The sequence below is a fragment of the Dongia sp. genome (assembly GCF_041918875.1).
GTDB lineage: Bacteria > Pseudomonadota > Alphaproteobacteria > Dongiales > Dongiaceae > Dongia.
Genome location: NZ_JAYRUV010000005.1, coordinates 1 through 55583 on the forward strand (window position 1 = coordinate 1; position 55583 = coordinate 55583).

Sequence of the window (55583 nt, forward strand, 5' to 3'; positions counted from 1 at the left end):
ACTGCAAACGCTCATCCATGACACAGGTCTCTTTCCAAGGCATCGGCAAGTCCCCCTTGCCGACCATGTTGACCTGTTACCCATCTCTCCGGTCCAAACTGTTACCTATCTCTCCGGTCTATACCATTGTCGGGGCCCGCCCCCTGGTCCCCGGCGCCGGGACCGGCCGCCGTCTGGATGTCGATATTGGGGTCGGTCGCGGCGATGACCGCGGCGACGTCGATGGCCTGGCCGTCATTGCCGAGGAGGGTGACTTCCGCCTGGCCGGTCGCTTCCGCATAGCCAAGCAGGATCACGGTAACGTCGCCGACCTTGACCGCCAGATTGCCGTTCTCGCCCAGGCGCGCCACGAGGCTGTCGGAGGGGAAGGGAAGCTGCAGCGTTTCGCCGGGCGTCACCTGGACGCGGACCACCCGTTCCCCTTGCGGGACCTGGATCGGAACGGGCGCGCCGGTCGATTGCGTCAGGCTGCCATGATCGACCTCGCCCTCTTGCAGGGCGCCGCCAGCGGCGTTGGTCGAAGAAATGTTCGTGGTGTCAGTGGCCATGATCGCTCCCCAAGATGACCTGTCGGCCGTGGCGGCCGGATTCACAGTGACCGTAACCTGTGCGTGTGACAGGCCGGCTAATGTCAGACATTCTCACCCAAAAATTCGCGGCTATATTCACTCAGAATGGAATAAAAGTCGCGGGTCCAATCGATGCATTTTTGATAAAATAGTGTGAGCTTTTTAATGTTCTTTTAGCCGAATGGATTGAAGCCGACCGGACTGCCCGTTTTGTATAACAAAATCCTCTGTCTTTGATGCAGATAAGATACATTTATGTATGTTATACCGTTGGATATATAATTTTCTTAATTTTTCTAAATCTATATATTGTGTAGCAAGTTTAGACTGATCCTAAATGTGTACCAATACCAGTGCCAGATGCCAGACCAGAATAACGGTTTTTAGTTGTGGCGGGATCGGATGTTGAGCAGGGCGTGAAAAATGCGGCGATCCGCGCTACACGAGGGGACCGGACGGCGGCGCATACAAAGGATGGCCGCGGAGAACCGGAAGGAGCATGCAGGCATGGCCGGAAACCTCGGCTTCCAGGGGCAGGACGAGGAGGATGACGAGACGTCACCCATTCCTGCCGGCACCAGGAACTACATCACCCCGGCCGGCCTGGCGCGGCTGCAGGAGGAACGGCGCCACCTATGGCGGGTGGAGCGGCCCGAAATCGTGCGCGTGGTCGAATGGGCGGCGGGCAATGGCGACCGTTCGGAGAATGGCGACTATATCTATGGCAAGCGGCGCCTGCGCGAGATCGACCGGCGCCTGCGCTTCCTCGACAAGCGCATTGCGGCGGCGGAGGCCGTGGATCCGGCCAAGCAGGCCCGGCGCGACCGGGTATTTTTCGGTGCCACCGTGACCTATGCCCGCGAAGACGATAGCGAGGTGACCGTCACGATCGTCGGAATCGACGAAATCGACAGCGAAAGGAATTTCGTGAGCTGGATATCGCCGGTGGCGCGCGCTCTGCTCAAGGCAACGGTGGGGGACACCGTCATCCTGCGCACGCCCGCCGGACCGGAAAGCCTGGAAGTGCTCTCCATCAGCTATCCGCCGGCCTGAAGATCAGACCCAGCCGCCGTCGACGGTGAATTCCTGGGCCGAACACATCCTGGAATCGTCGGAGGCGAGGAACAGCACCATGCGCGCAAGATCGATCGGCATGACGCGGCCAGCGAGGCATTGCTGGCGGTCGATTTCCTTTTCCGCCTCGGCATCGACCCACATAGTCAATTGCCGCTCGGTCATCACCCAGCCGGGGATGACGGTATTGACGCGGATATTGTCCTTGCCCACGTCGCGCGCCATGCCGCGCGTCAATCCATGGGTCGCTGCCTTGGAACTGGTATAGGCCGGCATACCGCCCTGTTTCGCCTTCCAGCTGATCGAGCCGGTATTGATGATGGAGCCGGCCTTTTTCCTTATCATTCCCGGCAGCACCGCCTGCATGACGAAGAAGGCCTGCTTGATATTTATGGCGACGCGGTTGTCCCAGTATTCAGGCGTTACGTCCTGCCATTTGTGGCGCTGGTCGTTGGCGGCATTGTTGACCAGGACTTCGATATCGCCGAGCTGGGCGGCTATATCCTTCACCACCTGCCGCACGGCATCGGTGTCGGTGAGATCGCATTTGATGAACAGCGGCTTCCTGCCATATTGCGCCTGCAGGCGCTCGATCAGCTTGGTGCTGCCCTCCACGTCGAGGTCGACGAAGGCAACCTTGGCGCCCTGGTCGACGAAGGATTCGACGATGGCAGCGCCGATGCCAGTGCCGCCGCCGGTGACGAACACCACCTTGTCCTTGAGCGAGGGATAGCGCGCGAGGGTGGATAGATCCATGGAAACACCTGTATTCCGATGACGTTGATGAGAATCCGCACTAGGCCTTGGCGGCACGCGCGCGTTTTGGCGCGGTGCGGGTCACCTGATCGACGACCCGGCCGGTATCGCGCAGCAATTGGCGCACCGCCAGCCGCGCCGCGTTGGGCTTGCGTGTCCGGATCGCCTGCAGGATGCGCTCATGCCCCGGCAAGGTCCGCCCGATGTCGCCGCGCTGGCTGGCGGTATATCTGAACATGCTGCCCAAGGCGGATTCGATCACCAGGCCCAGCGGCACCAGCAATTCGTTGCCGGCCGCGAGCAGAATGGCTTGATGAAACAATACGTCGGCATCGTTCCAGGCCGCCAGGGTTTTCGCCTCGCGCATGGCGGCGAAAGCGGCGTCGATTTCGGCCATTTGCGTCTCTGTCCGGTTGGTGGCGGCCAGCGCCGCCGTCTCCGGCTCCAATATCTCTCGTACCTGCTGCATGTGTATGAGGAAATGCGTGGGATTTGCCGCCGCGCAGTACCAGGCCAGCACGTCGCGGTCGAGCAGGTTCCAGGAAGCGCGCGGCTGCACGCGCGAGCCGATCTTGGGCCGCGACAGGATAAGGCCCTTGGCCATCAGCATCTTGATTGCCTCCCGCACGGCCGTGCGGCTGACCCCGAAGGCTTCGCACCATTCGGCTTCGTTCGGCAATAGCGTGCCTGGGGCAAATTCTCCGTTGAGAATGCGTGCCCCGATATCCTGCGCCACGCTGCGGTGCAGACTGCCACGAACCACCCCGGCGGGTGCGGCGGATGCCTTCCTGGCCTTCATCGTACGGACTTCTCCCCAATTATGAGTCGGGCCTTAATGAGTCGGGCCTTAATATGAGTCGGGCCTTTTTCGCAGAGGACGATCACATTTCTCAAGGCCTGATGTGATTCACCTCAAAGCCGGCGACAGCCTCCCGCGTTCCATTCCCGGATAACGTAAATGTATTTATCATACAAACCAGCGTTGCCGCAGAATATTTTGTATGATAAAAGCCGGAATTCAAGAAGACCATGGCATCCGGAACAAGCAACCGGGTGCGGCCAATGCGACGCAGCCAATGCGATGCAGCCAATGCTCTGGGAGGAGCTGCAATGAGAAACCGGACCACGATCCGTGGTGACCGTCCGGCCGCGAAAGCGGCCACCGCCAGAAATCCCGGAAGATCACCGATTTGTGTGGCGGCGCACTCTGCCGCCGGCATTACCATGCGCCATATTGGCAACCGCTTCGCATGGGGCAAGAAGAGCAGGATCGACCGGCAGTTCAAATGCCAACAAGCCAAATACCAGTAACTCAAATGGGAGGACGCAAGTGAAATCACTGAAGACATTCCTGGCCGCCGCCGCGCTCAGCGTTTTTGCGCTGACGACGCAGGGCTTCGCGCAGGATAAGGGCCTGATCGGCATTTCCATGCCGACCAAATCGTCCGCGCGCTGGATCGCCGACGGCGACAACATGGTGAAAGTATTCACCGAAAAAGGCTACGCGACCGATCTCCAGTATGCCGATGACGACATCCCCAACCAGCTGGCGCAGATCGAGAATATGGTAACCAAGGGCGTCAAGGTCCTGGTTATCGCCGCGATCGACGGCACCACCCTGTCGGCCATCCTGCAGCAGGCGCACGATGCGGGCATCAAGGTCATCGCCTATGACCGCCTGATCCGTGATTCGGCCAATGTCGATTATTACGCGACATTCGACAATTTCCAGGTGGGTGTGCAGCAGGCAACGACGCTGACCGACGCGCTGGGCCTCAAGGACGGCAAGGGGCCGTTCAATATCGAACTGTTCGGCGGCTCGCCGGACGACAACAACGCCTTCTTCTTCTATGACGGCGCCATGTCGGTGCTGCAGCCCTATATCGACAGCGGCAAGCTGGTGGTCCAGAGCGGCCAGATGGGCATGGACAAGGTGGGCACCTTGCGCTGGGACGGCGCCGTGGCCCAGGCCCGCATGGACAACCTGCTGTCCGCCTACTACACCGACAAGCGCGTCGATGCGGTGCTTTCGCCCTATGATGGCCTCTCGATCGGCATCCTCTCCTCGCTCAAGGGTGTCGGTTATGGCAGCGGCGACATGAAGATGCCGTTCGTCTCGGGCCAGGACGCCGAGGTGCCGTCGGTGAAGTCGATTCTCGCCGGGGAGCAGTATTCGACCATCTTCAAGGACACCCGCGAACTCGCCAAGGTGACCGCCAACATGGTGGACGCGATGGCCAGCGGCAAGGAGCCGGAAGTCAACGACACCAAGACCTACGATAACGGGGTCAAGGTCGTTCCGGCCTACCTGTTGAAGCCGGTCGCGGTCGATGCCACCAATTGGGAAGAAATCCTGATCGGCAGCGGCTACTACACCAAGGATCAGATCACGCAATAAACCCTGCGTCGGACGGATGGGCCTCGCGCCGCCAGCGCGGGGCCCATGCCGCTTCCGGAAAACAGGCTTTCGGATTGATGGCGGGGCGCCTGCCCCGGAAATATGCGAGGGCCGACCAGCGAATTGGCCGGCTTTTTTTGTTCCCTGGGTTGCCGCTTTCCTGCAATCTGATGCGGTTCCGGGGTGAGTTCGAGGACGCGTCATGGACACCATTCTAACGCTGCCCATTCTGGAAATGCGCGGGATCGTTAAGACCTTTCCCGGCGTCAACGCGCTCGACAACGTCAACCTGACGGTCCGCGAAGGCGAGATTCACGCCATTGTCGGTGAAAACGGCGCCGGCAAATCGACGCTGATGAAGGTGCTTTCCGGCGTCTACCCGCATGGCAGCTATTCGGGCGAGATCCATTACAAGGGCGAAGAGCGCCGCTTCCGCGACATATCCGACAGCGAGAAGCTCGGCATCATCATCATCCATCAGGAACTGGCCCTCGTTCCCCTGCTCTCCATCGCCGAGAACATCTTCCTCGGCAACGAGCCGGCGAAGAACGGCATCATCAACTGGGGCGAGTCGTTTTCGCGCACCCAGGCCCTTCTCAAGAAAGTCGGTCTCAAGGAGTCGCCCAGTGCCCTCATCACCAATCTGGGCGTCGGCAAGCAGCAACTGGTCGAGATCGCCAAGGCGCTTTCCAAGGAAGTGAAGCTGCTCATCCTCGACGAGCCGACCGCCAGCCTCAATGAAAGCGACAGCGACGCGCTGCTCAATCTGCTGATGGAATTCCGCCAGCACGGCATCTCCTCGATCCTCATCTCGCACAAGCTCAACGAGATCCTGAAGGTCGCCGATTCGATCACCATCCTCAGGGATGGCGCCACGGTCGACACGCTGGATTGCCACAAGGAACGGATCGACGAGGACCGCATCATCCGCGCCATGGTCGGCCGCGAACTGACCGACCGCTACCCCAAGCGCGCGCCCAATATCGGCGAGCCGATCTTCGAAGTGAGGAACTGGCGCGTCTTCGACGCCGTCCATGCCGACAAGGAAAAGATCCGCGGCATCGACATGCATGTCAGGAAGGGCGAAGTGGTGGGCATCGCCGGCCTCATGGGTGCCGGGCGCACGGAGCTTGCGATGAGCATCTTCGGGCGGTCCTACGGGCAGAATATCAGCGGCGAAGTCCTGATGCACGGCAAGGCCGTCGATGTCGGCACCATCCAGAAGGCGATGCTGAACGGAATCGCCTATGTGACCGAGGACCGCAAGAATTACGGCCTCATCCTCAACGACGACATCAAGAGCAATGTCACCCTGGCCAATTTGAAGGGCGTTTCGAAGAATGCAGTGATCGACGATGGGCGCGAGCTGGCCGTGGCAAGCAAGTTCCGCCGCGACCTCAATATCCGCTGTTCCAGCGTCTTCCAGCAGACGGTCAATCTTTCCGGCGGCAACCAGCAGAAAGTGGTGTTGAGCAAATGGCTTTTCACCGAGCCGGAAATACTGATCCTGGACGAGCCGACGCGCGGTATCGACGTCGGCGCCAAGTACGAGATCTATTCGATCATCAACAAGCTGGCCGATGCCGGCAAGGGTGTCATCGTCATTTCCTCCGAAATGCCGGAGCTGCTCGGCATTTCCGACCGCATCTATGTGATGAACGAAGGCCGCATGGTGGGCGAGATGCCGGCCAGGGAGGCTTCGCAGGAAAAGATCATGCGCGCCATCATGAAGTCATGGGAAGATTGAGATGAGCCAAGCCACAGCCACCGACGAGATGGGCGCAACGACCAGCCTGTCGCGCTTCATCAAAAGCAATATCCGCGAATACGGCATGCTGCTCTCGCTGATCATGATCATGGTCTTCTTCCAGTTCATGACCGGCGGCACATTGTTCAAGCCGCTCAACCTCACCAACCTCATCCTGCAGAACAGCTATATCGTCATCATGGCGCTAGGCATGCTGCTGGTGATCGTGGCCGGCCATATCGACCTGTCCGTGGGCTCCGTGGTGGGGTTCGTGGGCGCGGTGGCCGCCGTGCTGATGGTGCAGATGCACATCCATTTCGTCCCGGCGGCGATCTTCTGCCTGGCCCTGGGCGCCGCGATCGGCGCGGGACAAGGTTATTTCATCGCCTATCTGAAGATTCCATCCTTCATCGTGACCCTGGCTGGCATGCTCGTCTTCAAGGGCTTGGCACTCTACATCCTGGCCGGCCAGTCGGTCGGGCCCTTCCCCAAGGAATTCCAGCTGCTCAGTTCGGGTTTCCTTGCCAATCCGCTGCCCAATATCACCTTGAGCGCCGGCGATCCGGCAGCCGGCATGCCGCCGGTGACGCTGCAGACCCTGTCTCTGCTGATCGGCATCATCGTCACGGCGCTGGTGATCTATTTCAACTTCCGTGACCGGCAGAACCAGCAGAAGCATGGCACGGCGGAGGAGCCCGCCATCTTCTTTGTCGGGCGCAACATCCTCATCGCGGCGGGCTTCCTGCTCTTCTCCTATCTGCTCGCCTCCTATAAGGGCCTGCCCAACGTCCTCATCGTCATGTTCGGGCTGATCGTGCTCTATGCCTTCGTCACCTCCTCGACCACGATCGGCCGGCGCATCTATGCCCTGGGCGGCAACGAGAAGGCGGCGCGCCTTTCCGGCATCCGCACCGAGCGCCTGACCTTCCTGACCTTCACCAATATGGGCCTGCTGGCGGGCCTGGCCGGCCTCATCTTCGCGGCACGCCTCAATACCGCGACGCCCAAGGCGGGCCTTGGCTTCGAACTCGACGTCATCGCCGCCGTCTTCATCGGCGGCGCCTCGGCATCCGGTGGCGTCGGCAAGGTGATCGGGGCCGTCATCGGTGCCTTCATCATGGGCGTCATGAACAACGGCATGTCGATCTTAGGCATCGGCATCGACCTGCAGCAGGTCATCAAGGGCCTGGTGTTGCTGGCCGCCGTCTGCATCGATGTCTACTACAAGAAAAAATCCTAAAAGGAATTTCCCATGCGTCTCATCCAGTTCACCCGGAACGGCCAGCGCGGCGTCGCGCGCATCGATGGGGCCAAGGCTGTCGCGATCCCGGGTGCGGCCAGCGTCATCGAGATCGCGCAGGCGGCTCTGGCCGGCAATATCAAGAGCCTGGCCAAGGAGATCGAGAGCCGTGGGCCTGGCGAGGTGCTGGATTATCCCGCCCTGCTGGCCTCGGACAGCGTGCTCGCTCCCGTCGACCATCCGGATCCCGCGCATTGCCTGGTGACAGGCACCGGCCTTACTCATCTGGGCTCGGCCGACACGCGCGACAAGATGCACCAGAAAGTCGCCGGCGACATCGACAGCCTCACCGATTCCATGAAGATGTTCAAAATGGGTCTCGAGGGCGGCAAGCCGAAGGATGCGAAGGTGGGCGTCCAGCCGGAATGGTTCTACAAGGGTGACGGTTCCTGCGTGGCGCGGCCCGGTGCGGCGCTCGAATTCCCGGCCTTTGCGCTCGATGGCGGCGAGGAGCCCGAGGTGGCCGGCATCTATCTCGTCGCACCCGACGGGAAGCCCTGGCGCCTGGGCTTTGCCATCGGCAACGAATATTCCGACCATGTGATGGAACGGCAGAACTATCTCTATCTCGCGCATTCGAAGCTCCGCGCCTGCGCCATCGGCCCGGAACTGCTGGTGGGCGACCTGCCCGACAGCGTCGAGGGCGAAAGCCGCATCTGGCGCAATGGCAGCCTGCTGTGGAAGAAACCCTTCGTCAGCGGCGAGAAGAACATGTCGCACACGATCGGCAACCTGGAATATCACCATTTCAAGTATCGCCAATTCCGCCGCCCCGGCGATCTGCACATCCATTTCTTCGGCACGGCGACCTTGAGTGTGGGTGACGGCATCCAGACACAGCCCGGCGACGTGTTCGAGATCGAAGCGCCGGCCTTCGGCGCCGCCTTGCGCAACCCGCTGGGCGCCCGCGCCAATGACGCGTTCCGCTTGGGCGGCGTCAACGCGCTGTGATGCTGGCCAGCATCGCCTGCATCGCGATCGACTGGGGCACCAGCAACCGCCGTGCCTGGGCGCTGGCGACCAGCGGCGCGGTGCTGGCGGCGCGCGGCGATGACCAGGGTCTGCTCGCGATCGAAGACCGCGACTTTGCCGGTTCCTTGCGCCGCTTTGCCGGCGACTGGCTGAAGGGCCGGCCGCCCGTCATCATGTGCGGCATGATCGGCAGCCGCCTGGGCTGGCGCGACGTGCCCTATCTGGAAGCGCCGGTGCCGCTGCGCGAGATCGGCCGACATCTGCTGGCCGTCGATGGTTTCGACGACGCCCCCTTGCGCATTGTGCCGGGTATCGCCTTGCGCGCGGAAGCCCATGCCGATGTCATGCGCGGCGAGGAATGCCAGATGCTTGGCGCCCTGCTGGCGCGCGGTCGGCGCGACGGCATTTTCCTGCTGCCGGGAACCCATGCCAAATGGGCGATACTGAAGGACGGTGTGCTCATCTATTTTCGCACCTATATGACGGGCGAGCTGTTCGGTCTGCTGCGCAGCTCCGGCTCCCTGTCGCAAGTCATGCCGGCGAAGGGCGAGGCGGAACAATTCGATGCCGGGGCTTTCGATCGCGGCCTCGGGAAAGGACTGGACGGCGCCGGCATCACACATCTGCTCTTCTCGGTGCGCAGCCTGTCCCTCTTCGGCCAGCTCACACCGGCCGAGGCGCCGAGCTATCTTTCCGGCCTGCTGATCGGCGCCGAGATGAAGGATGCGCTGGGCTGGCTCAAGGTGCTGCAGGCCGGCACGCATGTGACCGCGATCGGCTCGGTCAGGCTGCTGCAAACCTATGGCCGGGCCGCCGCGCGCTGCAACATCGAGCTTTCCCGCCTGGAAAGCGACGATATATTGCCGCCGGCCTTGTTCGCGATCGCGCGCGGCGCAGGTCTCATCGCCGAACCGGCCGCCTGATCTTACCGGAGTTGCCCCATGCCCGACCTTCGCCCCTGGCTCAAGGACCTGCCGTTCATCGCCATCCTGCGCGGCATCACGCCGGCGGAGGCGGAAGGTGCGGTCGGCACGCTGGCGGAAGCCGGCTGGCATGTGATTGAGGTGCCTCTCAATTCGCCCGATGCGCTGGAAACGCTGCGCCGCATGGTGAAGCATGCCAGGGACCAACTGGACGGCCGGCTCTTGATCGGAGCCGGCACCGTGCTGAATGTGGCGGAGGTCGACGCCATTGCCGCCGCCGGTGCCAGGCTGATGGTGGCCCCCAATTGCGCCCCCGACGTGATCCGTGCCGCGCGTGCCAAGGGACTGGCCACCGCGCCCGGCGTGGCAACGCCGACAGAAGGCTTCGCGGCACTCGATGCCGGCGCCGATGCGCTGAAAATGTTTCCCGGCGAATTGCTGCCGCCGCTCGCGGTCAAGGCGTGGCGCGCCGTCCTGCCGCCGCAGACCTTGCTGTTGCCCGTGGGGGGCGTCGGCCCGGACAATATCGAAGCCTATCTCAAGGCCGGGGCTAACGGTTTCGGTATCGGCACGTCGGTTTACAGGCCGGGCATGCGTTTGGCCGAGATGGCCAGTGCCGCAAGGAAATTGGCCGACGCCTATCGCACGGCGTCGGCCTAGCCCGTTTCAGTGATTGTCGCGCGGCAGGCCTTTTTCCTGGGCGATGCGCTGATATTTGACGGCGGGCTTCAGCACCATGCCCTGGTCGAGCTGGTCGACCAGCCCACGCTGGATCTCCTGCCACGGCGTCTGATGGGCCGGATATTTATAGCCGCCGGCTTTATCCAGCGCCTCGCGCCGCGATTTCAATTCCGCCGCCTCGACCAGCATATTGACCGTGCCGGTCTTCAGATCGACGCGGATGCGGTCACCGGTCTTGAGCAGGGCCAGGCCGCTGCCCACCGCCGCCTCCGGTGCCGCATTGAGGATCGAGGGCGATCCAGACGTACCCGACTGTCGTCCGTCGCCGATGCAGGGCAAGGACGAGACGCCCTGTTTGATGAGATAGGCCGGTGGGCGCATATTGACCACTTCCGCCGCCCCCGGATAGCCGATCGGCCCCACGCCGCGGATGACCAGCACCGAATGCGCGTCGATGCCCAATGACGGATCGTCGATGCGGTGATGATAATCCTCCGGCCCGTCGAAGACGAAGGCCTTCCCTTCGAATGCATCCGGATCCTTGGGATCCGAGAGATAGCGCTGGCGGAACTCGTCGGAAATGACGCTGATCTTCATGATCGCGCTGTCAAAGATATTACCCTTCAGGACGACGAAGCCCGCCTTGCTCATCACCGGGTTGGCGAAGGTCTTGATGACCTTCTCATCCTCGATGATCGCGTTGCGGCAATTGTCGCCGATGGTCCGGCCATTGACAGTGAGCGCGTCCTCGTCGATGAGGCCCTGTCCCATCAGCTGGTTGACCACCGCGGGCACGCCGCCGGCATGGTGATAATCCTCGCCCAGATATTCACCGGCCGGCTGCAGGTTGACGAGCAGCGGAATGTCGCGCCCCAGATCCTGCCAATCCTGCACCGTCAGTTCGATGCCTATGTGCTTGGCGATGGCATTGATGTGGATGGGCGCATTGGTCGAGCCGCCGATCGCGGAATTGACGCGGATGGCATTGCGGAAGGCCTTCTTGGTGAGAATGTCGGACGGCTTCAGATCCTCCCTCACCATATCGACGATGCGCCGGCCCGTTTCGTAGGCCATCTGCTGGCGCTCGCGATAGGGCGCCGGAATGGCGGCCGATCCTGGCAGCTGCATGCCCAGGGCTTCGGCCAGCGAGTTCATCGTCGTCGCCGTTCCCATCGTATTGCAATAGCCGGTCGAGGGGGCCGAGCTCGCCACCAGGTCGATGAAGCCCTGATAGTCGATCTCGCCGGCGGCAAGAAGCTGGCGCGCTTTCCACACGATGGTGCCGGACCCGGTGCGTTCGCCCTTGTACCAGCCGTTGAGCATCGGACCGACCGAAAAGGCGATGGCCGGCAGGTTGACCGTGGCCGCCGCCATCAGGCAGGCCGGCGTGGTCTTGTCGCAGCCGATGGTGAGGATGACGCCGTCGAGCGGATAGCCGTAGAGCACTTCGACCAGACCGAGATAGGCAAGGTTACGGTCGAGCGAGGCGGTTGGGCGCTTGCCGGTTTCCTGGATGGGATGCACCGGAAACTCGATGGCGATGCCGCCCGCGGTGCGGATGCCGTCGCGCAGGCGTTCGGCCAGCACCAGATGATGGCGGTTGCAGGGCGAAAGGTCGGAACCGGTCTGGGCGATGCCGATGATGGGCTTGCCTGACTGCAATTCTTCGCGCGTGAAACCGAAATTTAGATAGCGCTCGAGATAGAGCGCCGTCATATCCGCATTCTCGGGATTGTCGAACCAGGCGCGCGAGCGCAATTTGCGGCCATCGCCCGAGTTGGTCCCAACCGATCCTTGGGCCGGTTCCTGGCCCGATCCCTGGGTGGTATGATCTCTGAATGGCATCGCGCGATACTCCTTAGGTTCAATCGCAACAGGTTCTGTTCGGCCTCAGCGCCGCCGGGAGGCGGCCGGCTCCCTCATCTGCGCCAGGCCGACCGGCATGTTTCGCACCTGCAGCATGAAATGGCACCGGGCAAGAGCCGTGTCGATGCCGGCTGGAAGCGAGCAAAGGCGGGCTGCGTAGGTTCCACTCCCACAGGCGCTCATGGTCACCTCTGAGGGGTGATTTGCAAGCGTACTGGCCGTCCCATGCATCGCATGGCGACGGTCTTTTTGGAAGGCATATTATAATACAATATAGATGGACTCCGCGATTCTTGTAGCTCGAATGACATAAATCATCTGCCTGTTTGCGGAACGGCATCCGAGGTTTCGATCATATTGCCGGCAGGCATGTGGCGCGCTGCCAACCGAGCCGGTCGGCTATTCGCCGACGCCACCCGCCAGCAGCGACGTCCGGTTCTTGCGGCCGTCCTCGATCACATTCGTCATGGCGGTGGCCGCGGCCGTGGCGTCGCCCCGTGCAATCGCGTCGACGATGGCGGCATGATCTTCCATCGAATGCGTCAGGCGCGCTTCGTCGGCCACCGGCGCGCTGTCGACGAAGCTTGCCATCAAGGCCGCCTCGATGATGGCGCCGATAGAGCGCATGAAAGGATTGCCGGAGGCTGCCGCGATCTCCAGATGCAGCGCCAGGTCGACCTCGGCGAAACTCATGCGCGTATGGCCCGGGCGGCGGAATTCGTCGATCAACGCACGCATGCGCGCCAGGCTCTCGTCGCTGCGGCGGAGCGCTGCCAGGGCGCAGGCCGCCGGTTCGACCGCTAGGCGGATCTCGTAAAGACTGTTGAGGAAGCGAAGATCCATGCCAAGATCGAGGCGCCAGCCGAGCAAGTCTGAATCGAACATGTTCCAATCGACCTGCGATCGCACCTTGGTGCCGACGCGCGTCTTGGATACGACCAGCCCTTTGGCGGCCAGCGTCTTCAACACCTCGCGCAGCACGGTGCGCGAAATGCCGAACTGCGCCATCAGCTCGCCTTCGGCCGGCAGCAGCGCGCCTTCCGGATAGGCACCGCTCAAGATAGCCGTTCCCATGGCGCGGACGATCTGCTCTTGCCCCATGCGCACGCCGCCCATCCGCGATGCTGCCCGGATCGGCCGGTTTTTGTTCTGTGCCACGATCATTGAACGCTCCCCCTCGCACCTGCAGCACGACGCGCGGACGCGGCACGGCGCGCGGACAGGGCGACGAGAATTCTATGCAGCAGAATGAAGGCGAACAAGAGCAGCCCCACCACTATTTTTGTCCACCAGCTCGACAAGGTGCCGTCGAAGGTGATGTAGGTCTGGATCAGCCCTTGGATGAGCACGCCGACGAAGGTGCCGAGTACGAAGCCCTGGCCGCCACTTAAAAGCGTACCGCCGATGACGACTGCCGCGATCGTATCGAGTTCGACTCCGACTGCGGCCAATGAATAGCCGGCCGAGGTGTAAAGCGAGAAGACGATGCCGGCAAGGCCGGAAAGGCCGGCCGACAGTGCATAGACCAGGACCGTGGCGCGGCCGGTTCTCACGCCCATCATCTCGGCCGCCTGGATGTTGCCGCCCAGCGCGAAGACGCTGGCGCCGAAGCGCGTGAAATGCAGCAGCAGTGCGCCAAGGATGAGTACCGCCAGCATGATCATGGCGATGAGCGACAGCCGCCCACCCTGCGGCAACTTGAAATAGAGGCCGTTCAGCGTGCCGTAGAGTTCGTGCGTCACCGGAACGGAATCGGTGGTCAGCAGAAAGCAGGCACCGCGCGCCAGGAACATGCCGGCCAAGGTGACGATGAAGGGCGGCGTCTTCAGATAGTGGATGACCGTGCCCATCGCCGCACCGAACAGGATGGCGATGGCGACGATAAGGGTGAAAGCGACGAAGGGCGGCATACCGGCCCGGTCGATGGCGATGGCCAGGAAGACGGTCGTGAAGGCGATGACGGCGCCGACGGAGAGATCGATCCCGCCTGAGACGATCACGAAGGTCATGCCGATGGCGACGATGCCGAGGAACGCGTTGTCGGTCAGCAGATTGCCGACGACGCGGAAGGACAGCATCTTGGGATATTGCGCGGCGCACAGCGCATAGACCAGCACGAAGACCAGGACCGTGGCGATCAGCGGCAGATGGCGCTTGCTCATCCGCGCACCTTCGCGGCCGGTCGGCGCAACAGGGACAGCCGGTCGACGATGCCGCCCAAGGCACCCGACTGCATCAGCAGGATCGCCAGGATGGCCAGCGCCTTGACGATGAGATTGAATTCCGGCTTGAAGCCCGAAAGCAGAATGCCGGTGTTCATTGCCTGAATGATGAGCGCGCCGACGAAGGACATGATCAGGCGGAAGCGGCCGCCGAACAGGGACGTGCCGCCGATGACCACCGCCAGGATGGCGTCCAGCTCCAGCCACAGCCCGGCATTGTTGGCATCCGCCCCCTTGATGTCGGCGGCGGCGATGATTCCCGCCATGGCGGCCAGCAGCCCGCACCAGGCATAGGCGATGAAGAGGACCAGCGGCGCATGCACGCCGGCATAGACGCTGGACCGGCGGTTGACGCCGATCGCTTCGACCAGCAGGCCCAAGGCGGTAAGGCGGAACAAGGCCACGGTGGCGGTCAACGCCGCCAGTGCGGCGACGACCGGCATGGGTACGCCGAGAAAGACGCCGCTGCCGATTTCGATCAAGGCCGGATCGACGAAAGTGACGATCTGCCCTTCGGTGATGAGCTGGGCGACGCCGCGCCCCGCCACCATCAGGATGAGAGTGGCGATGATCGGCTGGATATCGAGCAGAGCCACCAGCAACCCGTTCCAGATACCGCAGGCAAGGCCCGTCGCCAGGGCCGCGAGAAGCGCCACCCCGGCCGGATGCCCCGCATTCACCAGGGTGGCGGCGACGGCGCCGGCAATCGCCATCACGGCGCCGACGGAAAGGTCGATGCCCTTGGTGGCGATGACCAGCGTCATGCCGATGGCGAGCAGGGCCACGGGAGCGCCGCGATTGAAGACATCGACCAGGCTGCCGAAAAGCCGCCCGTCCTGCAGGCGCAGATCGAAGAAGGACGGGAACACCGCCCAATCCGCCGCCAGCACGACCGCAAGGGCCGCCAATTGCGGCGCGCTGTCCTTGAGAAGTCGGCCGACCCGGTTCATGACGCCGCCGCCGGCTGATGGTCGCGGGCGATGCTCGCCATGATGTTGGCGACGCTGATATCGGCACCTTCCAGCATGCCGACATGGCGTCGGTCGGCCAGTACCGCGACCCGGTCGCTATAGGCGACAATCTCGTCGAGTTCGGAGGAGATCACGACCAAGGCCATGCCCTTGCCACAGAGATCGCGGATGAGACGGATGATTTCGGCATGCGCTCCCACATCGATGCCGCGTGTCGGCTCGTCGAGAATGAGGATGCTGGGCTGCGTCGCCAGCCAGCGCGCCAGCAAGGCCTTCTGCTGGTTGCCGCCGGAGAGGAACTGGAGCGGCTTCTCGATATCCGGCGTGCGTATGTCGAGCAGTTTCACGAAATGATCGGCGATGCCTTTCTGCTCGGCCCGCGACAGCGGCTTCAGCCAGCCGCGCCGCGCCTGCAGCGCCAGGATGATGTTCTCGCGGACCGATAGGGCACCGACGATCCCTTCGACCTTGCGGTCTTCGGGGCAGAAGCCGAAGCCCGCGGCGATCGCATCGCGCGGATTGCGCAAGGTTTCCGCCTTGCCGTCGATCTCGAGCGAACCGCTGTCGGCCGCCTCGATGCCGAAGATCAGCTTGGCCGTCTCCGTCCGGCCCGACCCTAGAAGGCCCGCGATGCCGATCACCTCGCCGGGGCGGATGTCGAGATCGAAGGGCGCCACATAGCGCGATTTGCCGTAACCGCGGAACATGGCCTTGGGCGGAGTTGCCGTGGCGCCGGCAGGCGGGCGCATATGTTCGGCCTCGGCCAGTTCCTTGCCCAGCATCATGCGCACCAGGTCGAGACGCGGCAGGTCGCGCGTCGGCCTTTCGCCGACCAGTCTGCCGTTGCGCAGCACCGTGATGCGATCCGATATCTCGTAGACCTGGTCGAGGAAATGGGTCACGAAAACGATGCCCATGCCGCGCGTGCGCAACGTCCGCACCGCGCCGAACAACAATTCCACTTCATGCCGGTCGAGGCTCGCGGTCGGTTCGTCAAGGATCAGCACGCGCGCCGACAGATCGACCGCGCGCGCGATAGCGACCAGCTGCTGTACCGCCACGGAATAGTCGCCAAGTGCCGCGCCTACATCGATGGCGAGCCCATAGCCCGCCAGCAGATCGCCGGCCGCGCGCCTCATGCGCCGTCGGTCGACGATCCCCAAGCGCGATGGTTGCCGGCCGAGATACAGATTCTCCGCCACCGTTAGATTGGGCAGCAGGTTGACTTCCTGATAGACCGTGCCGATGCCCAAGGCTTGCGCCTCGGCAACGTTGCGCGCGTCTATCTCGGCGCCGCCCAGGCGGATGCTGCCGCTGTCGCGGCGATGGATGCCGGTCAGCACCTTGATGAGGGTCGATTTGCCGGCCCCGTTCTCGCCCAGCAACGCATGCACCTCTCCGGTGCGCAAGCTGAAATCGACCGCATCGAGCGCGACGACGCCCGGAAAGGCTTTCGACACGCCGCGCAGTTCCAGCAGCGGTGATGAAGCAATGTCCTGCATGGAGAATCCGGGTGAAGGATCGGCGGCCCACCTCGGGAAAACAGGCAGGCGAAAGGTGGCGGGCCGCCGCTCACATCTAATAGAGATCCTTGCGCTGCTCATATTCCGCCGCGGCCGTATCCGGCAGATAGAGCTTCGATTCGGTCTGGATCCACTTCTTCGGCGCGGTGCCGTCCTTCTTGAAGGCGACGATCGCATCCAGCGCCGGACCCGCCATGTTCGGCGTCAGCTCGACCGTGGCATTGGCCTCGCCGTCGGCCATCGCCTTGAAGATATCCGGGACGGCGTCGATCGAGATGGTGAGGATGTCCTTGCCGGGCTTCAGGCCCGCTTCCTTGATCGCCTGGATGGCGCCGATCATCATATCGTCGTTGTGAGCATAGACGGCGCAGATGCCCTTGCCGCCATTCTCGGCCTTGAGGAAGCTTTCCATCACTTCCTTGCCCTTGGCGCGGGTGAAGTCGCCCGACTGCGTGCGGATGATCTGCATCTCCGGATGCGCCGCGATGGCCTCGTCGAAGCCCTTCTTGCGGTTGATCGCGGGGCTGGAGCCGACCGTGCCCTGCAGTTCGACGATAGCGCATTTGCCGCCCGTCTCCTTGGCCAGCCATTCGCCGGCCACGCGGCCCTCATAGACCGTGTCGGAGGTGACGGCGGTGAGGTAGAGCGACTCGTCCTTGGCATCGACCGTGCGGTCGAGCAATACGACCGGAATCTCCGCGGCCTTGGCTTCCTCGAGTACCGCATCCCAACCGGTGGCGACGACGGGGGCGAGGAAGATGGCATCGACCCCTTGCGCGACGAAGGAGCGGATCGCCTTGATCTGGTTCTCCTGCTTCTGCTGCGCATCGGCGATTTTGAGATCGATGCCGCGCTTCTCGGCCTCGATCTTGGAAACCTTGGTCTCGGCCGCGCGCCAGCCCGACTCCGAACCGATCTGCGAGAAGCCGATGGTGAGATCTTGGGCGGCGGCGGGCGCTGTCGGCAGGACTGCAAAGGCAAGTGTGGACAAAGCGGTGGCTGCCAGCAGGCGCTGGAGCGTCTTGGCGATTTTCATTGGCGTCTCTCCCTCTACCCGCCGCATGGCCACCTCGGACGGGCGGTCTTCAAGATTGGCGGTTGCCCGATTCAATTGCATAAGTGGGCTACGCTGTGAAGGGATATTATAATACTATATGATAATTCGCAGACGCGAGAATGCTTCGCAGATGCAAAAAAGGCGCGCCATGACAGCGCGCCATTTCTTGCAGATACGAAGGACGGCTTACTTCTGGATGCAGGTGTCGACCGTATCCTTGGTGCATTCATCGAGGCCGGTGAAGACCGGATCGTCGACTTTCTTGCCTTCGATCAGATCGATCATCACCGTCGGCGCCTTGTAGCCCATTTCGAACGGACGCTGTCCGACCAGGGCGGTGACGAGGCCTTCCTTAGCGATCGCCACTTCGTCGCCGATCGTGTCGGCGGCGGAGATGACGAAGCTGCCGTCGGCGATCTTCGCCGCCAGCGGCTTGAACAGATCGCGGTAAGGCTGCGGCGCCCCGAACAGCGGCCAGCCGCCCTCGATCGCGAAGGCATCGAGATTGGGATTGGCGGCAAGGATGTCGGTCATCGCCTGAACGCCCTTGGCGCCATCGTCATTCGTGAAGACCGGACAGCCGTCGACTTCCGTCCAGCCACCTTCGCCCTTCAGTGCCGGCAGGCCTTTCTGTCCGCTCAACGCATCGCGGGTGCCTTGGGCGCGGCGCAGGATATTGTCGGCGCCGGGGTTGCCCTGGATCGAGCAGAAGGTGCCGCCACTGGGCTTCTTCTCCTTGATGTATTCGCCGATGCGATAGCCCATCAGATAATTGTCGGTGCCCAGATAGGTCTTGCGCAAGCCAGAATCCTCGGCCGCGAGATCCGCGTCGAGGGTCATGATCGGCACCGTGGCGTTGGCGGTCTTGATCGTCTGGGCGATCAGCTTGGCATTCGACGGCGAAATCGCCATCGCGACCGTGTCGGCCTTGCCCAGCATGTCTTGCACGATCTGCGCTTCGCCCGCTTCATCGGAGGTCGAGGCCGGACCTGTATAGAAACACTCATATTCGGAATCGGGATTTTCCTTATTCCATTTCTGGCAACCTTGATTGATGGCTTCGAAGAACGGGTTGTCGAGGCCCTTGACGACAATGACCAACTGCTTCTTGGCCAGAGCCGGAGTGGCGCCGAGCGCCAGGACGGCAGCGGCGACGAGTACCGAAAACCTATTCATTCCATTCCTCCCATTGAAACAGACGGGGCGCTTGCCGCCCACAAAACGAGACTTCATTCGGCCTTTCGTCGTCGAAGCGAGACCGGATGATCGGGCATCGCGCTGGATGCCATCGGCCTCTCCGACGATTGCACATGTCATGAGAATTAGTTCTGCAAAGCAGCCGTCATTCAGGCGGCCGGCGCGCACCCTCCCTTTCTTCCGACTTCGCCCGGACGTTCGCCGTCCGATGTCACCGTCGGAATTTTTTTCTTCTCCCGCGATCAGCTAATAACGATGATTTGCCACCGTCAACGATTTTGTCGTACAAAAGGAAATCTTTTGTACGACAATATTAACGACTGAGGTGTTTGAGGTGTTTGCGGTGCAACCGTGCTGTCCGCCAATTGACGCTTGGGATGCGCGTTCATAGAGTTGCCAAGCCGCATCGCAGCATCACGAACCGCGAACTCAACAAGCCGGAGAAACATGCCGGCAGCTTGCTCTGGGAGGAGCGACGGTCGCGTGCCAGTTCTTGAACTTCAGAATATATCGAAGCATTTCGGCGCCATTCAGGCGGTGAATGATGTGTCCTTCTCGCTCGAAGCCGGCGAAGTCGTCGGCCTGATGGGTGACAACGGCGCCGGAAAGTCGACGCTGGTGAAAATGATCGCCGGCAATTTCCGCCCGAGCCACGGCACCATGCGCATGGACGGCGCCGAGCTCGTCATGCATCGACCCGTGGAGGCAAGGCGCCACGGCATCGAAATCGTTCACCAGGATTTGGCGCTGTGCAACAACCTCACCGCGGCGGAGAACGTCTTCTTGGGCCGCGAGCTGCGGCGCGGCGTCGGACCGTTCAGCGTGCTCGACTATCCGGCCATGTACAGGCGCGCGGCGCAGATCTTCGCGGAATTGAAATCCGAGACCAGGCCGCGCGACCTGGTGAAGCAGATGTCGGGCGGCCAGCGCCAGGCGGTGGCCATCGCCCGCACGCGCCTCACCGACGCCAAGATCGTGCTGATGGACGAACCCACGGCCGCCATCTCGGTGCGGCAGGTCGCCGAAGTGCTCAATCTCATCCGACGCCTCCGGGATCACGGAATTGCCGTTGCCCTCATCAGCCACCGCATGCCGGATGTCTTCACCGTCGCCGACCGGGTCATCGTCATGCGGCGCGGCCGCAAGGTCGCCGACAAGAAGATCGCCGAGAGCTCGCCGGAAGAAGTGACCGGCCTCATCACCGGCGCCATCGAAGCCGCCTGACCGGGAAACGCCCATGACCAGCGCCGACATGCCCAACGCCCACGATACCCAATCCAGCACCGACCGCACCATGGACCAGCGCCTGGCGCTGAAGCAGCACGGCTGGCTTTCGTCGCTGCTATCCAACCAGACCTTCTGGGTCTTCATCGCCGTCATTCTCGCCTGTCTCTACCTGACCGTCAGCACCGATTCCTTTGCGACCGCGAAGAATCTCTACAACATCACGCGGAACGTGACCTTCGTCGCCATCATCGCGCTGGGCATGACGGTGGTCATCATCTCCGGCGGCATCGATCTTTCCGTGGGATCGGTGCTGTGCCTGTGCAGCATGGTGCTGGCGGTGACGATGCATGCGGGCTACGGCATCGAAACCGGCATCGCCGCCGCCATCGGCACGGCCTTGCTGGTCGGCGCCTTCAACGGCATCCTCATCGCCTATCTGGGCTTTCCGCCCTTCGTCGTGACATTGGGCATGCTGTCGGTCGCCCGGAGCCTCGCCATGGTGGCGTCGAACAACACGGTCGTCTTCGAATTCGGACCGGATCACGAAAAGCTTCTGGCGCTGGGCGGCGGCGCGTGGCTCTTCGGCATCGCCAATCCCGTGCTTTACATGCTGGTGCTGGCGAGCCTGACCGGCTTCGTGCTGCGCTGGACCCGGTTCGGCCGGCACGTCTTTGCCATCGGCGGCAATGAAAAGGCAGCGACCCTCACCGGCGTGCCGGTGAGGCCGATCAAGGTCGCCGTCTACATGATTTCTGCCCTCTCCGCGGGCATCGCCGGGATCGTCCAGACCGGTTGGCTGGGTGCCGTCACCACGAATATCGGCGCCGGCATGGAACTGCAGGTCATCGCCGCCGCCGTCATCGGCGGGGCGGATCTCGCTGGCGGTATCGGCACGGCGACCGGCGCGCTGGTCGGCGCGGCGCTCATCGAAATCATCCGCAACAGCCTCGGCTTGCTGGGGATCAACGCCTTCTGGCAGGGCGCCTTCATCGGCGGCGCCATCATCCTGGCGGTCCTGTTCGACCGCATCCGGAACTTCCGCCAGAACGATTGACCGCCAAAACCTGCCCCAGAGCTGGCGGGATGGAAAGTTGGCGTCCCCGAGAGGATTCGAACCTCCGACCTACGGTTTAGGAAACCGGCGCTCTATCCTGCTGAGCTACGGGGACGTCGCGGGGTGGTTATAGCAACGCCGCCCGCGGATGGCAAAACACCGATTCAGGCCAGTTTTTCCAGGATACGGATAAGGGCCTGGGCATCGTTGCCGTCGAGCTTCTTGCCGACATGGCGTTCGATCGCCTCGGCATAGACCGGCCACATGCGGTTGATGAGCGCCTTGCCGGCGGGAGCCAGATGGACGATCTGGCGGCGCCGGTCATCCGGGTGGCTGACGCGGTTGGCGAGGCCATCGGCCACCAGCCGGTCGATGAGGCGCGAGGTGGTGCATTGCGTGAGCAGCAGATGCCGTTCGATCTCGCTGGGGGCCACGCCGCCCGGCGCCCGCTCCAGCGCCGCCAGCGCGTCATACCATTGCGTTGGCGGCAGGCCGGCCTGCTTCAGATCCGTCTCGACCGACGCCAGCAAAGTCGGCGCCACCTGCAGCAGGCGCGCCCAGGCCGACACCACGAAGGGACAGATATTCAGCGCCTGCTCGGCCGGCGCGGACAGTTTGCGGGCAGTTTCCATACGGTAACTATATGCACATGCATGGATCTTGACAATATATGCAATCGCATATATTTCTGCCGGCGCCGGCTCGTTCCCCCATCCTATCCGCCGGAAAATTCAGGAGAAACGCAATGAAACTCTATTATTCGCCGGGCGCCTGCTCGCTCTCCCCGCACATTACGGCCCTGGAGGCCGGCATCAATCTCACCCTGGTCAAGGTCGATACCAAGACCAAGAAACTGGAAGACGGATCGGACTTCCTGGCCGTCAACCCCAAGGGCCAGGTCCCGACCCTGATGCTGGACGATGGCGAGATCGTCACCGAAGGGCCGGTCATCGCGCAGATCCTGGCCGACCTCGCGCCTTCCAGCAATCTCGCCCCCGGCAACGGCACCAGGGCGCGCTACAAGCTGCAGGAATGGCTGAACTTCATCACCTCGGAAATCCACAAGGGCTATAGTCCGCTCTTCAAGCCGACCACGCCGGAAGATTACAAGCCGCTGGCCAAGGCGCAGCTCGCCGAGCGCTATGCCTTCCTCAACGAGAAGCTCGCCGGCAAGCAGTACCTCCTCGGCGATACGTTCACCGTGGCCGACGCCTATCTCTTCACGGTCAGCAACTGGGCCAAATATGTCGGCCTCGACCTCAGCCCCTATGCCAATGTCGCGGCCTTCATGGCCCGCGTCGCCGAACGCCCGAAAGTGCAGCAGGCACTCAAGGCCGAAGGGCTGATGCAATAAACCGCGTCCGACCGCCTCTCCCTTCAGGCAGGGCACATGCGATTGCCCTTGCCCTGAAGGGAGGGGGCCTTTTTGAGCGGGGCCGATCGATCACGCCGCGTGCGAGAATGGCCTAAGCCGGCAGCGCGTCCTGCATCATCGCCGACAGGCGCAGCTTGGGCCTGCCGCCGCCGTCGAAATTCTCCGGCGCCAGCCAGCTTTCATAGACGGTGCGGATCTTCGGCCAATCCTTGTCGGTGATGGCATACCAGGCGGTGTCGCGGTTGCGCCCCTTATAGATCGCGGCCTGGCGGAAAAGCCCTTCATAGGTGAAGCCGAGGCGTTGGGCCGCGGCGCGCGAGGGCGCGTTGAGCGCATCGCACTTCCATTCATAGCGGCGATAGCCGAGTTCGTCGAAGACGCGCTTCATCAGCAGATACATGGCCTCGGTGGCCGCCGCCGTGCGCTGCAGGGCCGGCGAATAGTTGATGTGCCCCACTTCGACGACGCCGGCGGCCGCATCGATGCGCAGATAGCTCGCCACCCCCACCGCCTTGCCGCTCGCCCGATCGACGATGGCGTGGAACAGCGGATCCTCCGACTTGGCCATGCTTGCCACCCAGTCGCGATAGACGCTCTCCTGCGCGTAGGGCCCATAGGGCAGATAGGTCCAGATCCGACCCTCGCGGTCGGCCGCATTGGCTGCATACAATTGCGCGGCATGGGTCGCGGCGTCGAGCATCTCGATGCGCGCGAAGCTGCCCTGCAAAGGTGCCCGCGGCGGGCGCTGGCGGGCGGTCCAGCCCGGCACGGGAAAACCGATCGGCTGGCCCAGATCATTCGTGGTCACGAGAAACGCCCCCTTTGCCATCTGGCCCCCCTTGCCATCTGGCACCTGGGCCGGCAATGACCTTATATTATCCGCGACTCGACATTCAATCTCGCGCTCCCGCCTCGTACCGGAGTTCGCCATGCGCGCGTCCATGTTTCCCCATCGCCTGATTCTCGCTTCCCTCGCCTTCCTCCTGTCGGGCTGCGACAAGGCGCCCGAGGATCGGCTGCTTGGCTATGTCGATGGCGATTATGTCTATATGGCGCTCCCCGAATCCGGCCGGCTGACCGGGATTGCGGTGAAGCGCGGCGACCGTGTCGATGCGGGTGCGGCACTCTTCGACCTTGAGACGACCGCCTTCCAGGCGCGGCTCGACCGGGCCAAGGCCGACCTTGCCGAGGCCGAGCGCAACTTGGCCGACCTCAGGACCGGCGAGCGGCCGGAAGAGCTGGCCATCGTCGAGGCGCAGCTCGAATCCGCTCGCGCCTCGCTGATGCTGTCCGAGCCGCGCGTCAAGCGCCGCCGCGAACTGGTGAAGGACAATGTCGTCGGTATCGAGGATCTCGACGCGGCGGAGGCCTCGATCCTGGAGGATCGCGGTCGCATCGCCGAATACACGGCGCGCCTCGCCGCCGCCAAACTCTCGTCGCGCGACGAGCGGATCGCGGCGCAAGAAGCGGCTGTTTCCGCCTTTCGCGCCGCCGTCGCCGAAGCGCAATGGTCGCTCGACGAGAGGCGGGCCTATGCCCCCGCCGCCGGCACGGTGGAGGACGTCTATTTCCGCCTGGGCGAGGAAGTGCCGGCAGCGCAGGCCGTGCTGCAGCTCCTGCCGCCACGGAACGTCAAGCTGAAGATCTATGTGCCGGAACAGCAGCTGAGCTCCTACCGGGTCGGAGAGACGCTGGCGGTCAGCTGCGACGGCTGCCCGCCCGGCCTCCGCGCGAAGATCGATTTCATCGCCGCCGAGGCGGAATACACGCCGCCCGTCATCTACAGCGACACCAGCCGCGCCAAGCTGGTCTTCCTCATCGAAGCGCGGCCGGAACCCGGTGCCCAGGACGCTCAGCCGTCCGGCTTCCAATGGCATCCAGGCCAACCGGTCGAAGCGCGGCCACTCGAAGCGCGGCCGATCAAAGTGCAGTCGGGCGAAGCGCAGAAAGAGCCGGCGACCGGTTCATGAACGACGCGCAACCCGTCATCGACGTGGCCGGCCTGACCAAATCCTTCGGCGGCAAGCGCGTCGTCGATGACGTCTCCCTGCGCGTGGGCAAGGGGCAGATCTACGGCTTCCTCGGCCCCAACGGCAGCGGCAAGACCACCACCTTGCGCATGCTGTGCGGCCTGCTGACGCCGGATGCCGGCAGCGGCACCTGCCTGGGGTTCGATATCCGCCGGCAGGCGGCCGCGATCAAGCGCCGTACCGGCTACATGACCCAGAAATTCAGCCTCTATGAAGATCTCACCATCCGCGAGAATCTGGATTTCGTCGGCCGCGTCTATGGCCTGCGCGACCTGCGCCGGCGCGTCGATGGCGCGCTGGAACGGCTGGGCCTTGCCGGCCGCCAGAAGCAGCTGGCCGGGCAATTGTCCGGCGGCTGGAAGCAGCGGCTGGCGCTCGCCGCCTGCATCCTGCACGAGCCGGAGCTGCTGCTGCTCGACGAACCCACGGCCGGCGTCGATCCCAAGGCGCGGCGCGATTTCTGGGACCAGATCCATGCCCTGGCCGGCGCCGGCCTCACCGTGCTGGTCAGCACGCATTACATGGACGAAGCCGAGCGCTGCCACGAAATTCTCTACATCGCCTATGGCCGCCTCATCGCCAAGGGCACGATCCGGGATGTCATCGCCACGCACGACCTTGCCACCTGGTCGGTCGAAGGGCCGGACCTGCATCTCCTCTCGCGCGAGCTGCAGACGCTGCCGGGCGTCGATACGGTGGCGGCCTTCGGCGCCGTGCTCCATGTCTGCGGGCGTGACGAAGCCTTGCTGGAGAAAAGCATCGCACCCTATCGCGCCCGGTCCGATCTCCACTGGGAAAGATCGAGTCCCAGCCTCGAGGATATCTTCATCCAGCTGATGGCGGGCCTCGATAGCCACAGTGCCGCGCCCGACCGCCGGGCCCCTCGGGGGAGTGCTGCGCCATGAGCCTCTTCTCCTTCAGCCGGTTCCTCGCGATCCTCGCCAAGGAATTCATCCAGATGCGGCGTGACCGCCTGACCTTCGGCATGATGATGGGCGTGCCGCTGATGCAATTGCTGCTCTTCGGCTATGCCATCAACACCGATCCCAAGAACCTGCCTGCCGTGGCGGTGGTGGCGGAACATTCCAACTTCACCCGCTCGCTGCTGCGCGCCATGGAGAATACCGGCTATATCCGCTTCCAAGGACCGCCGGTCGACGAGCCGGCCTCCGACCTGATGCTGCGGCGGGGCGAGGTGCAGTTCGCCATCCACATCCCGCCCGGCTTTGCCGAAGATCTGGTGCGCGGGCGCAGGCCGGCGCTGCTGGTCGAAGCGGACGCGACCGACCCGGTCGCCACCGGCAATGCGGTGGCCGCATTGCAGGGGCTCGACAGCAGCGCGCTCGTCCACGATCTCAAGGGCCCGCTCGCTGCCTTGCAGGAGGATGCGGGCCCCTTCGAGGTGCGCCTGCACAAGCGCTACAATGCCGAGGGAATCACGCAATACAATATCGTGCCGGGCCTGATGGGCGTGGTGCTGACCATGACCATGGTGATGATGACCTCGCTGGCCGTCACGCGCGAACGCGAACGCGGCACGATGGAAAACCTGCTCGCCATGCCGGTGCAGCCGATGGAGGTGATGCTGGGCAAGATCCTGCCCTATATCGCCGTCGGCTATGTGCAAGTCACCATCATCGTCGTCGCCGCGCGCTATCTGTTCGCCGTGCCGCTGATGGGCTCGCTCATCCTCCTCAGCATCGCCGCCATCATCTTCATCGCCGCCAACCTCGCCGTCGGCTTCACCTTCTCGACGCTTTCGACGAACCAGCTGCAGGCAATGCAGATGTCGACCTTCTTCTTCCTGCCGTCGCTGCTGCTTTCCGGCTTCATGTTCCCCTTCCGCGGCATGCCGCAATGGGCGCAGGTGGTGGGCGAGGCCCTGCCGCTGACGCATTTCCTGCGCATCGTCCGCGGCATCCTGCTCAAGGGCAATGGCTGGGACGATATCTGGCCGGATCTGTGGCCGATCCTCGCTTTCCTCGCCGTGGCCGCCATCCTGGCCCTGATCCGCTACCGCCGCACCCTGGATTGACGACCGGGATATGATGAATGGAGCTGGTTCCTTGGCTGGACTTGCGAATCGTTCTCGCCTTCCCGCTACTGGCACCAAGCCCGGTGTGAACTGCGTCACTTGTGATCCGGGGGCGATATCTCTACCTACAAACCGATAGTTGTTCCAGCAAGGAGCAGAGGAAGAAAATGACCGCCATGCGTAAAAAGTCGATCCTGACCCGGTTGCGCCGCTTCGGCACCACGACCATGGTGGCCGGCTCAGTCGGGTTCATCTCCGCCTGCGCGCAAGTGACCCCGGCACCGGCGGCTGGACAGGAACCGCTGGTCATCACCCAGCGGACCAATCTGGCCCTGCAGCAATATCTGCAGAAGGTCGCCTCCAATCGCGGCGGCGCCTTTGCGGTCAGCCCGGACGGGGTCAATTCCTACTATGTCTTTTGTCCGGATGTCGTCTGCAGCCCGGGCCTCTATGGCGGCATCGCCAAGACGCAATGCTATTCGGCCTCGGGCCAGGAATGCATCCTGTTCTTCGTGCGCAACCAGCCGCGCCGCGCCTATACCGTTTCGCCCGACACGACGGTCGGGCATCACGGCTACCGGCGCGCTGTCCCGCTCGACGAATTGCCGATCAACAATCGCGACTAGGCCCGATCAGCGCGGCTGGCGCAATATGGTGCTGACCGCGCCCGACGGGGCCGCCGACAGGGTCGGGTCCGGTGCCCCGGTCAGCAGCAGCAGGATGGTGCGGTCATAGGCCGCATCGTCCAGCGTGCCGATATCGACACTGTCCGCCGCCACCGCGGCCGAGACGGCGGACAGCGATTCCCCCACCGCCTTTTCATCGAGGCCCGCCGCGTCGGGCAATGCCATGATCAGCCGCTGCGCCTGGGTCGGATCGTTATGCAGGCTCTGCCAGCCATGTGCCGCCGCCGCCAGGAAACGCTTGAACGCCTCGACCCGCGACGCATTGCCGAGATCCGCGCCGCGCGCATAGAGTCCGTCTTCCAGCAAGCCCAGATCCATGTCCTGATAGCGGTAGGTGACGAGACCCTTGCGCCCCTCGCCCATCGCCGCCAGCAGCAGGGGCGCGCGATAGGTGGTGGTGGTCATGCAATCGACTTCGTTCTCCAGGAAGATTTCGGCATCGGGCCCCTGCCGGACGATGGTGACGCCGCCACCGGTCGCGAAATAGCTCAAGGACAGTTGCGAAAGCCAGGCATAGAACGAACCCTCCCAGCCATCGAACCAGACGCCGACATTGTGTCCGGCGAGCTTGGCCGGCTTGTCGATCATGCTGCGGCAGACGAGTTCCAGCGTGACGCCCTGGAAGAACTGCGCCACATGCACCGCATCGGCGCCCTTCTCGCGCCGCGCCAATGCGGCCGGCATGGTTTCGACGGCGAGATCGACCTGCCCCTCGCCCAGCGCATCGACCGGCGAATGTCCGTAGCCGAGCTTGGAAAATGTCACGTCCAATCCGACATCGGCGAAGAAGCCGCGCTGCTGGGCGACGAGAAAGCCGGCGATCCGCGTCGGCGGTCCATCCGGCACGGCGACGCGCAAGACGGTACGGTTCCCGTCCGCCGCGGCCGGTGTCGGCACGGCAGCCAGGAGCAGCGGCAGCACAAGTGCGAGGCGCAGCATCGAAGGAAGGCTTGTCATCGGTGGGTCACGAAGGTGATGGGAAGGCTTGATTATCCGGTGCCGGCAGATTACAGGCGGTAGGCCAGTTGCGCAAATGTGAGGGGCATGCCGATGCAGGCGGCCGGAAAAACAGGCGGCATATCGGGCGAATTGAAGCCGGATGCCGCCACCAGGATCGAAACGATCGAGATGCATACGGGCGGAGAGCCGGTGCGCATCGTCACCGCAGGCTATCCGCCTATTCCCGGCCGTGACATTCTGGAAAAGCGCCGCCATGCCCGCGACCGGCTCGATGCCTTTCGCCGCCTCATCATGTTCGAGCCTCGGGGCCATTACGACATGTATGGCGTGCTGCCGGTCGAACCGGATCTGCCCGGCGCCGACATGGCCGTGCTGTTCGTCCATAACGAGGGCTACAGCACGATGTGCGGCCATGCCACGATAGCGCTCGGCCGCTACGCGCTGGACCGGGGTCTCATCAAGGCGGATGCGCAAGGCGTGGCGCGCCTCAAGCTGCAATGCCCCTGCGGCCTGGTCGAGGTCGATGTCACGGCCGACGGCCCCGAGAAGGGCCGCGTCAGCTTCGTCAGCGTGCCGGCCTTCGCCTTCGCCCTCGACCGCGAGGTCGATGTGGATGGCCGCAAGGTGACACTCGACATCGGCTATGGCGGCGCCTTCTACGCGTTCCTGCAGGCTGCGGCCTTCGGCCTCGACGTGCGCCGCTCGCATACCCGGGATCTGGTGGCGGCGGCCAGCGCCGTGACGGAAGCGGTGAAGGCGCAGGTGCCCCTCTCGCATCCCGACGATGCCGACCTCGCCTTCCTCTACGGCACCATCCTCACCGATGGCGGCGACGGCAAGGATGCGCCCACCGCCAATATCTGCGTCTTCGCCGCCGACGAGGTCGACCGCAGCCCGACGGGCAGCGGCGTCACGGCGCGCCTCGCCCTGATGGCCGCGCGCAATCAGGTGGGTATCGGCGCATGGCGCCGCTTCGAGAGCGTCACGGGCAGCATTTTCGAGGGCCGCGTCGCCGCGAACCTTGCCGCCGGCGCCATTCGCGCCGAAGTGGCTGGCCGCGCCTATTATACGGGCAGCTCCGTCTTCACGGTCGATGCCGACGACCCCCTGGCCGGCGGGTTCCTGCTGCGATGAGCATCGAACGCGTCGCCATTATCGGCGCCGGCGCCTGGGGCACCGCCCTTGCCCTCATAGCTGCCCGCGCCGGGCGGCGGACGGTGCTCTATGCGCGCCGGCCCGACCTCGCGGCGACTCTGGCCGCGACCCGGGAGAACCCCGATTATCTGCCCGGAATCACCCTTCCAGGGGCGATTTCGGTCACCTCCGACCTGGGTTCCGCGTTGCTGGCCGATGCCGTGCTCTATGCCCAGCCGGCCCAGCATTTCCGCGCCTTCTGCGCCACCGCCACCCCCCTCTGGCGCAAAGGTGCCGCCCTCGTCCTCTGCGCCAAGGGAATCGAGCAGGATACCGGCCTGCTGCTCCATGAGATTGCCGCCGAAGCCTTGTCCGGCGTGGCCGTTACCGCCCTTTCGGGGCCCAGTTTCGCCGTCGACGCGGCCCGCTTCCTGCCCACCGCGGTCGCCATTGCCGGCACGGACGAGGCGCTGGTCGAGGCCTTGATGCTGGCCCTGGGCCACGGCGCCTTCCGCCCCTACGGCTCGACCGACCTCCCCGGCGTCGAGGTGGCGGGGGCGGTCAAGAACGTGCTGGCCATCGCCTGCGGCATGGTGATGGGCGCGGGGCTTGGCGACAATGCGCGGGCGGCACTCATCACCAGGGGCCTTGCCGAGGTCTCGCGCCTGGCGCTCGCCAAGGGCGGCCGGCCGGAGACGATGATGGGTCTCGCCGGACTCGGGGACCTCGTATTAACCTGTTCTTCGCCAAAGTCGCGCAACATGTCGCTGGGGCAGGAATTGGGCCAGGGCAAGGCCTTGGCCCGGATTCTGGCCGACCGGCACAGTGTCGCGGAAGGGGTGACGACGGCCGCGGCGGTAACCACGCTGGCGCGCCGCCTGGGGGTCGAAATGCCGATCGCCGAGGCGGTGAGCCGCATCCTGCACCAGGGCAGCAGCCTGGGCGCCGAGGTGGAGGCGCTGCTGTCGCGCCCACTCAAGCACGAAGGCTAGCGCGAAGTTTCATGAACGAAGGGACCGCTCCGCAATGACCGTGACCATGGACAAGATCCTCTGCGCCACCGACGGCTCGATGCCTTCGAGCAAGACGGTGACCTATGCGATCGAGCTGGCCCAGCGCCTGGCACTGCCCCTCTCCTTCATCACCGTGGTCGATGCCAAGGAGGGCGATACGCCCACGATCTGGGATTCGGCGGCGCTCCTCGCCGGCAACCTGCCGGTCGACAAATCCCTGCTGATCGCCGTCGAGCACGCATTGAAGGCCGGGCTCCGGCGCATCGCCGCCGTGCGGGCGCCGGGCGCCGACATCGCCAGGACCATCGTCGATTATGCCGAGAAGAATTCCTACCACCACATCGTGACGGGCTCGGCCGGCCTTACCGGCGCCAAGCGCTTCCTGATCGGCTCGGTGGCGGCGGACGTCGTCAACTACGCTCATTGCCCGGTCACCGTGGTGCGCTGATGCGGCAAAATTGCCACGCACGAAAATGTCATTGCGCCGCCATGAATTTTCTATGGATTCAGCGGCCTCGATGCCTTATGTAACCCGGCACTTGCAACAGCCGACAGGCTATTCCATGTCCACCTCGTGTCTCCGACGACGATCGCTGACCACCGCCGGGCTTCGCTCCCTGCGGCTGGCGGAATCGGCTGCGCGAGAGGCATAGGATGCAAGAGGGTGTCGCCTGACGCCCTGGAGATCCGAAGCGGAACGCGGGCCGATGCCAAGGCCTGCACACAAAATTCCAAACCGCTTTATTCGACGAGGATCTCCGACGATGAACCACCTCAACACCCAAGCGCCGACCTTTACCATCAAGCCTGAAACAGCCGCGTTGACCGGAGAGGTCGAGCAGATGCTCGATTTCGTCTTCGGGCCGGCGCGGTTCGACAAGGCTTCCTATCTGTTCCGAGAGGGTGTCGACCCCGTCGCGGAACTGTCCCATGTCGCCATGGCGGGCGGCGAAGTGGTCGGCACCATCCGCTATTGGCCGATTCAGGTCGGCCCGACCCGCCATCCCGCCTTGCTGCTTGGCCCGCTCGGCATCACGCCGCGCCTTGCCGGCAAGGGGATCGGCCGGACTCTCACCTTCCGCACGCTCGAGCGCGCCGCCGAAATGGGCCACGATCTGGTGCTGCTGGTGGGCGACGTCGATTACTATAAGCGCTTCGGCTTCGTGCCGGCGACGCCGCACGGCTTCGTCATGCCGGGCGAGAAGCGGCCGGAGCGCCTGCAGGTGGCCCCGCTGAAGCGCGGCATCCTGGGCGCCGTCAGCGGCGACATCCAGCATGTAAACGGCCGCGTCATTCCTGGTCCCGTGCTCGACCAAGCGACCACGATCACTCCGACGCAGGTCCCCTCACCCCAACCCCTTCCCCCGCAAGCGGGGCGAGGGGCATAGCGCCAATCCCGCTCAAGCCTCCCTCGCCCCACGCAGTGGGGAGAGGGTCGGGGTGAGGGGTGTCTCCGTCAAACGCCGAGACCCGCCGGACCTCATCTACTTCGCGAAGCATTCGACCAGGACCGTGACTGCGGCGGCATGATTCTTCATGTCCGCCGCGGTCACGGCGCTATCGGCCAGGCTGCCCTTCGCGGCCTTGGTATAAGAGACGCCGTGCCGGTCGAGAAAGCCGCGCACCACTTCGGCGCGGATCGCCATGCCGTTGCGCGCATTCTTGGGCGCGTCCTTCTTGACGATGCCGGTGACCGGCAGCTCGGCCGAGACGACGCCGACCACCAGCCCGCTTGCATCCAGCAAGGGGCCGCCGCTATTGCCGGGATGCACCTGGTTGGTGAGGAGCCAGAAATCCTTGGCATCCTTGTCGCTGATCTTGCGGTCGGCCAGATGCCCTTGCGTCATGGCGAAGTCGGGCTCCTCATAGCCGGTGCCGGGAAAGCCGCCGGTATGGAGGTCCACATCCTGGCCAAGCTCGTTGCCTTCGGCGATGGCGGCGGGGTCGCCCAGGGGAATCGTCGTCTTGATCACCGCCAGATCCTTGGCGGCGTCGCTGGCCAGCACCCGCGCCGGCAGTCCCGGCGACACCGCCATCTGCCGGCAGCCCGAAACGACATGCTCGTTGGTCAGCACGACGCCCTCGCCGATGATGATGCCGGAGCCCGATTTCACCAGATCGCTTTCGCGGCCCAGACTGTCGTCGATCGCGATGGCGAACTCGGCCGCATCCCACATGGCATGAGGATCGGCCACGCGCAGGCGCAGCAAGGCGTCCTGGCCGGGACGGTGGTTCTTCAGCGCGGCACGGCTGTACCAGCCCAGGGCGATATCGTTCTTCCCCCGCCCCTCGGCGAGGCGCCCCATGGCCAGCTGCGCCTGCACATGCCCCTTATTGGCGGCCTTGCGGTACAAATCCTCGGCCTTCACCGCATCTTTCGGCCGGCCAAGGCCTTGCTCCAGCACCAGGCCGGCAAGATAGAGCGCCTGAACATGGCCGCTGCCGGCAGCGCTGAGGCAGGCATCGGCCACCTTGACCGCATCGGCGCCGGAATGGAGCTTGCCGTCGAGGCCGAGGCTCGCGGTGCATTGCGCGGCAGCGTCGGCCCGAGCGGGCCCGACATCCAGGGCAAGATCCGCGGCGACGAAAAGAGCGGCGGCACTGAGCGCGCCGGTAAGAGATCTGCCCGTAAGAGATCTGCCGGCGAGAAATCTGATGGACAAGCTTGCGATCCTCGAACTGCGGGCGAAAGCACCCCTGCCCCCGCTCCCCTGCAATTTTATGGCGCAGGCCGGCGTGCCACGCAAAGAAAAAGGGCAGCGGATCGCTCCGCCGCCCTTTCCCGGTATTCGTGCCGCCTGGAATCAGCCCAGATGCATCCAGACCGATTTCGTCTGGGTGACGGTGGTGAGCGTTTCCAGACACTTGTCGCGGCCCATGCCGGATTGCTTGAAGCCGCCCCAGATCGAGGTCATGTCGCCATGGTCGAAGCAATTGACCCAGACGATGCCGGCTTCGATATCGCGCGCCGCCTTGTGGGCGACCGACACGTCCGAGGTCCAGATCGAGGCGGCAAGACCATAGATCGAATCATTGGCGATCTCGATTGCCTGGTCGAGCTTCTTATAGGGGAGGATGGTGCCCACCGGCCCGAACACTTCCTCGCGCGCGATGCGCATCTTGTTGTCAACGCCGGTGAAGAGGGTGGGCGCCACATAGCAGCCCTTCTCCAGGCCCTTCGGCACAGCACCGCCGAGGCTGAGCTTGGCGCCTTCCTTCTTCGCGATGTCGATATAGCCGAGCACCCGCTTCTGCTGTTCCCTGGTCACCAGCGGGCCCATGGTGGTCGCGGGATCCAGCGGATCGCCGGGGCTGAAGCTCGCCTTGGCCTTTTCCAGGAACTTCGCCACGAATTCGTCATGGATCTTGGCATCGACCAGGATGCGCGAGCCGGCATTGCAGACTTCGCCCTGATTGCCATAGATGCCGTTGACCGCATATTGCGCGGCGGTGTCGAGGTCGGGCGCATCCTTGGTCACGATCTGCGGGGTCTTGCCGCCGCATTCCGTGGTGACGCGCTTCATGTTCGACTGGCCGGCATAGATCATCATCAGCTTGCCGACTTCGGTGGAGCCGGTGAAGCCGATCTTGTCGACATCCATATGAAGGGCCAGCGCCTTGCCGGCTTCTTCACCCAGGCCCTGCACGACATTGAGGACACCCGCCGGACCGCCCGCTTCCATGAACAGTTTGGCCAGCAGATTGCCGGAAAGCGGCGATTGTTCGGCGGGCTTCAGGATGACCGAGTTGCCGGCGGCCAGCGCCGGGGCGATCTTCCAGGCGGCCATCATCAGCGGATAGTTCCACGGCACGACGCAGCCGACGACGCCCAAGGGTTGCCGGAGGATGTAGTGGAACTCGGTCGGCGCGGTCGAGGTGACGGTGCCTTCGATCTTGTCGATCGTCTCGCCGAAATACTGGAACGTCATCGCCGCACCCGGGATGTCGATGTTCAGCATCTCGCTGATCGGCTTGCCCATGTCGGTGGAATCGAGGAGGGCGAACTGCAGTGCGTTGTCGGTGATGAGCTGGCCGAACTTGTAGATGACCGTCATGCGGTCGCGCGGCGCCATCCTGGACCAGACACCGGACTTGAACGCCTTCCTCGCGGCCTTCACGGCCAGATCCACATCCGACGCATCCGAGCGCGCGACGGAGGCGATGACTTCGCCGGTCGCCGGGTTGATCGTCTCGAACTTCTTGCCCTTCCTGGCGTCGACGAACTTGCCGTCAATGAAGTTGCGCGTTTCGAATTTCAGCTTGTCGGCGAACTTCTTGAACGCCTTCTTGTCGAGTTGTTTCGCTTGCTCGAGATTCATGGCTCCATCTCCTCCGTTCACAGCCCGATACCTATCAGGCCTTTTCATTGGCTATCGGCTTGACACCGTTTCTTGACCGCCTTGGCTCGGGGGAAGCTTATAGCACCGGCGCCAATTGGGCGGCTAGAGGTGGCGCCGTCCGCCGCATGCGGCAAAGCGCCGGGCTGATGGCAGGGCGCCTATCCCCTTGGGGATAGGCCTCCCGGCTTTGCCGATAGGCTCTAGAAGCCGGCGAAGGCGGTATTGACGACTGCCTCAATCGCCGAAACCTCGTCGTCTCTCAGTGCGGCAAATTCTCTGGATCGACGCTTGCTGCCGAGCGATCCGCCATTCTGCCGGACATGCATGATGAGATCCTGCGCCAAGCGATCCGGCATTTCGACGGCTTCCATGATTCCGGCCAATGCTTCGTCGTACCGCTTCAGATAGTCGATCTCCTTGGGGAGGTTTTCCTCGACAGTGCGCTGCACGCAGCCATAGAGGAACTCTGCCGCGTCAGTACAGTCATAGAAGCGATACAGATCGGCCGTTTCGTTGGTCACCTCGACATTCCCATTTGGCAAGGGGCGCCAGTCGATAAGATCCATGAGCGGCCCCGAATGCGCCTTCAAGACTTTTTGGTAGGCGTCGATCTCCTCAAGCATGACGGCGGATACCGGAAACACCAGGCCAGGTGGCGCGAATTTCCGCTCGGCAAGGACATGATGGATGAGGCAGCGGTGCAAACGGCCGTTACCATCGGCCAGCGGATGGACATAGACGAAGCCGAAGGAAATCGCCGCCGCCTGCAACACTGCATCGACATCGGAGCCGCGCAGACGATTGTTGCACTGATTCAGGCCCGTCATCAGCGCCGGCACGTCTTGCGCACGCGCGCCAATGAATTCAGGCAGCGGATCGTTGTCGTGAGTGCGGCTGCCGAGAAATACCCCGGCTGAGCGATAGCCGATCTCGGTAAAGCGATCGTCACCGATGAGAATGCGGTGCAAGCGATAGATTTCCGTCTGGTTGAGGGGGCGCTTGCCGGCCTCGAGCACGGCCCGGCCCCAACGCTCCAGACGGCTTGCCGCCGGACGCTCGCCTTCGATTTCGAAACTGGCGCGGCTGTCCGCCAGCAACAGGAAACTCGCCGCTCTGGCGATCGACCGGGCGCTCGTTCGGCCGATGATTGTCCTTACTCTGCCGGCCAGATCGAGGGCCATCAGCGCCCGCAACTTGTCGGTCTTGCGGATCGTCGGGCAGAATGCACCATTGCCAAGCAGGTTATCCCATACCCGATGGCGCAACGACATCTTTCGCTCGCCGGTATGGTAGATGTCCGGGTCGAGAGCATCGACGGCAGTGACGACCGGAGCGTCCTTCAGGTCGAGCCGCTTGCCGGTCAGGGTCTCATAGAAGAACCAGGCGCGCCGGGAAACGATGCCGGTGGGCGTCGCCAGGATGAATCGGGTGAGCAGTTCGGTCGGCACGGCATCGAAGACGCGCTTCAGTACGAGCAGGTCGATGGCTTCGTGGCGGAGCGCAAAAGTCAGATGCGCGGCGAAAGTCCCGTCAGCCCGGTATCTTCGGTCATAGATTTCCCAGCGGCCCTCGCGCCGGCGGCTCCCGCCCACATGTTTTTCGGAGACGCAAGAGAGCCATCGCACCGGCGCCTTGACGGCCAGCGCCTGAACGAGCGCTGCCCACCCGATCAACCTGGTGCCGTCGGGCAGCGCCTCGCCTTGGAAGTAATTGGCTTCGGCGAAATCCAACTGCATGCGCGAAATTCCTCCACGAGTATCGATTTTTATTCATGTGAGTTCATGCAGGCGAAAAATCTACACGGAAAATCATCGAAATGCAATCATGGATGTCGAAAAACCATCATGCTTCTGTGTGTTATCGATTTTTATCTTTCGCCCATCGCCATCCGCTCCCGCGCGCGGATGCGTTCGCGGTGCGCGGTATAGATGCCGGTGCAGATAATGACGGCGCCGCCGATCCAGGTGGTGATGGCGGGTAGCATGTCGAACCAGACATAGCCGATGGCCGTGGCCCACACCAGTTGCAGATAGATGAAGGGCGCGATGATCGAGGCCGAGGCGTAGGAAAAGGCCCGGATGACGAGGGTATGGGCAAGGCCGCCGGACAGGCCGAGTGCCGCCAGCAGCAGCCATTCATTGAAGCTGGGCGCCTGCCACAGGAACGGCATGAAGGCGCTGAGCACCAGACACCCCACCAATGCCGCGTAAAAGAGCGAGGTGGCGTTGCCGTCATGGCGCGCGGCGATGCGGGTCAATACGTTATAGGTGGCCCCAGTCGACGCGGAGAGAACGGGGAGCAGGATGGCGAGGCTGACCATGCCGAAGCCCGGGCGGATGACGATGAGCACGCCGATGAAGCCGATCGCCACCGCCGACCAGCGCCGCGTGCCGACGCGTTCCTTGAGCAGGAAATGCGACAGGATGGTGATGACCATCGGCTCGACGAAGGCCACCGCCGTCGCGGAAGCCAGGTCGATATGGCTGACCGCCAGGAAGAAGAGCAAGGTCGTGGCCAGCATGAGCAGCGAGCGCAGGAACTGGAGGCCGGGCTTCCTGGCCCGCAGCATCTCGCGCCAGGGCTGCAGCCAGCTCCGCACCGGCGGCGCCAGCGCCGGCCGTTCCACATGGCGCGCCACGCCGGCATAGAGGATGGCGAAGACCAGGTGGAAGACATAGCGGCCCCAGGCCACTTCCATTACCGGCATGCCGTTGGTGCTGAGATATTTGACGATGGCATTGAAGAAGGAAAAGACGAAGCCCGCCGTCACCAGGCAGAGGATGCCGAACAGCGGCCGGTCGCCGGCGATCTGCTTTTCCCGCGCCGAGAGGGGCTTGTCAGCCAAGATTGAGGCGCTCCCGGGCCACCTGTTCGATGCGCGCCTTGAGGCCCGCATCGTGGCTCAGCAGCCGGTCGAAATCGCGCGCCTTCAGGGCCAGCAGCTTGCAATAGCCCAGCGCCCGCACATCGGCATTGCGCGGGTGGCCCGTGAGCAGGGCAAGTTCGCCGAAGAAATCGCCCGAACCCAGTTCCACGCCCGAACCGCCATTGGGCTCCACTGCCACGCGCACGGCACCCGAGGCGATGAAATACATGGCATCCCCCTTGTCGCCCCGCCGCACGATCGGGCTGTCGGGCAGGACCAGGAGCGGCGTCAGAAGATGGGCGATGGCCTGTTGCCGTTTGATGTCGAGGTCGCGGAAAATCGGCACGCGCGCCACCAGGTCGATGGCGGAAAGTTCCGGATCGAGCTTGCAGCGCTCGTCAAGGCCGGTCCAATGCTTCTCCAGCTCCGCCTTCAATTCGCGCTCGACCTCGCCGCTCACCACCAGATTGGCGGCCAGGGCTTGATAGGCGGCACTTTCGCGCTGGCGGGCGATGCGGCCCAGATATTGCCGCTGCAGGGCGGCGGCATAGGCGGGGTATTGGAGCTTGAGCGCCAGCAGCGATCCTTCGACAGCTTCGATGCGCCGGGCGGTGAGACGGATGATCTCGCCCGCGGATTCCTCGCCGATCAGGGGCTGCAATCGGTCGCGGGCGAAGGGAACCAGACCGGAGAGGACCTGGCGCTGCATCATCAGGAATTCGAACCGGTCGGCCAGCGCATCGGCCAGCGGGCGTTCGACGCGCAGATTGCGCTGCAGCCACAGCGCAAAGCGCAAGGCGGGCCCGAACCCCAGCCCCCGTTCGGCGGCGGCGACATAGCCCTTGCGGCCCGCGGCGCGCACCGCTTCGCGCACATGCTGCGCCTCGCGCAACAGCATCTCCGCGATACGCCGGTCGACGATGCGCCCGCCCAGGAGGGAGAAACAACGCTCCACCTCATAGGCCGCGGCGACGGTGAGGCCCACTTTCACCATCTCCTCCGCCATCAGCTCGACGCCGCGATGCGAGCGGGCCCGCGCCACGGCCAGGCGCGCTTCCAGGCTGGAGAGGGCGGCATCGGCGACCTCGCGGTCGATGCCCTCATTCTGCGCGATATTGGAAAGTTCGCCGGCCACATCGGTGAGCGTCATCAGCTTGGCGCGGTCGCGAACACCCCGCGCCACCGGATTGAGGCGGTTGAGGCGGAAGAAGCCAACCAGCGGCCGCAAGGTCATGCCGTTGATGAAGAGGGTCATCAGCACGAAGCCGGTGACCGAGGTGGCGATGAAATCGCGCGTGCTGGATGGAACCGCGCCATTCTCGATGACCGCCAAGGCCAGCGCCAGCGAAACCGCGCCGCGCAGGCCGCCCCAGACGATCACCGTCTTGATGCGATTGTTGATGCGCTGCATGAGGCCGGCCCGGGTGAGGAGCGGCAGCAGCACGAACACGGTGACGAAGCGGGCGATGAGCGTCGCCAGATAGACCAGCAGGATGAAGCCGATCTCCTTCAGGCTGGTCCCTTCCATGATGCGCGGCACGAACATGGCGGCCAAAAGGAAGATGAGCGAATTGGCCCAGAAGGCCAGCTGGCCCCAGACGCCCTCCATCTGCTCGAACGTATGGGCACGCATGCGGGTCTTGCCGGTCGAACCCAGGACGAGGCCCGCGGTGACGCAGGCGACGACGCCCGAGACGTGGAAATAATGTTCCGGCACGACGAAGCTCAAATAAGCCAGCGCGATGGTGAGCGTGATCTCCGCCTGCGGCCAGCCGCCGAGGAAGGGAAAGAGCGCGCAGGCGGCGCGGCCCATGAGGAAGCCCGCGAGCGCCCCGCCGCCGAAGCTCACCAGGAACTTCGCGATGGTGCCGCCGATGCTGCCTTCGCCGCCCGAAAGCAGCATTTCGAGGAGCAGCGCGAAGATGGCGATGGCGGCGGCGTCGTTGAGCAGGCTTTCGCCCTCGACCAGGGTGGTGAGGCGCTTGGGCACGCCGACCTCGCGGAAGATGCCGACCACCGCCGCCGGGTCCGTGGTGGCGACGATCGAGCCCAGCAGCAGGCAGGCGACCAGGCCATAGGGCGAGGCGAGGCCCAGCGCGATGCCCACGGTGAGCGCGCAGATCACCACGGCCACGACGGCCAAGGTGAGGACGGGGGCGATATCGTCGATGAGCCGGCGCACGTCGATGGCGATGGCCACTTCGAAGAGCAGGCTGGGCAGGAAGATGAGGATGAAGGCTTCGGACGAGATTTCGATGCTGGCCAGTGCGTCGATCACGTCATGGAGCAGCGGCGAGGGGATGGCGAGGTCCGGCCGCAGCGAGACGATGGCTCCCAGGCTGAAGCCGACCACGGCCAGCAGCACCGAATATGGGAGGCGCAGCCTTGCCGCCAGCGGCGGCAGCAGGCTCATCAGCGCCAGCAGGCTGACAAGGCCGAAGACGACAAGGCCGATCGTGGTCATGAGTGCGCGGATTGCCTTTGGGGGCGGGATTGAACCTGTTTCAGCCCTTATAGCCCATGAAACGGCACCGGGTCCAAAGGGCGAAAGCGGCCTTGGTGACGGCAAGCACAGTGATGGGGCGCACACCATGCCTTGACAAGACGGACCCTCCGGCCCCAATCGGGGGCATGCATATTCTGGGTCTCACCGGTTCCATCGGCATGGGGAAATCGACGGCGGCGGCGATGCTGCGGGCGCTGGGCCTGCCGGTTCATGACGCCGACGCCGCCGTGCACCGGCTGCTCGCCAAGGGCGGCAAGGCGGTGGCGGCGGTGGGGGCGGCCTTTCCCGGCGTCGTCGCGGACGGTGCCGTCGACCGCAAGGCCCTGGGCGCGCTGGTGTTCGGGAAGCCCGCCCAGCTGAAACGGCTGGAAGCCATCCTGCATCCGCTGGTGCGCCGGGCGGAGCGCGACTTCCTCGCCCAATGCCGGCAGGAGCGGCATGATGTGGTGGTACTCGACATTCCGCTGCTCTTTGAGACCGGCGGGGAAAAGCGCTGCGACGGGGTCGTGGTCGTCACCGCGCCACAATTCCTCCAAACTCAGCGGGTAATGAAGAGGCCGGGCATGACGCGGGAGCGCTTCCGCCAGATCCTCCAGAGCCAGATGCCGGATGCGGAAAAGCGGCGCCGGGCGGATTGGGTGGTCGATACGGGGCTGGGGCGCCGACCGACCCTGGCCGCCTTGGGCAGGATCGTGCGGGAGCTGAAATCGGATCGATTCGCTCGATCGAGATAGCGGGGTTTGATCGACAAAACCGATGATTGGATTGTTCGATTCCGGCCATGGCGGCCTTACCATTCTCGATGCCTTGCACCGCCGGCTGCCGCGCCAGGGCTTCATTTATCTGGGCGATCACGCCAACGCCCCCTATGGCCAGCGTTCCTTCGACGAAATCTACGAACTGACGCAACAGGGTGTCGCCGCCCTGTTCGGACTGGGCTGCACGCTGGTCATCCTCGCCTGCAACACGGCCGCCGCCGTGGCACTCCGGCGCCTGCAGCAGGAATGGCTGCCGCATCATTTTCCGCACCATCGGTGCCTGGGCGTGCTGGTGCCGATGATCGAGGAGATCGCGCACAATCCCTGGCATGCCAGCGCCGATGCCAGCGACTGGGCCCGCGCGCCCGAGACGCTGGGCGTCTTTGCCACCCGCGCCACCGTGGCCTCCGGCGCCTATGTGCATGAGGTCGCGAAGCGCGCACCCCGCGTGCGCATCTTTCAGCAGGCCTGTCCGGACCTTGCCGGCATGATCGAGGCCGGCGCCGACGCGACCCTCATCCGGCCGATGGTCGCGCGCTATACCGGCGAATTGCTGGCGCGGCTGGAGGGTGCGACGCTCGACAGCGTGGTCCTGGGCTGCACGCATTATCCCTTGGTCGAGCATCTCTTCCGCGCGGCGCTGCCGGAGAATGTCCGCCTCCTCTCCCAGCCGCAGCGGACGGCCGAGGCACTCACCGCCTATCTCTTCCGCCATCCGGAAATGAAGCGTTTCGGGCCCCTGCCGGGTGAAATCCGGGCCTATACGACGGGCGATCCGGACCTTGCCGGGCAACTTGCCAGCCGCTTCTTTCCTCGGCATCTTGCCTTCCAACCGCTTCCCAATCAGCTGCACCGGATCAGAACCCATGCGTGAAATCGTGCTCGATACCGAAACCACCGGCTTCGACCCGCTGACGGGCGACCGGCTGGCGGAAATCGGCTGTATCGAGCTCGATAACCACATTCCGACCGGGCGCAATTTCCATCGCTACGTCAATCCGGAACGCGAAATGCCGGATGCCGCTGTCCGCATCCATGGCCTGTCCACCGCGTTCCTGGCCGACAAGCCGAAATTCGCCGATGTGGCGGAAGAATTCCTCACCTTCATCGGCGACGACCCCTTGGTCATCCACAATGCCGAATTCGACATGAAGTTCATCAACTTCGAACTCGAAAAGGCCGGCAAGCGCGCCATCCCCTTCCAGCGCGCCATCGACACGGTGAAGATCGCGCGCACCAAGTTCCCGGGCTCGCCCGCCTCGCTTGATGCGCTGTGCAAGCGCTTCAACATCGACAATTCCAACCGCACGCTGCACGGGGCGCTCCTCGACGCGCAGCTGCTGGCCGATGTCTATCTGGAATTGCTGGGCGGGCGGCAGACGGGCCTCGTCCTCGCGGCGGAGGAAACCACGCTCACCGTGAACCTCGATTTCGCCAAGCGCGCCAGCACCGGCAGCCGCGCGGTGCGCGAGCCACGCAGTTTCGCTCCGACCGAGGAAGAATTGGCAGCGCATGAGAGCTTCATCGGGAAATTGAAGAACGCGATCTGGCTGCAGTAGCGGCTGCACCACCTTATTGTCATCCTCCGCGAAGGCGGGCCATGACAAGTGAAGGATCACAAGCCCCGAACGGCTGCCGTGGGTTTCGGCTACAGCTCCTCGTCCACCACGATGACGTGGAGCTTCTTGGGGCCGTGGGCGCCCATCAATAGGATCTTGCCGATATCGGCGCTGCGCGAGGGCCCGGTCACGAAATTGACGGTGCGCGGCAGGGCACCATCGGGACCGCGTTTGACGCGCGCCAGCGCATCCTCATAGGTGCCGACGATCTGGCTTTTCGAGATGACGACCACATGCTGGTCGGGCAGGAAATGCAGCGTCGTCGGCGTCTGATCGGAAGATTGCAGCACGAGTGTGCCGGTCTCCGCGACCGCCGCCACGGCGGGCGTAACGCTGGTCGGGTCCTTGCCATGGGAGCGGCCGGCGGAGATTTCCAGCAGCGGCACCCTGTCCCACGGAATGGAACTGACGCGGATATCGGGCGAGAGGCGGATGCGCGCCTCGGCATTGCTGGCGGCAAGGTATTTCTGCACCGCCGCCGGCACCTCGTCGCGAGTCTTCACCTCATCGAGCGTCGCCTTGGCGGCGACGAGCATGGTGCGGAAGAGGTCCACCACATCGACCCCCGGCGCCGTGGCGCGCGCGGGGATGAGCGGTGCCGGCTTCAAGGGAGCTGCCGCACCCTGGCGCCGTTCCGCCTGCCGGGCGACGCCAGCCTTGATCGAGGCCAGCATGCGGTCGCGGCCGGTTCCGGAATCGCTCATGCGCGGCCTCCCTGCTTCTCTTTCCACAGATCGTGGAAGGTGCGGCCCTGGGGCGCCGGGAGATCGCGATGCCTGGTCCACCCGCCGGCCAGGGGCGCCGAGGCGAGGCGTCCGCGCGAACCGGCCATGGTCTTCAACACCCGCGCGCCGATCCGGGTCGCCAGCCGATAGAGCCTGGGGTGCCGCGCCATGAAGGCCCAGAGGCGCAACCCCGAGCGTTCCGCGGGCGGGGTGATGGCGCGGGAAAATTCCGCCTCGCGCCAATGGCGCAGCATCTTGGGGATGGGAATGCGCATCGGGCAGACCGCTTCGCAGCGCCCGCAGAGCGTCGAGGCATTGGGGAGAGGCTTGGCGTTCTCGACGCCGACGATGGCGGGCGTGAGCAGCGCGCCGATGGGACCGGAATAGACCCAGCCATAAGCATGGCCGCCCACCGAATGATAGACCGGGCAATGGTCGAGGCAGGCGCCGCAGCGGATGCAGCGCAGCATCTCCTCGAACTCGGTGCCGAGATAGGATGAGCGCCCATTGTCGATGAGGACGACATGGAATTCCTCCGGCCCGTCGAGGTCGGTCGGGCGGCGCGGGCCGCTGGAGAAGGTCGTGTAGACCGATTGCTCCTGCCCCGTGGCCGAACGCGCGAGAATGCGCAGCAGGGTCATCGCGTCCTTCAAGCTGGGGACGACCTTCTCGATCGAGGCCAGCACGATATGGATACGCGGCAGGGTCTGTGTGAGGTCGCCATTGCCTTCATTGGTGACGATGGTGGTGGCACCCTCGTCGGCGATGAGGAAATTGGCGCCGGTGATGCCGACATCGGCCTTCAGGAAACCGGCGCGCAGTTTCTCGCGCGCCTCGGCCATCAGGGTCGCGGGATCGTCGAGATTGCGCTTGGGGTCGAGGTCGGCATGCGCCTGGCGGAAGGTTTCCTCGACCTGCTCCTTCGTCACATGCAGGGCCGGGCCGATGATGTGGCTGGGCGTCTCGCCGCGCAACTGGATGATATATTCGCCAAGATCGGTTTCGACCGGTTCGATGCCGTTCGAAAAGAGGAAATCGTTGATACCGATTTCCTCGCCGATCATCGTCTTGCCCTTGGTGACGGTCCTGGCATTCACCTTGCGGCAGATTTCCAGCACCTTGGCGCGGGCCGACTTGCCGTCCGGGCACCAATGCACATGGCCGCCGCGATCCACCACCGATTGTTCGAATTGCAGCAGGTAATGATCGAGATTGGCGATGACATGATTCTTGAGATCGCGCCCGATATCGCGCAAGGCTTCGAATTCCGGCAGCCTGGCCACGGTGTTGAGGCGTGTCTGGATGGAATGCGACCGCGCGATGCCCAAAGCTTCCTGCAGCGGCGCATCCTTCAAGGCGCCGGTCGCATTTTCCTTGAAGGCATTGCTGGTGGGGATATGGCTCACGATTGGGATTCCTCCCCGATCGCCGGCAGATCGGTCATGCCGGCCAGCACTTCCGCCACGTGGCGCACTTGGACCCGGGAGCCGTCGCGCTTCATCTTGCCGGCAAGATTCATCAGGCAGCCGAGATCGCCGGCCAGCAGCAGATCGGCGCCCGTCTCGTTGACCGTGGCGACTTTGCGGGCCGCCATGGAATTGGAAACATCGGGAAATTTGACGCAGAAGGTGCCGCCGAAACCGCAGCAGGCGTCGGTCTCCTGCATCTCGGTCAGCTTCAGCCCGTCGACCTTGGCCAGCAGGGCGCGCGGCGCCGATTTCACATTCATTTCGCGCAAGGACGAGCAGGAATCGTGATAGGTGCAATGCGCCTGCAATCTGGCGCCGAAATCCGACATGCCGCATTGCTCGGCGAGGAACTGGGTAAGCTCGAAAGTGCGCGCCGCCAGGGCCGCCGCGCGCGGTCCCCATGCGGCATCCTCCGCCAGCAGCTGCGGGTAATGGTGCTTGATCATGCCGCCGCATGAACCGCTCGGCGCCACAATGAAGTCAAACCCCTCGAAGGCGGCGACGGTCCGCCGGGCCAGCGCCATGGCCGTTTCGCGGTCGCCGGAATTATAGGCGGGCTGGCCGCAGCAGGTCTGGCTTTCGGGCACGCTGACCCGGCAACCGGCTTCCTCCAGCAATTTCACCGCGGCGAAACCGATGCTGGGGCGGAAGAGATCGACAAGGCAGGTCACGAACAGGGCGACATGGGCGCCCGGCTTTAGCATTGGCTGGGCCGTTTCAGGCTGGCTGGACACGCATACTCACTTCAGGCTGCTGACGATATCGACGACATCGAGAGTTTTGCGCGCCGCGGCGGTCACTGGCAAGAGCATGAACCATCTGCCCGCATTCTTCATGCTGCCGGCAAAGGCCAGGGCTTCCTCGCCGCTGCCCCAGAAGAAATCGCCCCGGACCGGCCCCTTGATGGCGGTGCCGACATCCTGGGCCAGCATCAGGCGGCGCAAGGGCTGGCCCTTCCTGATAGTGCCATGATCGACCGGCCAGGTGGTATCGAGCCACAAAGGCAAGCCCAGCGGCACGAAGGCAGGATCGACGGCGAGGCTCCTGCCGGCGGTGAGGGTGACACCCATGGCGCCGACGGGGCCGTTCTCCTTCACCTCGCGGAAGAAAATGAAGCGCGGGTTGCGGTTCATCATCGCCTGCGCCTTCCCTGGATTGGCGCGGAGCCAGGCGCGGATGGTCTGCATCGAGGCGGATTTCCTGTCGATGATGCCTTCTTCGATCATCAATTTGCCGATGGCGACGAAGGCCTGGCCGTTATTGCCGGCATAGCCGACGCGCATCTCCGACCCGTCATTCAGCTTGACGATGCCCGAGCCCTGGATCTGCAGGAAGAAGGCATCGACCGGATCCTTGAGCCACAGGAATTCGAGGCCCTGGCCGCGCAGGGCGCCCGCCTCGATCTCGGCCCGCGTGAAGGTGACGGGAGCCTTGGGCGCACGGTAGAGCGGATGGATGTGAAGCGAATCGGGCGTTTTCGCCGCTTCGATCTCGGCCTCGTAATAACCGGTGAAGAGCCCCGCCTTGCCGCGCACATCCTCGGCCTGGAACGGTACGAACCAGCGTTCGAAGAAGCCCTTCACCAGAACGGGATCGTTGGGTGCCGCCAATTCCCTGGCGGCGGCGCAGGGCGCCTGCCAGTCGCCGGCCACACCGCCCAGCGCCTTGGGGCCCACCGGCGCGTCATCCTTCTGCTTGGCGATGGCCTTGCAGGAATTGAGCAGCGCCGGAAGCACGCCCTCGAACCCATCCTCGCCCCAACCGGGCAGCATGGAATAGGAGCTGGGACTGACTTTGAGGCCCGGCGGCGATTCAGGCGGGGTGCAGGCGGTTATGAGGGAGAGGGTAAGGAGGGCCAAGAGGCGCCCAAGGGTCTTCCGCAGAACCTCCGGCCGCGGCGGAATCCGATGGCCGGCGGATGTACCCAAGCTCGTCATGCCCGGGCCCAGCGTTGGTCCCTTCTGGCCGGGCATGACGCTGTCGCTATCTGAAACGCCCCCCAACATCCCCGCTTGCTTCCCCCCGAAGCTCGACAGCGCCTTATGACGGCTGGTCGGTCAGCACCAATTGCCAGTTGGGATCGCGCGAGCCGGTGTCGCGGGCGAAGGTCCAGATGTCGACGATGCTGTCGACATGGTTGGCATCGCCTTCGACCGCATTGCCGCTGGAATCCTCGGTGACGCTGGTCTGCTCGCTGACGAACTTCATCGTCACGCGCGCTTCCTTGCCCTTCAGTTCGGCGCCGACGATCTGCGCCTGGGTGATGCCGATGACGACCGTCTTCTGGCGATAGCCCTGGCGCTGCCGATCGGCGATGACGGCGGCAAAGCTTTCATATAGGTCGCGGCCCAGCAGAGATTGCAGCATCTTGGTCTCGCCGGCGGCGAAACCCTGCACGATCATGTCGAAGGCTATCTTGGCGCCGCCGATGAAATCGGCCGGATTGAAGGCCGGGTCAGCCTTGGCGATGGCATCCAGGCCAGCGCGCACAGCATCGGGCGCGCGGGCGATATCGGCCTCGATCTGGCGCCGGTCGCGCGGCGACATGCCGCCACGGGCGGCGGCATCGCGCGCGGGCTCGGCCGGGGCTTCGACATCGGGGCGCACGACGCTGGGCCGGCGCGAGGCGATCTGGACCGGTGCATCCGAATCGTCACGGCCTACATCCCGGCCTTGGCGGCGCGCGGCCACATCCTTCGGATCGGGCCGGGCAAGGGGATCGATGCGGCGCTCGTGGCCGGTACGGCGGCCGAGCACGGAAAAGAGCTTCCAGCCCAGAACCACGGCGACGATGGCGAAAAAGACGATGTCGAGATGTTGCAAGAACCCAAATCCTTGTCGATTCAAATCTGTCGGGTCAAATCCGTCGGGTCAAATTCTTCGGCCCAAATCCTGTCGGTAGGGCGCGGGCTTGCGCGGACCGCCCGAGACCACCACCTTTGCGTCATTCGCCCCAGCCTGTTCCAGGTCGGTCCCAACACAGGTAGACCGGACCGCGGCCTTGGGCTAAAGCGTTGATACGGCATTCTACATAGGAAGTCGGCCCAGTTACAGCAAGTCGCGCGACGCGGCATGGACGATGAACGGGGCCGCGAGGCGTCAGGTGACGGATTTATCGCTCAATATGCCGGCAAAATGCTGGTTTCACATCGATTTTCGTGAGGAATCCACTGGTTCGCCGGCCCGGATTCCGGAGTTCCGCGCATGATGCGGCTGCTGGTGGCCCTGATTTGTCTCCTGCCCTTCCTGGAAATCGCCGGTTTCGTGGTGATCGGCGGACGCATCGGGCTGGGCCTCACGCTGCTGTGGCTGCTGGCGGCGGGCATGCTGGGCCTTGCGCTCATCCGGCATGGCGGCCTCAACGCGCTCCTCAAATTGCAGGTGGCGGTCAATGAGGGGCGCGAACCCGGCCACAGCCTGATCGACGGCGCCGTCATGGTGACGGCCGGCCTGCTGCTGATCGTGCCGGGTTTCTTCAGCGATTTCCTCGCCCTCATCCTGCTCTTGCCGGTGACGCGGAATTTCCTGCTGCGGCGCATGGCGCATCATTTCGAGACACGCATCTATCGCGGCGGCGGGGGAACGGCGGGTGCCAGCCGCACCACCGTCATCGAGGGCGAGTTCGAGATCGTCGAACCGGAGGAAGAGGAGGCGGCGCGCCCCAGGCACCGTCCGACTCCGACCGTCATCGACCAGCGGCCGGACAAATCATGATCCTCATCCGCCACGGCCAATCCGAATTCAACGCCCATCACGACAGCACCGGGCGCGATCCGGGCATCCACGACCCCCGTCTCACCGCTTTGGGGCGCCGACAGGTGGCGGAATCCGCGGCCAGGCTCAAGGATCATGCCCATCCAATTCGCCGCGTGCTGGCCAGCCCCTATACCCGCGCCATCGAGACGGCCGAGATCGTCGCCCGCAGCTTGGACGTTCCGATCGAGATCGAGCTCAGCGTGCACGAACATGCCTATTACCAATGCGATGTCGGCACGCCGCGCAGCATTCTCGCCGAGCGCTGGCCGGCACTGTCCTTCGATCATATCGACGAGGTCTGGTGGCCCAATCTCGACGAGACGCGCGAGCAGCTGGAGCGGCGCTGCCGGACTTTCCACCGCCGCGCCGCCGCACTCGCCGACTGGCGGCATGTCGCGGTCGTGAGCCATTGGGGCTTCATCCTGCAGCTGACCGGCCATTCGGCGGTGAATGCGGAACTGGTGCCCTTCGACCCCACCCGCGAACGCCGCGTGCTGTTGGAGGCGCGGTAGGGATTGCGGTCCTGGCGTCCCTCGAGGCGGCAAGACCTTGCCCTGCTATTCCGCCTTCCCATGCAGTGCATTGGCGACGCCGCCCGAGATCTGCGCATAGCAATGCCGCGTCAGTTCCTTCCTTGAGCGGAAATCGGCGATCGAGATGGGATCGTGGAACTCAACCACGACGCGGGCCGGGCCCAGGCGCGCGAACTGCCACAGATGGCGGCCCAGCGTCATGTCGCCATACCAGGCGAGATAGGCACGGTTGCGGTAACCCATCGGGAGGGAGTTGAGCTTCGTGTAGGTCACCGAAACCGGCTGCACGGTGAGCGTTTCCCCGCGGGCTTCGCGTTCGGCGACACTGAGGAGCGCCGAACGGAAAGGCAGCACGGCATTGCCGTCATTCGACGTGCCTTCGGGAAAGAGGATGAGATTGTCGCCGGCATCCAGGCGCCGCTGCAGTTCGTCGCGCTGGCGGTGCGTGGTGTGGCGGCGGCGATCGACGAAGACCGTGCGCTGCATCTTGGAAAGCCAGCCGAAGACCGGCCAGGAACCCACCTCCGTCTTGGCGACGAAGCTGCCTTCGACCAGGCTGCCCAGCACCGGTATGTCGAAATAGGAGGTGTGGTTGCTGACGAACAGGGTCGGCGCCTTGCGCGACATCGTGCCGCGCACTTCGACGTCGAGGCCGATGATGCGGCAGGTGAGGCGGTGATAGAAGCGCGGCAGCAGGTTGCGGACCCGCAGCCGAAGCAGCAGCAGCAGCAGTTGCGGCGGGCTGAGGGCCATGGTGACGCCGAAATAGGCCGAGAGGCGCAATATGCCGAGCAGATTCGATCCCTCGTCGAGCTCGAAATGCCGGGCCGGCAGATGCCGCCGCCGCGCGCGCACCATGATCAGGAATCGCCGCCGTAATCCGGCCGCGTGTAATGCTTCATGTATTTGTCGGTGACCTCGGCCGTCACCACGACGATCGAGACATCGACCGAGCCGAATTCGTGATCGATCACCGCACCGTCGCCGACATGGCCGGAGAGGCGCAGATAGCCCTTGATCAGCGGCGGCAGCGACGCCAGGGCGCGCTTCTCGTCGATTTCGGCGAGCGGCATCATGTTCATGTCGACATGGCGTTCGGGCAAGGCCTTGGGCCGGAATTGCGGCGGCGCCAGGTGCCGGTGGTGAAGATAGGACAGCGCCATCCGGTGCGCGCTGGGATCGATGCCGGGGAAACTCGCACAACCGAACATGATCTCGACCTTGTGGAACAGGATATAGTCGGTGATCCCCTTCCACAGCAGCTGCATCGCCATCTTGTTGCGATAGGCGGGATCGACGCAGGACCGGCCCAGTTCCAGAATCTCGCCCGTCCGGTTGACCAGGGGCTGGATGTCGTATTCGGCGATCGAATAGAAACGCCCGGCCCGACGCGCCGCTTCCCGGCGCAGCAGGCGATAGGTGGCGACGATGCCTTTGACGCCGGGCCCGCGCTTGCGGTCGACGACGATGAGATGGTCGCAATAGGGGTCGAAACCGTCGAAATCGCGCCCCACCCGCACCATTTCGGCACTGGGCTTGGCGCCCATCTCGCCATAGAAGACGCGGTAGCGCAGCTCCTGGGCGGCGAGGATCTCCGCCTCGGTTTCCGCGAGCCTTGCCTCGAGATCGCCGACGATGACTTCGACCGGCCGCTCGCGCCGGGCCGCAGCGACGATCATTTGTCGCCGCCCGCCGATGGCGAGACGCGCTTGGCCCGGGCGGAAGACGATGCGTCGCCGTCGCCATCCTTGCCCAGCGGCACGGCATAAAGCTCCAGCCGGTGGCCGACCAGCTTGTAGCCGAGTTCGGCGGCGACACCCTTTTGCAGCTTCTCGATCTGCTCGTTGGTGAATTCGATGACGCGGCCTGATTGTATGTCGATCAGATGGTCGTGGTGATCGTCCTTGGCCTCTTCATAGCGCGCGCGGCCGTCGCCGAAATCGTGGCGCTCCAGGATGCTCGCTTCTTCGAACAGGCGCACGGTGCGATAGACGGTGGCCAGCGAAATGCCCGGATCGACCTGGGCCGCGCGACGGTGCAGCAGTTCCACGTCCGGATGATCCTGCGCCTCGGACAGCACGCGGGCGATGATCCGACGCTGGTCGGTCATCTTCAGCCCCTTTTCGATACACAGCTTTTCCAGCCTCGATGGCACGCTTGCCTCGCCTGAAGTTATGGGTTTCGTCAAAAACAGCCTGATCCCGATATAGGTCCCGGACGGTTCCGTTTAACAGGACTGATCGCCTTGGACCAGCCTGCGAAGGTTAGCTGCTGCGACGGGGCCCAATCCGCCAGCATTCCTGGCTAAGGGCTATTGTGCCTTGGTTAACCGTCCCGCGCCAAGAGCCTTGCTCGCCTCTCAATAAAGAGTGGACGGTCAATGGGTTAGCAGGTGGCGAGATGGTGCCGGATGGTTAAGAGGCGGAGGAAGCGGCGTTTTCAGCCACGGCGGCGGGTGGGACGCTTGCGGCCGCCGCGGCCCAGGCCGAATTCGCGCGCCAGCGAGGAGCGCTTCTTGGCGTAGTTCGGGGCCACCATGGGGTAGTCCGCGGGCAGGTTCCACTTCTCGCGATATTGTTCGGGCGTCATGTCGTAGGCGGTGCGCAAATGCCGTTTCAGCATCTTCAGTTTGATGCCGTCCTCGAGGCAGACGAGGTAATCGGGCGTCACCGATTTCTTGACCGGCACGGCCGGCTCCTTGTCGGCCACCAGCACGGGGCGCTGGGCGCCGGCGCCGACCGGTAGGGTGCCGCCGGCATTCTGCGCCAGGGCCGCGCGGGTCTCGGCGATGAGGCGCGGTATCTCGTTCATCGCGACGGTGTTGTGCGACAGGTATGCGACCACGATCTCAGTGACCAAGGGCAACAGGGGATCATTCTTGAGCGCATCGCTCATGGTTCGATTCCTCTTTCCGCGGGCTGGTCCGCTGATCGGATGCGGGGTGGCAAGCCTGTCCGGCCGTTCCGCAATATTGGCGTGGGATACATAGCCAGCGGCCGAAACCTTGGCAATGAAACCAGACTCAATATTTGCAATTCTCACACATATTTCCGTGTTATGTGCTGTATTTGTTTTAAATATTGTTCAATTCCAAGGGTTTCTCGAACATCAGAGCATCCACGCCGCCTGGATAGTAGTGCTTGCGCCGGCCTGAGACCTGGAAGCCCCCACCGACATAACACCCGATCGCGGCGGCGTTCCCGACCGCGACTTCCAGGAAAGCGCGCCGGGCCCCCTTGGCCGTGGCGGCATCCAGCAGCCGCGCCAGCAATTCCTTCGCAAGGCCCTGGCCGCGCCGCTCCGGCAGGATGGCCAGCAGCAGCAGTTCCACCTCATCCACGGCCTGCAGGGTCAGGCCGAACCCCAGGGGTTCATCGCCCGCGGCGGCGATGAGGCCGGCTGCACCCGGCAGGGCCAGGATCTCGGCAAAGGATCTGGCCGACCAGGCCCGGTCCCAGGGCGCCGTGAAACAGCGCCTATGCAGTTCGCCGAGCAGTTCGCCGTCGAAGCCGCCCACCGGCCGGAACTGCACGTCCGCCGGCACCCTAACCGGCCTTCGGCTGCGAAACGTCGGCGGCACGCAGATAGAGCGGCACCGCCTTCATCGCATAACGCTGCAGGGGATCGGCGGCGAGATTGAGGATCGCCTCGGCATCGGCGGCGGCGGGCGCGATCTCGGTGCCCCCGGGAAAGGATACCCGCCACAGCGCCGTTCCATCGCCGGTGACGATGGCCGGCGGGGCGTCGGCCAGATCCGTTGCGATTTCGCCCAGCGTCATGAAGCGCGGCGCCTGCCGGAACCGCAATGCGCCATCGAGCCTGGCGAGGTAGGGCTCGTCGCGCCGGCTGTCGATCAGCACCAGAATGTCGCCGGCGGCGTTGGCGCGTTTTTCCGGCGGCAGGTGAAATGCCGCCGCCTGGAAATTGCTGATGCCGATGACGGGCCTTGCCAAAGCGAGGCCCAGGCCCCGCGCGGTGGAAAGGGCGATGCGCAAGCCCGTGAAACCGCCGGGACCGATACCCACGGCAATGGCGTCGAGCTGGGCAAGGTCGATTGCCGCCTCGGCCATCGTCCGTTCGATCATCGGCACCAGGACGGCAGCATGACCGTGCTTGAGATCGACCTTTTCCCTGGCCAGCACCCGCAGCCCGTCCGTGCCGCACGCTCCCACGGCTACCGAACAGGTGTCGCCGGCGGCATCCACGGCCAGGATCGTGCGGGTCGGCATGGGTGCTTTCGAATCCTCGGCGAGCGGGTGGCGGGAAGTGGCAGAAGCGGATGCAATCTGGTAAAGCCGGTTTAGAACTCTAGCGCTTTGGTGGCAAGATGAGCCTGGTTGAAATCACCTCGACGGCATTCGATGTCGAGATCGCTCTGGTCTATGCGACGCCGCACAATCTCAGCGGCGCGCCGATCTATGCCCATCCCGATTGTTATCTGCATGAACGGGCGGCGGAACTGCTGCGCCATGCAGCGCATCTCGCCCAGCCCCTGGGCCTGCGTCTCAAGATCTTCGACGCCTACCGCCCGTCCGAGGCGCAATGGCGGCTGTGGAACGCCCTGCCGGACCCCGAATTCGTCGCCGACCCCCGGCGCGGCTCGCCGCATACGCGCGGTGTCGCCGTCGACCTCACTCTCATCGACAAGGCCGGGCGCGAACTGGAAATGGGCACCGGCTTCGACGAGGCCGTGCCGCAATCGCATCACGGTTCGACCGAAGTTTCACCCGCCGCCCAGCAGAACCGCTTCACGCTGCTGGGAATCATGATGGCGGCCGGCTGGGACAATTACAGGAACGAGTGGTGGCACTACCAGCTCTTCAACAGCCGCGACTATCCCCTTGTCGAACAGTCGCAATTGCCGCGCCCGATGATGTGATCCGCCCGCCCGTGCCGCGTGGCGGCTGGCTAGCGGGTTCGGCGCACGGCGTTGCCGATCTCGTACCAGTCTTTGCTGGCATTGACGATCTTCACCACCGACAGCATGACCGGAACCTCGATCAGCACGCCGACGACGGTGGCGAGAGCCGCCCCTGAATGGAAGCCGAACAGGCTGATGGCGGCGGCCACGGCCAGTTCGAAGAAGTTGCTGGCACCGATGAGGGCGGAAGGGGCCGCCACGCAATGGGCTTCGCCGCTCCAGCGGTTGAGGAGATAGGCAAGGCCCGAATTGAAATAGACCTGGATCAGGATCGGCACGGCAAGAAGGGCGATGATCGTGGGCTTTGCGATGATCTCCTGCCCCTGGAAGCCGAACAGCAGCACCAGGGTGGCCAGCAGCGCCATCAGGGACATGGGCTGCAGGAAGCCCAGCAGATGCCGGAGCGCCGCCTCTCCGCCGGAGCGCAGCAGGAAGCGGCGCAGGATCTGCGCGACCGCGACCGGGATGACGATGTAGAGCACCACCGACAGCAGCAACGTGTCCCAGGGCACGGTGATCGCGGAGAGGCCCAGCAGCAAGCCGACGATGGGCGCGAAGGCGAACACCATGATCGTATCGTTGAGCGCCACCTGGCTCAGCGTGAAATGCGGCTCGCCGTCGGAAAGATTGCTCCAGACGAACACCATGGCGGTGCAGGGCGCCGCCGCCAGCAGGATGAGGCCGGCGATATAGCTGTCGATCTGGCCTTCCGGCAGATAGGGGCGGAACAGCCAGCCGATGAAAAGCCAGCCGAGTGCCGCCATGGAAAAGGGCTTCACGGCCCAGTTGACGAAGAGGGTGACGCCGATGCCGCGCCAATGTTCGCGCACCCGTCCCAATGCCGCGAAATCGATCTTGGCCAGCATCGGCACGATCATCAGCCAGATGAGGGCCGCCACGGGAATGTTGACCTTGGCGATTTCGGCGGCGCCGATGGCCTGAAAGACGATGGGAAAGAAATGTCCCAGGGCGATCCCCACGACAATGCACAAGGCGACCCAAAGGGTCAGATAGCGTTCGAACGGATTCACGTGTTTTATCCCCGGGACAAGGCGGCTCAGTCAGGCGGACTGGGTGAAATCCCGCCCGATTTCGCTCAGGCGCTTCTGCAGGCTGAGCTTGTCCAGCGCGCGTAGCGGCAGGTTGACGAAAATGCCGATGCGGTTCGTCAGCATGCGATAGGCATCGGCGAAGGCGAAGCGCCGTTCGGCCTCGGTTCCCTCGGCCGCTGCCGGATCCGGCAGGCCCCAATGCGCGCTCATCGGCTGGCCCGGCCAGACCGGGCATACTTCGTTGGCCGCGTTGTCGCAGACGGTGAAG

At 64.1% G+C, this 55583-nt stretch carries 56 protein-coding genes and 1 tRNA gene (1 of these 57 running past the window's edge); 25 read left to right on the forward strand and 32 right to left on the reverse strand.

Going from position 1 to position 55583, the window contains the following annotated elements; translation table 11 throughout:
• Positions 1 to 101 precede the first annotated feature (101 nt).
• Positions 102 to 548: a hypothetical protein gene (locus ACE3TY_RS06610; protein ID WP_374652041.1), complete on the reverse strand. Its 447-nt coding sequence runs from the start codon at positions 546 to 548 to the stop codon at positions 102 to 104.
• Between the two features lie 528 nt (positions 549 to 1076).
• Here ACE3TY_RS06610 and greB point away from each other — a divergent pair.
• A complete protein-coding gene (greB, locus tag ACE3TY_RS06615; RefSeq protein WP_374652043.1) occupies positions 1077 to 1622 on the forward strand; it encodes a transcription elongation factor GreB in 546 nt (181 codons plus the stop codon).
• Positions 1623 to 1625: 3 nt separating this feature from the next.
• Here greB and ACE3TY_RS06620 read toward each other — a convergent pair whose 3' ends face one another.
• Both ACE3TY_RS06620 and ACE3TY_RS06625 read right to left on the reverse strand, forming a co-directional pair.
• Positions 1626 to 2399 (reverse strand): SDR family NAD(P)-dependent oxidoreductase, encoded by a 774-nt coding sequence (locus ACE3TY_RS06620; RefSeq protein WP_374652044.1) that lies wholly within the window; start codon positions 2397 to 2399, stop codon positions 1626 to 1628.
• Between the two features lie 40 nt (positions 2400 to 2439).
• On the reverse strand, positions 2440 to 3198 hold the full coding sequence (locus ACE3TY_RS06625) for a FadR/GntR family transcriptional regulator (RefSeq protein ID WP_374652046.1): 759 nt from the start codon (positions 3196 to 3198) through the stop codon (positions 2440 to 2442).
• Positions 3199 to 3509: 311 nt separating this feature from the next.
• On the opposite strand from ACE3TY_RS06625, the gene ACE3TY_RS06630 reads away from it, so the two are divergent.
• From ACE3TY_RS06630 to ACE3TY_RS06660, 7 genes are all read left to right on the forward strand, one after another.
• The gene (locus ACE3TY_RS06630; RefSeq protein ID WP_374652047.1) at positions 3510 to 3710 is read left to right on the forward strand and encodes a hypothetical protein; all 201 of its coding nucleotides are present in this window, start codon (positions 3510 to 3512) and stop codon (positions 3708 to 3710) included.
• 28 nt (positions 3711 to 3738) lie between these two features.
• On the forward strand, positions 3739 to 4797 hold the full coding sequence (gene chvE / locus ACE3TY_RS06635) for a multiple monosaccharide ABC transporter substrate-binding protein (RefSeq protein ID WP_374652460.1): 1059 nt from the start codon (positions 3739 to 3741) through the stop codon (positions 4795 to 4797).
• 202 nt (positions 4798 to 4999) lie between these two features.
• On the forward strand, positions 5000 to 6544 hold the full coding sequence (mmsA, locus tag ACE3TY_RS06640) for a multiple monosaccharide ABC transporter ATP-binding protein (RefSeq protein WP_374652049.1): 1545 nt from the start codon (positions 5000 to 5002) through the stop codon (positions 6542 to 6544).
• A 1-nt stretch (position 6545) separates the two neighbouring features.
• Complete coding sequence (gene mmsB, locus ACE3TY_RS06645) at positions 6546 to 7784, forward strand: multiple monosaccharide ABC transporter permease (protein WP_374652051.1); 1239 nt, start codon at positions 6546 to 6548, stop codon at positions 7782 to 7784.
• A 12-nt stretch (positions 7785 to 7796) separates the two neighbouring features.
• Positions 7797 to 8795 (forward strand): AraD1 family protein, encoded by a 999-nt coding sequence (gene araD1 / locus ACE3TY_RS06650; protein WP_374652053.1) that lies wholly within the window; start codon positions 7797 to 7799, stop codon positions 8793 to 8795.
• Positions 8795 to 9739 (forward strand): 2-dehydro-3-deoxygalactonokinase, encoded by a 945-nt coding sequence (locus ACE3TY_RS06655; protein WP_374652055.1) that lies wholly within the window; start codon positions 8795 to 8797, stop codon positions 9737 to 9739. Before araD1 ends, ACE3TY_RS06655 begins: the two co-directional genes overlap by 1 nt.
• An 18-nt stretch (positions 9740 to 9757) precedes the next feature.
• The gene (locus tag ACE3TY_RS06660; RefSeq protein WP_374652057.1) at positions 9758 to 10399 is read left to right on the forward strand and encodes a 2-dehydro-3-deoxy-6-phosphogalactonate aldolase; all 642 of its coding nucleotides are present in this window, start codon (positions 9758 to 9760) and stop codon (positions 10397 to 10399) included.
• A 6-nt stretch (positions 10400 to 10405) separates the two neighbouring features.
• On the opposite strand, the gene ACE3TY_RS06665 is transcribed toward ACE3TY_RS06660, so the two are convergent.
• The 7 genes from ACE3TY_RS06665 to ACE3TY_RS06695 form a co-directional block, all read right to left on the reverse strand.
• The gene (locus ACE3TY_RS06665) at positions 10406 to 12265 is read right to left on the reverse strand and encodes an IlvD/Edd family dehydratase (RefSeq protein ID WP_374652059.1); all 1860 of its coding nucleotides are present in this window, start codon (positions 12263 to 12265) and stop codon (positions 10406 to 10408) included.
• A 420-nt stretch (positions 12266 to 12685) separates the two neighbouring features.
• Entirely contained in the window at positions 12686 to 13444 is a 759-nt protein-coding gene (locus ACE3TY_RS06670) for a FadR/GntR family transcriptional regulator (RefSeq protein WP_374652061.1), read from the reverse strand.
• A 2-nt stretch (positions 13445 to 13446) separates the two neighbouring features.
• Positions 13447 to 14448, reverse strand: a complete 1002-nt coding sequence (gene yjfF / locus ACE3TY_RS06675; protein WP_374652063.1) for a galactofuranose ABC transporter, permease protein YjfF — start codon at positions 14446 to 14448, stop codon at positions 13447 to 13449.
• A complete protein-coding gene (locus ACE3TY_RS06680; protein WP_374652065.1) occupies positions 14445 to 15458 on the reverse strand; it encodes an ABC transporter permease in 1014 nt (337 codons plus the stop codon). Before ACE3TY_RS06680 ends, yjfF begins: the two co-directional genes overlap by 4 nt.
• Positions 15455 to 16981, reverse strand: a complete 1527-nt coding sequence (locus tag ACE3TY_RS06685; RefSeq protein ID WP_374652067.1) for a sugar ABC transporter ATP-binding protein — start codon at positions 16979 to 16981, stop codon at positions 15455 to 15457. The genes ACE3TY_RS06680 and ACE3TY_RS06685 overlap by 4 nt, the downstream gene beginning before the upstream one ends.
• 76 nt (positions 16982 to 17057) lie before the next feature.
• Positions 17058 to 18038 (reverse strand): galactofuranose ABC transporter, galactofuranose-binding protein YtfQ, encoded by a 981-nt coding sequence (ytfQ, locus tag ACE3TY_RS06690; RefSeq protein ID WP_374652069.1) that lies wholly within the window; start codon positions 18036 to 18038, stop codon positions 17058 to 17060.
• A 207-nt stretch (positions 18039 to 18245) separates the two neighbouring features.
• Entirely contained in the window at positions 18246 to 19235 is a 990-nt protein-coding gene (locus ACE3TY_RS06695) for a substrate-binding domain-containing protein (protein ID WP_374652071.1), read from the reverse strand.
• 504 nt (positions 19236 to 19739) lie between these two features.
• On the opposite strand from ACE3TY_RS06695, the gene ACE3TY_RS06700 reads away from it, so the two are divergent.
• On the forward strand, positions 19740 to 20480 hold the full coding sequence (locus ACE3TY_RS06700) for an ATP-binding cassette domain-containing protein (protein ID WP_374652073.1): 741 nt from the start codon (positions 19740 to 19742) through the stop codon (positions 20478 to 20480).
• Positions 20481 to 20493: 13 nt separating this feature from the next.
• Entirely contained in the window at positions 20494 to 21537 is a 1044-nt protein-coding gene (locus tag ACE3TY_RS06705; RefSeq protein ID WP_374652075.1) for an ABC transporter permease, read from the forward strand.
• 38 nt (positions 21538 to 21575) lie between these two features.
• Here ACE3TY_RS06705 and ACE3TY_RS06710 read toward each other — a convergent pair.
• Both ACE3TY_RS06710 and ACE3TY_RS06715 read right to left on the reverse strand, forming a co-directional pair.
• Positions 21576 to 21652, reverse strand: a tRNA-Arg gene (locus tag ACE3TY_RS06710).
• A 49-nt stretch (positions 21653 to 21701) separates the two neighbouring features.
• A complete protein-coding gene (locus tag ACE3TY_RS06715) occupies positions 21702 to 22169 on the reverse strand; it encodes a MarR family winged helix-turn-helix transcriptional regulator (RefSeq protein ID WP_374652077.1) in 468 nt (155 codons plus the stop codon).
• Positions 22170 to 22282: 113 nt separating this feature from the next.
• Between ACE3TY_RS06715 and gstA the strand changes: the two genes are divergently transcribed.
• Positions 22283 to 22891, forward strand: coding sequence for a glutathione transferase GstA (gene gstA, locus ACE3TY_RS06720; protein ID WP_374652079.1), 609 nt, complete (start codon positions 22283 to 22285; stop codon positions 22889 to 22891).
• Between the two features lie 112 nt (positions 22892 to 23003).
• Here the strand turns inward: gstA and ACE3TY_RS06725 are convergent, their stop codons facing one another.
• Positions 23004 to 23720, reverse strand: coding sequence for a GNAT family N-acetyltransferase (locus ACE3TY_RS06725; RefSeq protein WP_374652081.1), 717 nt, complete (start codon positions 23718 to 23720; stop codon positions 23004 to 23006).
• 121 nt (positions 23721 to 23841) lie between these two features.
• On the opposite strand from ACE3TY_RS06725, the gene ACE3TY_RS06730 reads away from it, so the two are divergent.
• The 4 genes from ACE3TY_RS06730 (at position 23842) to ACE3TY_RS06745 (ending at position 27603) form a co-directional block, all read left to right on the forward strand.
• The gene (locus ACE3TY_RS06730; RefSeq protein ID WP_374652083.1) at positions 23842 to 24882 is read left to right on the forward strand and encodes an HlyD family secretion protein; all 1041 of its coding nucleotides are present in this window, start codon (positions 23842 to 23844) and stop codon (positions 24880 to 24882) included.
• The gene (locus tag ACE3TY_RS06735) at positions 24879 to 25847 is read left to right on the forward strand and encodes an ABC transporter ATP-binding protein (RefSeq protein ID WP_374652085.1); all 969 of its coding nucleotides are present in this window, start codon (positions 24879 to 24881) and stop codon (positions 25845 to 25847) included. The genes ACE3TY_RS06730 and ACE3TY_RS06735 overlap by 4 nt, the downstream gene beginning before the upstream one ends.
• Entirely contained in the window at positions 25844 to 26977 is a 1134-nt protein-coding gene (locus ACE3TY_RS06740) for an ABC transporter permease (RefSeq protein ID WP_374652087.1), read from the forward strand. Before ACE3TY_RS06735 ends, ACE3TY_RS06740 begins: the two co-directional genes overlap by 4 nt.
• 167 nt (positions 26978 to 27144) lie before the next feature.
• Positions 27145 to 27603 carry a hypothetical protein gene (locus ACE3TY_RS06745; protein WP_374652089.1) on the forward strand — a complete coding sequence of 153 codons (459 nt, stop codon included), beginning with the start codon at positions 27145 to 27147 and terminating at the stop codon, positions 27601 to 27603.
• A 6-nt stretch (positions 27604 to 27609) separates the two neighbouring features.
• Here the strand turns inward: ACE3TY_RS06745 and ACE3TY_RS06750 are convergent, their stop codons facing one another.
• The gene (locus tag ACE3TY_RS06750; protein ID WP_374652091.1) at positions 27610 to 28620 is read right to left on the reverse strand and encodes an ABC transporter substrate-binding protein; all 1011 of its coding nucleotides are present in this window, start codon (positions 28618 to 28620) and stop codon (positions 27610 to 27612) included.
• Positions 28621 to 28707: 87 nt separating this feature from the next.
• On the opposite strand from ACE3TY_RS06750, the gene ACE3TY_RS06755 reads away from it, so the two are divergent.
• The 4 genes from ACE3TY_RS06755 to ACE3TY_RS06770 all read left to right on the forward strand — a co-directional run bounded on the left by ACE3TY_RS06755 (position 28708) and on the right by ACE3TY_RS06770 (position 32158).
• Positions 28708 to 29757, forward strand: a complete 1050-nt coding sequence (locus ACE3TY_RS06755) for a proline racemase family protein (RefSeq protein WP_374652093.1) — start codon at positions 28708 to 28710, stop codon at positions 29755 to 29757.
• The gene (locus ACE3TY_RS06760; protein WP_374652094.1) at positions 29754 to 30749 is read left to right on the forward strand and encodes an NAD(P)H-dependent glycerol-3-phosphate dehydrogenase; all 996 of its coding nucleotides are present in this window, start codon (positions 29754 to 29756) and stop codon (positions 30747 to 30749) included. The genes ACE3TY_RS06755 and ACE3TY_RS06760 overlap by 4 nt, the downstream gene beginning before the upstream one ends.
• Before the next feature lie 34 nt (positions 30750 to 30783).
• On the forward strand, positions 30784 to 31218 hold the full coding sequence (locus ACE3TY_RS06765) for a universal stress protein (protein ID WP_374652095.1): 435 nt from the start codon (positions 30784 to 30786) through the stop codon (positions 31216 to 31218).
• 316 nt (positions 31219 to 31534) lie between these two features.
• Positions 31535 to 32158 carry a GNAT family N-acetyltransferase gene (locus tag ACE3TY_RS06770; protein WP_374652097.1) on the forward strand — a complete coding sequence of 208 codons (624 nt, stop codon included), beginning with the start codon at positions 31535 to 31537 and terminating at the stop codon, positions 32156 to 32158.
• 96 nt (positions 32159 to 32254) lie between these two features.
• Here the strand turns inward: ACE3TY_RS06770 and ACE3TY_RS06775 are convergent, their stop codons facing one another.
• The 5 genes from ACE3TY_RS06775 to ACE3TY_RS06795 form a co-directional block, all read right to left on the reverse strand.
• Positions 32255 to 33433 (reverse strand): trypsin-like peptidase domain-containing protein, encoded by a 1179-nt coding sequence (locus ACE3TY_RS06775; protein WP_374652099.1) that lies wholly within the window; start codon positions 33431 to 33433, stop codon positions 32255 to 32257.
• Positions 33434 to 33574: 141 nt separating this feature from the next.
• Positions 33575 to 35089 (reverse strand): aldehyde dehydrogenase, encoded by a 1515-nt coding sequence (locus ACE3TY_RS06780; protein WP_374652101.1) that lies wholly within the window; start codon positions 35087 to 35089, stop codon positions 33575 to 33577.
• 221 nt (positions 35090 to 35310) lie between these two features.
• Positions 35311 to 36846, reverse strand: a complete 1536-nt coding sequence (locus tag ACE3TY_RS06785) for a Fic family protein (RefSeq protein WP_374652102.1) — start codon at positions 36844 to 36846, stop codon at positions 35311 to 35313.
• 131 nt (positions 36847 to 36977) lie between these two features.
• Positions 36978 to 37955: a DMT family transporter gene (locus ACE3TY_RS06790; protein WP_374652104.1), complete on the reverse strand. Its 978-nt coding sequence runs from the start codon at positions 37953 to 37955 to the stop codon at positions 36978 to 36980.
• The gene (locus ACE3TY_RS06795; protein ID WP_374652106.1) at positions 37948 to 40440 is read right to left on the reverse strand and encodes a cation:proton antiporter; all 2493 of its coding nucleotides are present in this window, start codon (positions 40438 to 40440) and stop codon (positions 37948 to 37950) included. The genes ACE3TY_RS06790 and ACE3TY_RS06795 overlap by 8 nt, the downstream gene beginning before the upstream one ends.
• Positions 40441 to 40607: 167 nt before the next feature.
• Here ACE3TY_RS06795 and coaE point away from each other — a divergent pair, with 167 nt between their 5' ends.
• The 3 genes from coaE to dnaQ are packed head-to-tail and all read left to right on the forward strand — an operon-like array spanning position 40608 to position 42799.
• The gene (gene coaE / locus ACE3TY_RS06800) at positions 40608 to 41216 is read left to right on the forward strand and encodes a dephospho-CoA kinase (RefSeq protein WP_374652108.1); all 609 of its coding nucleotides are present in this window, start codon (positions 40608 to 40610) and stop codon (positions 41214 to 41216) included.
• Between the two features lie 22 nt (positions 41217 to 41238).
• Positions 41239 to 42114: a glutamate racemase gene (locus ACE3TY_RS06805; RefSeq protein ID WP_374652110.1), complete on the forward strand. Its 876-nt coding sequence runs from the start codon at positions 41239 to 41241 to the stop codon at positions 42112 to 42114.
• Positions 42107 to 42799, forward strand: a complete 693-nt coding sequence (gene dnaQ, locus ACE3TY_RS06810; RefSeq protein ID WP_374652112.1) for a DNA polymerase III subunit epsilon — start codon at positions 42107 to 42109, stop codon at positions 42797 to 42799. Before ACE3TY_RS06805 ends, dnaQ begins: the two co-directional genes overlap by 8 nt.
• A gap of 89 nt (positions 42800 to 42888) precedes the next feature.
• Here dnaQ and ACE3TY_RS06815 read toward each other — a convergent pair whose 3' ends face one another.
• From ACE3TY_RS06815 to ACE3TY_RS06835, 5 genes are all read right to left on the reverse strand, one after another.
• Positions 42889 to 43563: a lactate utilization protein C gene (locus ACE3TY_RS06815; protein ID WP_374652114.1), complete on the reverse strand. Its 675-nt coding sequence runs from the start codon at positions 43561 to 43563 to the stop codon at positions 42889 to 42891.
• Complete coding sequence (locus ACE3TY_RS06820; RefSeq protein WP_374652116.1) at positions 43560 to 44990, reverse strand: LutB/LldF family L-lactate oxidation iron-sulfur protein; 1431 nt, start codon at positions 44988 to 44990, stop codon at positions 43560 to 43562. Before ACE3TY_RS06820 ends, ACE3TY_RS06815 begins: the two co-directional genes overlap by 4 nt.
• The gene (locus ACE3TY_RS06825) at positions 44987 to 45757 is read right to left on the reverse strand and encodes a (Fe-S)-binding protein (protein ID WP_374652118.1); all 771 of its coding nucleotides are present in this window, start codon (positions 45755 to 45757) and stop codon (positions 44987 to 44989) included. Before ACE3TY_RS06825 ends, ACE3TY_RS06820 begins: the two co-directional genes overlap by 4 nt.
• A 36-nt stretch (positions 45758 to 45793) precedes the next feature.
• Positions 45794 to 46912, reverse strand: a complete 1119-nt coding sequence (locus ACE3TY_RS06830) for a murein transglycosylase A (protein WP_374652120.1) — start codon at positions 46910 to 46912, stop codon at positions 45794 to 45796.
• Between the two features lie 181 nt (positions 46913 to 47093).
• Positions 47094 to 47876 (reverse strand): Tim44/TimA family putative adaptor protein, encoded by a 783-nt coding sequence (locus ACE3TY_RS06835; protein WP_374652121.1) that lies wholly within the window; start codon positions 47874 to 47876, stop codon positions 47094 to 47096.
• A 381-nt stretch (positions 47877 to 48257) separates the two neighbouring features.
• Between ACE3TY_RS06835 and ACE3TY_RS06840 the strand changes: the two genes are divergently transcribed.
• Positions 48258 to 48767: an FxsA family protein gene (locus ACE3TY_RS06840; protein WP_374652123.1), complete on the forward strand. Its 510-nt coding sequence runs from the start codon at positions 48258 to 48260 to the stop codon at positions 48765 to 48767.
• Complete coding sequence (locus ACE3TY_RS06845; RefSeq protein WP_374652125.1) at positions 48764 to 49321, forward strand: histidine phosphatase family protein; 558 nt, start codon at positions 48764 to 48766, stop codon at positions 49319 to 49321. Before ACE3TY_RS06840 ends, ACE3TY_RS06845 begins: the two co-directional genes overlap by 4 nt.
• Positions 49322 to 49366: 45 nt before the next feature.
• Here the strand turns inward: ACE3TY_RS06845 and ACE3TY_RS06850 are convergent, their stop codons facing one another.
• The 6 genes from ACE3TY_RS06850 to tsaB all read right to left on the reverse strand — a co-directional run bounded on the left by ACE3TY_RS06850 (position 49367) and on the right by tsaB (position 53571).
• Positions 49367 to 50200 carry a lysophospholipid acyltransferase family protein gene (locus ACE3TY_RS06850; protein WP_374652127.1) on the reverse strand — a complete coding sequence of 278 codons (834 nt, stop codon included), beginning with the start codon at positions 50198 to 50200 and terminating at the stop codon, positions 49367 to 49369.
• 2 nt (positions 50201 to 50202) lie between these two features.
• Positions 50203 to 51021 carry a GNAT family N-acetyltransferase gene (locus ACE3TY_RS06855; RefSeq protein WP_374652129.1) on the reverse strand — a complete coding sequence of 273 codons (819 nt, stop codon included), beginning with the start codon at positions 51019 to 51021 and terminating at the stop codon, positions 50203 to 50205.
• Positions 51018 to 51497 (reverse strand): Fur family transcriptional regulator, encoded by a 480-nt coding sequence (locus ACE3TY_RS06860; RefSeq protein ID WP_374652131.1) that lies wholly within the window; start codon positions 51495 to 51497, stop codon positions 51018 to 51020. Before ACE3TY_RS06860 ends, ACE3TY_RS06855 begins: the two co-directional genes overlap by 4 nt.
• Positions 51498 to 51781: 284 nt before the next feature.
• The gene (locus tag ACE3TY_RS06865) at positions 51782 to 52237 is read right to left on the reverse strand and encodes a MucR family transcriptional regulator (protein WP_374652133.1); all 456 of its coding nucleotides are present in this window, start codon (positions 52235 to 52237) and stop codon (positions 51782 to 51784) included.
• Positions 52238 to 52415: 178 nt separating this feature from the next.
• Entirely contained in the window at positions 52416 to 52874 is a 459-nt protein-coding gene (locus ACE3TY_RS06870; RefSeq protein ID WP_374652135.1) for a GNAT family N-acetyltransferase, read from the reverse strand.
• Positions 52875 to 52887: 13 nt separating this feature from the next.
• Complete coding sequence (tsaB, locus tag ACE3TY_RS06875) at positions 52888 to 53571, reverse strand: tRNA (adenosine(37)-N6)-threonylcarbamoyltransferase complex dimerization subunit type 1 TsaB (RefSeq protein ID WP_374652137.1); 684 nt, start codon at positions 53569 to 53571, stop codon at positions 52888 to 52890.
• 98 nt (positions 53572 to 53669) lie between these two features.
• On the opposite strand from tsaB, the gene ddpX reads away from it, so the two are divergent.
• Positions 53670 to 54221, forward strand: coding sequence for a D-alanyl-D-alanine dipeptidase (gene ddpX / locus ACE3TY_RS06880; protein WP_374652139.1), 552 nt, complete (start codon positions 53670 to 53672; stop codon positions 54219 to 54221).
• Between the two features lie 29 nt (positions 54222 to 54250).
• Here the strand turns inward: ddpX and arsB are convergent, their stop codons facing one another.
• Together arsB and ACE3TY_RS06890 are read right to left on the reverse strand one after the other, a co-directional pair.
• On the reverse strand, positions 54251 to 55294 hold the full coding sequence (gene arsB / locus ACE3TY_RS06885) for an ACR3 family arsenite efflux transporter (RefSeq protein WP_374652141.1): 1044 nt from the start codon (positions 55292 to 55294) through the stop codon (positions 54251 to 54253).
• 30 nt (positions 55295 to 55324) lie between these two features.
• Positions 55325 to 55583, reverse strand: the 3' portion of a protein-coding gene (locus ACE3TY_RS06890; protein WP_374652143.1) for an arsenate reductase ArsC. The gene runs 251 nt beyond the window's last position; 259 of the gene's 510 nt are visible here — the last part of the coding sequence; its start codon lies off the right edge, out of view — the gene reads right to left on this strand; the stop codon is at positions 55325 to 55327.

Bases quoted from the DNA above. Each gene is read 5' to 3' on its own strand.
- ACE3TY_RS06610 (WP_374652041.1), bottom strand. From the start codon at position 548: ATGGCCACTGACACCACGAACATTTCTTCGACCAACGCCGCTGGCGGC.
- greB (WP_374652043.1), top strand. From the start codon at position 1,077: ATGGCCGGAAACCTCGGCTTCCAGGGGCAGGACGAGGAGGATGACGAG.
- ACE3TY_RS06620 (WP_374652044.1), bottom strand. From the start codon at position 2,399: ATGGATCTATCCACCCTCGCGCGCTATCCCTCGCTCAAGGACAAGGTG.
- ACE3TY_RS06625 (WP_374652046.1), bottom strand. From the start codon at position 3,198: ATGAAGGCCAGGAAGGCATCCGCCGCACCCGCCGGGGTGGTTCGTGGC.
- ACE3TY_RS06630 (WP_374652047.1), top strand. From the start codon at position 3,510: ATGAGAAACCGGACCACGATCCGTGGTGACCGTCCGGCCGCGAAAGCG.
- mmsA (WP_374652049.1), top strand. From the start codon at position 5,000: ATGGACACCATTCTAACGCTGCCCATTCTGGAAATGCGCGGGATCGTT.
- mmsB (WP_374652051.1), top strand. From the start codon at position 6,546: ATGAGCCAAGCCACAGCCACCGACGAGATGGGCGCAACGACCAGCCTG.
- araD1 (WP_374652053.1), top strand. From the start codon at position 7,797: ATGCGTCTCATCCAGTTCACCCGGAACGGCCAGCGCGGCGTCGCGCGC.
- ACE3TY_RS06655 (WP_374652055.1), top strand. From the start codon at position 8,795: ATGCTGGCCAGCATCGCCTGCATCGCGATCGACTGGGGCACCAGCAAC.
- ACE3TY_RS06660 (WP_374652057.1), top strand. From the start codon at position 9,758: ATGCCCGACCTTCGCCCCTGGCTCAAGGACCTGCCGTTCATCGCCATC.
- ACE3TY_RS06665 (WP_374652059.1), bottom strand. From the start codon at position 12,265: ATGCCATTCAGAGATCATACCACCCAGGGATCGGGCCAGGAACCGGCC.
- yjfF (WP_374652063.1), bottom strand. From the start codon at position 14,448: ATGAGCAAGCGCCATCTGCCGCTGATCGCCACGGTCCTGGTCTTCGTG.
- ACE3TY_RS06680 (WP_374652065.1), bottom strand. From the start codon at position 15,458: ATGAACCGGGTCGGCCGACTTCTCAAGGACAGCGCGCCGCAATTGGCG.
- ACE3TY_RS06685 (WP_374652067.1), bottom strand. From the start codon at position 16,981: ATGCAGGACATTGCTTCATCACCGCTGCTGGAACTGCGCGGCGTGTCG.
- ytfQ (WP_374652069.1), bottom strand. From the start codon at position 18,038: ATGAAAATCGCCAAGACGCTCCAGCGCCTGCTGGCAGCCACCGCTTTG.
- ACE3TY_RS06695 (WP_374652071.1), bottom strand. From the start codon at position 19,235: ATGAATAGGTTTTCGGTACTCGTCGCCGCTGCCGTCCTGGCGCTCGGC.
- ACE3TY_RS06705 (WP_374652075.1), top strand. From the start codon at position 20,494: ATGACCAGCGCCGACATGCCCAACGCCCACGATACCCAATCCAGCACC.
- ACE3TY_RS06715 (WP_374652077.1), bottom strand. From the start codon at position 22,169: ATGGAAACTGCCCGCAAACTGTCCGCGCCGGCCGAGCAGGCGCTGAAT.
- gstA (WP_374652079.1), top strand. From the start codon at position 22,283: ATGAAACTCTATTATTCGCCGGGCGCCTGCTCGCTCTCCCCGCACATT.
- ACE3TY_RS06730 (WP_374652083.1), top strand. From the start codon at position 23,842: ATGCGCGCGTCCATGTTTCCCCATCGCCTGATTCTCGCTTCCCTCGCC.
- ACE3TY_RS06735 (WP_374652085.1), top strand. From the start codon at position 24,879: ATGAACGACGCGCAACCCGTCATCGACGTGGCCGGCCTGACCAAATCC.
- ACE3TY_RS06740 (WP_374652087.1), top strand. From the start codon at position 25,844: ATGAGCCTCTTCTCCTTCAGCCGGTTCCTCGCGATCCTCGCCAAGGAA.
- ACE3TY_RS06745 (WP_374652089.1), top strand. From the start codon at position 27,145: ATGACCGCCATGCGTAAAAAGTCGATCCTGACCCGGTTGCGCCGCTTC.
- ACE3TY_RS06750 (WP_374652091.1), bottom strand. From the start codon at position 28,620: ATGACAAGCCTTCCTTCGATGCTGCGCCTCGCACTTGTGCTGCCGCTG.
- ACE3TY_RS06755 (WP_374652093.1), top strand. From the start codon at position 28,708: ATGCCGATGCAGGCGGCCGGAAAAACAGGCGGCATATCGGGCGAATTG.
- ACE3TY_RS06760 (WP_374652094.1), top strand. From the start codon at position 29,754: ATGAGCATCGAACGCGTCGCCATTATCGGCGCCGGCGCCTGGGGCACC.
- ACE3TY_RS06765 (WP_374652095.1), top strand. From the start codon at position 30,784: ATGACCGTGACCATGGACAAGATCCTCTGCGCCACCGACGGCTCGATG.
- ACE3TY_RS06770 (WP_374652097.1), top strand. From the start codon at position 31,535: ATGAACCACCTCAACACCCAAGCGCCGACCTTTACCATCAAGCCTGAA.
- ACE3TY_RS06780 (WP_374652101.1), bottom strand. From the start codon at position 35,089: ATGAATCTCGAGCAAGCGAAACAACTCGACAAGAAGGCGTTCAAGAAG.
- ACE3TY_RS06785 (WP_374652102.1), bottom strand. From the start codon at position 36,846: ATGCAGTTGGATTTCGCCGAAGCCAATTACTTCCAAGGCGAGGCGCTG.
- ACE3TY_RS06795 (WP_374652106.1), bottom strand. From the start codon at position 40,440: ATGACCACGATCGGCCTTGTCGTCTTCGGCCTTGTCAGCCTGCTGGCG.
- coaE (WP_374652108.1), top strand. From the start codon at position 40,608: ATGCATATTCTGGGTCTCACCGGTTCCATCGGCATGGGGAAATCGACG.
- ACE3TY_RS06805 (WP_374652110.1), top strand. From the start codon at position 41,239: ATGATTGGATTGTTCGATTCCGGCCATGGCGGCCTTACCATTCTCGAT.
- dnaQ (WP_374652112.1), top strand. From the start codon at position 42,107: ATGCGTGAAATCGTGCTCGATACCGAAACCACCGGCTTCGACCCGCTG.
- ACE3TY_RS06815 (WP_374652114.1), bottom strand. From the start codon at position 43,563: ATGAGCGATTCCGGAACCGGCCGCGACCGCATGCTGGCCTCGATCAAG.
- ACE3TY_RS06825 (WP_374652118.1), bottom strand. From the start codon at position 45,757: ATGCTAAAGCCGGGCGCCCATGTCGCCCTGTTCGTGACCTGCCTTGTC.
- ACE3TY_RS06840 (WP_374652123.1), top strand. From the start codon at position 48,258: ATGATGCGGCTGCTGGTGGCCCTGATTTGTCTCCTGCCCTTCCTGGAA.
- ACE3TY_RS06845 (WP_374652125.1), top strand. From the start codon at position 48,764: ATGATCCTCATCCGCCACGGCCAATCCGAATTCAACGCCCATCACGAC.
- ACE3TY_RS06850 (WP_374652127.1), bottom strand. From the start codon at position 50,200: ATGGTGCGCGCGCGGCGGCGGCATCTGCCGGCCCGGCATTTCGAGCTC.
- ACE3TY_RS06855 (WP_374652129.1), bottom strand. From the start codon at position 51,021: ATGATCGTCGCTGCGGCCCGGCGCGAGCGGCCGGTCGAAGTCATCGTC.
- ACE3TY_RS06865 (WP_374652133.1), bottom strand. From the start codon at position 52,237: ATGAGCGATGCGCTCAAGAATGATCCCCTGTTGCCCTTGGTCACTGAG.
- tsaB (WP_374652137.1), bottom strand. From the start codon at position 53,571: ATGCCGACCCGCACGATCCTGGCCGTGGATGCCGCCGGCGACACCTGT.
- ddpX (WP_374652139.1), top strand. From the start codon at position 53,670: ATGAGCCTGGTTGAAATCACCTCGACGGCATTCGATGTCGAGATCGCT.